Genomic DNA, 41,109 nt, shown 5'->3' on the forward strand with positions numbered 1-41,109 from the left:
TCCACGACGGCGCGGATGGATTTGCCCTCGTGCATGAGGTCGAAGCCGTGGTTGATCTCCTCGAGCTTCAGCTTGTGGGTGATCATCGGGTCGATCTCGATCTTGCCGTCCATGTACCAGTCGACGAACTTCGGCACGTCCGTCCGCCCCTTCGCGCCGCCGAATGCCGTGCCTTTCCAGACCCTTCCGGTCACCAGCTGGAACGGCCGCGTCGAGATCTCCGCCCCCGCGGGCGCCACGCCGATGATCACCGACACGCCCCAGCCGCGGTGCGAACACTCCAGCGCGTCGCGCATCACCTTGACGTTGCCCGTCGCGTCGAACGAGTAGTCGACGCCGCCGATCTGGTCGGCGCCGCGCTTCGTCAGGTTGACGATCTCCTGCACGGTATTCTCTACCTTCGAAGGATTAACAAAATGCGTCATGCCGAATTTCTTCGCCATTTCTGCTTTGGAATCATTGAGATCGACGCCGATGATCATGTCCGCGCCGGCCATGCGCAGGCCCTGGATCACGTTCAGGCCGATGCCGCCGAGGCCGAAGACCGCCGCCGTTGACCCAATCTCAACACCTGCCGTGTTAATCACGGCGCCGATGCCGGTGGTGACGCCGCAACCGATGTAGCAGATCTTGTCGAAGGGCGCGTCCTCGCGGACCTTGGCGAGGGCGATTTCGGGCATCACGGTGTGATTGGCGAAGGTCGAGCAGCCCATGTAGTGGTAGATCGGCGTGCCGTCGAGCATCTTGAAGCGGGTGGTGCCGTCCGGCATCAGGCCCTGGCCCTGCGTGTTCCGGATCGCGGTGCACAGGTTCGTCTTGCCCGAGAGGCAGGACGGGCACTGGCGGCACTCGGGGGTGTAGAGCGGGATGACGTGATCGCCGGGCTTGAGCGTGGTGACCCCCTCGCCGACCTCGACGACGACGCCCGCGCCTTCATGGCCGAGAATGCAGGGGAACAGCCCCTCGGGATCGGCGCCGGAGCGGGTGAATTCGTCGGTGTGGCACAGGCCGGTGGCCTTGATCTCGACCAGCACTTCCCCGGCCTTCGGCCCGTCCAGCTCGACTTCCATGATCTCAAGCGGTTTTCCCGCTGCAAGGGCAACGGCGGCTTTCGTTCGCATCTTTCCTGATCCTCCCTGGCACGTCGATTGGCTGCGTGCCTTGCCTTCGGAGTATTGTGTCCCGGGGTACACCGAACAATTAAGACAATAGTGGGTATTCAGGCCGGCGCTCTTGAAGCGCATTGATTTGCATGGTCCAATCGACCCGGAGGAGATACCATGACCCATGCCTGCAACGCCGTGTCGAGCCTTGTTTTCCTGGTGCTGTCCGGCCCCCTGGCTGCCGCTGATTTCGCCGATCCAACCTGGCCCTGCGTGCAACGCAAAGTTGAGCGTCTGTCTATCGGTCTGATGTGGCCAACGCCGGTTGACCCGGCGTTCAAGCCGTCAAAGACTGTCGCGGGCGAGATCACGGAATTGGCCGAATCGCTGGCCCTGCGGCGATTGGAACTGGCCGATCTGGAACCGCAAGTGGCGGCCTTTGCGGACGCCCATGGCGGCGATCCGGCGATCCTCGGCGCGGTCTTCCAGCAGGTCTTCGATACGCTCGCCAACCGCCGCACGCAGGTCATGGACGGCATCGGGCGTTTCTCGCTCGGGCAAATTTCCCTGAGCGAGAAGATCGACGCCGCGCGGGTTCAGTTTGACGCGGAGATGGCCAAGGCGGAGCCGGATCTCGACCTGGTGGACAAGCTCGAAGAGACAATCGACTGGGACCAGGTGATCTACACCGACCGCCAGCAATCCATCACCTACCTGTGCGAGACACCCGTCTTGCTGGAAAAGCGCCTCTTTGCCGTCGCGCAGATGTTGCAAAGGCATATGAAAGAGTAACTCATTCCCACTCGAGTTCGGTGAACGCGACCGTCGCATTGCGCGGATTGTAGGCCTCGAACAGGGCCCAATGCGGGGCCTCGCTGGCGGCAATGTGCTGCACCGCGTCGCCCAATCGTTCGCCTGCGTCTATGGCCCGCCGCGTGTCCTCCGCCAGAACCACCAGATACCGGCGAAGCGGTGCCGCCCCGTCCGGCCAAGGCAACAGCGGCCCGCCGTGGCCTGGGATCACGCCGGTAGCGGGCAGGGCGGTCAGGTCCGACAGAACCGCCTGCCAGCCGCGCAGGCTGCCGTCCAGCGCAGGGGTGTGCGTATCGAACAGAAGATCGCCGGTGAACATCAGGCCAGTCGCCTCGTCCTGCACCGTGAGGTCCGTGCCGGTGTGGGCGTTTGGCCAGGGGCGCAGCGTCAGGGTCCGGTCGCCGAGATCGACGGGCGTTTCCGTTGCGACGGTGCGTGCGACCTTCGGCGTATCGCTGCCGAGGAATCGCCCGGGGCCGATCAGCCGGGACAGGCTTTCGCGGTAATTCTCCCGCCGGTCCGCCAGCGCCCGGGGCAGGCGCTCGTGCCCGACGACCTCCGCCCCCGCCGCTATGAACGGCGTGCAGCCAAGCGCGTGGTCCGGGTGCATGTGGGTGACGATGACATGGGACACCGGCAGGTCGGTTCGCGCCCGGATCGCCCGCCAGAGGCCCTCGCCGATCCACGCCGCGCTGCCGCAGTCCATGACAGCGACGGACCGGGTGCCGACAACAAAGCCGATGTTGGCGACATCGCCGCCGTTTTGTGCATCGGGTTCGTCAATCTGGCCGACATGCACGAACACGCCCGGCGCCAATTCCTCGAGGTCCAGTGTCACCCCCACGGGCAGGCACCGTGCGCCTTCGATCCCGGACGACAAGGCCTCGCATTCGGCCTGCGTCGGGGCCTCGAAACCCGGCAGCAGCAGGTCCCGGCACGGTCCGGCCGAAGCATCGAGACAGAGAGTCAGCAGGGCTTCGAACATGGGGTTCCTCCACGCCCAGCCTTGCACACACGGGATCGTGCGCAACACAGACTTTCGGTTCGCTAGGGCAACGCCCGGTATTGTGGCATGGTTCCGGGTATTCATCCTGCCGGGAGGAGGAGCCATGGCACGGACTATCCTGATGGCGGCGCTGAGTGCGCTGGCCCTGACACCCGCTTTCGCCGGGGAACCCCTGAACCCGATGACCGACAGCCCCACCTGGGAAGAGCTGCGCTTCGACGTGGTAGGCGAGACGGTGCTCGCCGATGGCGCGGGATTGCTCGATCTGGACGCTCCATACCGGGCCGAGGATGCGGCAACCGTTCCTATCGTGTTGCGGCAGCTGGACGAGGGCGCGGTGATCCGCAGGGCGACGGTGGTGATCGACGAAAACCCGGCGCCGGTGGCGGCTGAGTTGACCTTCTCCGAGGCGATGGCCCCGCTGGAGTTCGAGCTGCGCGTGCGGGTGAACCAGTATTCCAACGTGCGTGTCATCGCGGAAACCGACGAGGGCAGCTACATGACCGGCCGCTTCGTCAAGGCGTCGGGCGGCTGCTCCGCCCCGGCGTCGCGCGATCCACAAATGGCGCTGGAGGGCATGGGGCAGATGAAGCTGCGCCTGTTCGGCGATCCTCAGATCAGCACGCCGCGTCGCGAGGCGCAGGTGATGATCCGGCACCCGAATTACTCCGGCCTGCAACGCGACCAGGTCACGCAACTCTTCATCCCGGCGCATTTCATCGACCATCTGGAGGTCTGGCAGGGAGAGGAGGTGCTCTTCACCCTCGACGGTGGCATTTCCGTCTCCGAAAACCCCGTGTTCCGCTTCAAGTATGACGACAACGGCGCCGAGGCGCTGACGGTCAGGGCGACGGATACCGAAGGCAACAGCTTCGAGCATGTGCTGCCGAAGAGCGGGGCGTAACGGTCAGAACGCCGCGAGATCCTTGTGGGCGGTGCTGACGGTGCCGTCCGTGTCAGTCATGGTGACATCGACGGAGCGCGTCTTGCCCGGCACGGACAGGCCGAGACGCGGGTTCTCCGACAGCGAGATCGACCCGGTGATGTCCACGTAACCCGCGCCGTCAAGGTCGATCCGCACGTCCTCGACATAGCGCATGGGGATGAACAGCAGCGAGATCTGGTCCATCTGCATGCCCGAATGCGAAGGGTGCGAGATGTCCACGTCCACCTGTTTCAACCGGAGCGCCCCGAGGCTCTGCGCCGAGGACGGACCCGGCACCGCCTCAATCAGCATGTTGCCCAGCGTCGCCAGCGCCTCCTTCGGATCGGTGCCCGGCGGCGCGGCGCAGGCGCCCTGACCGGAGGTCTTGACGAAGGTCTCGGCCACGAAAAGCTGCCCGTCCGTGGTTTCAGCAACCACATGCAGCGGGGTCGGCCCGTTGATGCGCATGGTCACGTCGAAGAAGAAACGCGGCTGCGGCTGGTCCAGCGCGAAGACCGCCGACACCGGCATCGGGTTGTCGTCCAGAACCACCAGCACCCGCCCGATGTTCAGCCCCGCTGGCGCGGCGACCTGTGCGGCAATCTGGGTGCGGCTGTCGTTCTGCGTCCGATAGGGCGCATCGATGGCGATCACCTGAGCGCCGTCCCGCAGCGCGCGCTCCCCGAACAGCTCTTCGCTGATCCATGTCCAGTTGTCCTCGGCCAAAGCGGGCAGGGCACAGCAGGTCAGCAGCGCCGAAAGGGTCAAACTCTTCATCTCATCCTCCCCAAAGGAACGTTCCGAAGGCGCGGGGGCCGTCGCCGGTATCGTGTACGGCGATCACCTCCAGCGTTTCGGCGTCAATGACGCTCAGCGTGTTGTCGAACCAGTTCGCCACGGCGATGTTGCCGTCCGAAGTGGTGTCGATCCCCTCCGGGTATTCGCCCACGTCGATGGTCTTCAGCGGAGTCAGCGTGGTGAGGTCGATCACGCTGACGGTGTTGGCATATTGGTTGGTGACGAACGCGCGGCCATGGGCGAATGCGATGCCATAAGGGCGCTCGCCGACCGGGACGGTTGTCTTGTCGTCGCCCAGAACCGTCACATCGTTGGAACCGACATTGCCGACGAACAGCCGCCCGTCCGGCGCGAAGCGCAGGCCGAAGGGGCGTGTGCCGACGGGTTCGCGGCCCATGAAGTTCAGCGTTTCCGCGTCGAAGAGAGAGACCTGATCCGCATCCTTGTCCGCCGAGGCGAGCACCCGGCCATCCGGCGAGAGCGCGAGGCCCGCGGGGGCTGCGCCTGTCGGCAGGTCTTGCAGGACAGAGAGGTCCGCGGCGTCCAGCACCCAGATGCGGGCATTGTACCAGTCGGATACGAAAAGCCGCCCGCGTGCGGCATCGAGCGCCACTCCGATCGGCCCGCCATCCAGCGTGGTCACGGCTTCCACCGCACCGGAGGGTGACATACGCCGCACCTCCTTGCTGTTTGCCGAAACCGTGTAGACCCTGCCGTCCGGTGCCACCGCCACCCCGGCGGGTTTGCCGGGCAGGGGCCATGTCTGGGCCTCCCCGGTGGCAACGTCGATGACGCTCAGAACCTCGCCGTTCTGGCAGGTGACAAACGCCCGATCCCCCGCCACCAGTGGACCGGCGGCGAGGGTCAGGATCAGCAGGGTGTCACGAGCCCGGCGCACCGAATCGCTCGACCAAAGCCTGCATCCCGGCCTCATAGACGCCGGTGACGGCGGCAATCGCCGCTTCGTCGTTCAGGTCCTCGGGCGGGTCGTTGTTCGGATACCCGCGGTAGAAGGCGCCGCGCCATTCGACCATAGAGCCGCCACCGTCGCGGGGTTTCACCGTCAGGTGCGATGAGTAGTTCGTTACCGGCAGCACCGGGACGTTGTCCTCACGGATGCGGTAGGAATAGGTCATCTTCTCCGCGTCGTACTTGTAGAGCACTTCCTTGAGCAGCGGACCCTCCGCTCCTTGGTCCGACAGGTAGAGATCGCGTGTCGCGTCGATGGCATTGCCGCCTTCGCCGATGGAGGAGACCACCGCCGGGTGCCAGCTCATGTCCTGGAAATTCCCGATCGCGGCCCAGACCTCGGCGGGTTCGGCGGCCACTTCGGTGGTTACAGTGACTTTCTGGCGGGTCGGGCCGTGGGCGAGGGCGAGCGTCGGTGTCATCACCGCCACCGCCAGGCCCATCATCAGGCTGCGTCGTTTCATTTTTCCTCCCTTGCGAAAAACCGGTTCTTCAGGATGTAGCGCATGGCCCGTGTCCACGACTCGTCGGTGTTGCCGCGCATATCGACGACCGCACCTTTGACCATCTCACCGTCCGAAACCGCGCGCATCTGCAGGTTCAGGCTCAGGATCAGGTTCGAGACCTTCTGCACCTCGCCCACCAGCACGAAATCCGCGCCAAGTTTCTGTGCCATGCGTACATCGCAGCCGTAGCACTTTGCCGGGTTCACCACCCGGTCGAGATCGGCAGCAATGGGGGCAAGGTCCAGCAGCGTATAGCCCTCCGCCGCGAACCGCTCGCGCACCATGTCCTCGAGCAGGGCGATCCGGGCGTCCTCCGCGTCGTGCTCTCCCTTCGCCTGCGTCTGCAGGGAGGTGTCGAGCAAATACAGTCCGAAAAACGCAACGGTGCCCTGCGCGGCGAGGGGTGTCGCGCACATTAGGTATAGGGCGATGATCAGAGACCGCATCTCGGCTCCGTTCTTATGAAATAAGAATCGAACCTCATGATGAGGCTGCTACCCTTTCCGCAACAACGCCGCCAAAGGTATCGGTTTCAAAGCAAGGCCATACCCGCAAGGGTTTGCCGGTAAGAGACCGCCCAGAAGAGCGGCCCCCGGGAGGACCCATGACACGATTGCTCCTGCGCCTGTCGGCGCTTGTCATCGCGCTGTTCGCGGCGTCCGTGGCTTCCGCCATCGAGGTGAAGACGGCCGTGCTGCGCGTCGATTACCCGGAAGTCCTGCCGATCTCCCGCTTTGACCTCAAGCCCGCCGATCTCGGGTTCGCGGGCGCGCAACTGGCGACCGAGGACAACAGGACCACTGGCGGATTCCTCGGGCATACCTACGAGACCGAGATGGTCGCGGCGCCGCCGGACGGGGCCGACGCGGCGATGCAGCGCATCCTTGATGCGGGCATCCGGCTGATCGTGGTGATCGCGAAGGCCGGGGATCTGCTGCGGCTGACCGACCTCGCCGAAGGGTCCGGTGCGCTGGTGTTCAACGCTTCCGCGCCGGAGGTGTCGCTGCGGGACGATCAGTGCCGGGGGAACCTGCTGCACATCGCGCCATCCTCCTCGATGGAGACGGACGCGGTCGCGCAATTCGCCATGTGGAAGCAATGGGACACCTGGCTGCTCGTCGAAGGCTCGAACGAGCCGGACCAGTTGCTCGCCCAGTCCTTCCGCCGCAGCGCGAAGAAGTTCGGGGCCAAGGTCGTCTCCGAACGGGTCTTCGAGGACACCGGCGGCACCCGCCGCACCGACTCGGGCCATGTTCTCGTCCAGCGCCAGCTTCCTGTCTTCATGCAGCGCACCGACGAGCACGACGTTGTCATGGCCGCCGACCGCACCGATTACTTCGCCCGCTATCTGCCCTATCACCTCTGGATGCCGCGTCCCGTCATGGGCTCTGCCGGGCTGCGGCCCGTGACCATGCACGGCGCCCACGAGGCCTGGGGCGCGACGCAGTTCCACAACCGCTTCGAGGACATCACCTCGCGCTACATGACCCCGATCGACTACAACACCTGGCTTGCCCTGCGCGTGGTCGGGGAGGCGGTGACGCGGGCGAATACCGCCGAAGCCGAGGGGGTGAAAGACTACGCCCTTTCGGATGCCTTCGAGCTTGCCGCCTTCAAGGGGCAGAAAGTGACGTTCCGCGACTGGAACGGCCAGCTGCGCCAACCGATCCTGCTCTTCGACGGCTCCATCACCGTCAGCGTCAGCCCGCAGGAGGGTTACCTGCATCAGGTCTCGCCGCTCGACACGCTCGGCCTCGACCGCCCCGAGTCCAAATGCACCGCCTTCAACTGAGGACACCCGTGATGAACCGCCTGCTCCTGACCGCCGCTCTTGTGACGTGCCTCGCCGCACCCGCTCTGGCGAACAAGGCCTTCGTCTCCAACGAGCGCGACAACACCATCTCCGTGATCGACACCGAAAGCTGGGAAGTGATCCACACCTTCGCAGGCGGCAACCGTCCGCGCGGGATCACGCTTTCCCCGGATGGCAGGCACCTCTACGTCTGCGCCTCCGACGACAATCTCGTGAAGGTGTTCGACACCGAAACCTACGAGGAACTGCCCTCGCTGCCATCCGGCCCGGATCCGGAGTTGTTCACCATCGAACCGTCAGGGAAGCGCCTCTATATCGCCAACGAGGACGACAACCTCGTCACCGTCACCGACACCGAAACCCGGACGGTCCTCGCCGAAGTGCCGGTAGGGGTGGAGCCGGAGGGCATGGGGCTCAGTCCGGATGCAAAATGGGTGGTGAACACGTCGGAGACCACCAACATGGCGCATTTCATCTCCACCGAGGATTACAAGATCAAGCACAACGTCCTCGTCGACCAGCGGCCGCGTTATGCGCAGTACAGCGCGGACGGCAAGCGGCTCTACGTCTCCGCCGAGATCGGCGGCACCGTGACCGTCATGGACATTGCGGAGGACGGCACGCCGACGGTGTTGAAGAAGATCGGCTTCGCGGTGCCCGGCGTGCTGCCGGAGTGGCTGCAACCCGTCGGGATCAAGGTCACGGAGGACGGCTCGCGCATCTTCGTCGCCCTTGGTCCGGCAAACAGGGTGGCCGTCATCGACGGCGAATCGCTGGAGGTGATCGACTACATCATCACCGGCCAGAGGGTCTGGCAGCTCGCTTTTACACCCGGACAAAAGTACCTGCTGACAACCAACGGAAATTCCAATGACATCACCGTCATCGACGTGGCGAAGGAGAAAGCCATCAAGTCGGTGCAGGTCGGCCAGCAGCCCTGGGGCGTGGTCGTGACACCTGATTGAGGGAGGACAGACGAATGTTTCTGAAATACGCGGCTCTTGCCGCCTGCGTTTTGGCCGCACCTGCCGGCGCCGCGCCACTTTGCGACGATTTCGGCTTTGCCGGACTGCTGGCAAAGTGCAACCGGGGCGAGACAATTCACCTGACCTTGGCCTCCGGCCAGCCGCTTGGCGAGGACGTGACGCTGCAATCGGGCGCCTACTACAGGATGGAGATTACCGCTGACGGCTCCGCCGAGATCGGTCTCGAAGGGAAGGACTTCTTCCGCAACATCTGGATGAACGAGATCGTCATCAACAGCATCGAGATCCGCCCCATGGCCGTCGACTCGCTGGAGTTCGACAAGGCGGGCGTGGCGGAACTGTCCTTCATCGCAATCAAGCCCGGCCGTCACGTGTTGCGCATTCCCGGCACCACCGGCGAATCGCAGCAGATCACCATCACCATCGAGTAACCCGGAGGACATCCCATGAAACGCCTGATTGCCGCTGGACTTCTGCTGGCCACACCGGCCTTTGCCGAGGAGGTCGACGCCGATACCGTGGCGAAGATCGAGGCCATGCTCACGGCCATGGACTGCCAGATGGACCCGGACGACATCGAACTGGAGGACGGGGTTTACGACCTTGACGACGTCATGTGCAAGGGTGGGCAGCAGTTCGACCTGAAACTCGACGCGGACCTGAACGAGATCGACCGCAAGGCCGAATAGGTCCTGCGTTGACGACACCGGGCGGGGCCTGTCACAACGGCAGGGCCGCCCGCATTGCTGACACGAGACAAATGACCCCGACGGACCCCCGCCTGACCCCGATCCTTTCCGTCGCCGGCCTGCTCGGTCTTTGGGTCTTCGCGGCGTTTCTGACGGCGGACAGGTCCGTGCTGCCACAGCCTTGGGACCTCTGGCCACCGTTGCTGCGCGAGCTGCAGTCCGGTGCGCTGTTCAAGCACCTGTTCGCCACGCTGCTCCGCGTGATCTGGGCCTTCGGTCTCGCCATGACCCTCGGAATCGCGCTCGGCCTCGCCATGGGCCGCATGCCGCGGCTCAATGCCTGGCTCGACCCGTGGCTGGTGGTCTTCCTGAACCTGCCCGCGCTGGTGGTGATCGTGTTGTGCTATCTCTGGATAGGCCTCAACGAGACAGCCGCCATCGTCGCCGTGACGCTCAACAAGGTGCCAAACGTGACAACGGTGATCCGCGAAGGCGCCCGGGCGCTGGATCCGGCGCTGGACGACATGGCGCATGTGTATCGCCTGTCCTGGCTGACCCGGCTTCGGCACGTGATCCTGCCGCAGCTCGGCCCGTTCATCGCCGCCGCGGCTCGGTCCGGGGTGGCGGTGATCTGGAAGATCGTGCTGGTGGTCGAGTTCCTCGGCCGCTCTTCCGGTGTCGGTTTCCAGATCCACCTGTATTTCCAACTGTTCGATGTTGCGATGGTGCTGGTCTACGCCTTCAGCTTCGTGTCGGTGATGCTGGCGGTGGAATGGCTCTTGCTGCAGCCATGGGAGCGGCGTGTGACGCGGTGGCGTCACGCCTGAGAAATCAAGAAATCAAACGAAATAGCCTGAAGCGGTCTTCGGAGTCCCCTCCCTGAAACCGGGCTGCTCCTTCGTGAACAATACTTGGGTATGCCGTGCGGCTCAGACCTTCTTTTCGCCAAGAACGACGCCCCGGCATTTCCAGCTCTGGATCGTGTAGTTCGGATGCCCCGCCACCCATTTGGCGAGTTCGGGCTGTGCGCCCATCATGCACATCATGGGGGAGACATCGGTAAAGACGAGGGACCGTTCCCGGCAATCCTCGACACCGCCTGCGAGACAGGCGACAAACAGCAGTTCAACCATAGGGTTACTCCGTCAATATAGCCTTTAGTCGTAATTCGAAGATAACACGTTTTGGCCTACGAATGGTAAACGTCCGCGGAACCTGCTTCGAAACGGCACATCCGGCCCCGGGCGCATGCCTGAAAATCAGGCAGTGCCCAGGAAAACGGCGCGGAATTCGCAGATGTGGACGCTCTCTCGCTCTCTGAAGTTGCGCCTGGCCTTCGCGGCGGCGGTTCTGGGTGCGGCGACCATGCTTTCTGCGCTGGCGCTCTATCTCGGGATGGCAGAAGTCGGGGCACGGCTGGAGACGGCGGTTTCCGCAGAAAAACGCATGGCGCGCTATGCGACGCTGTCGACACAGGTTTCGACCTTTCTCGTCATTGCCACCGAAGCGGTCCAGACAGGCCTGCCCGCCGAGGCCCGTGCCGCGCGCATCGCTCCCGTGGCATCGAATATCGAGGACGCCTTTGTCCGGCTGGACGCCGATATCGAGACCGCGGTGGCGGAGGCGCAGGCCCTCGGTCTCGATGTGCAGTCGCGCTATGCCACGCAGTCGCTCGGTCTCGCCCGGATGCGGGCGCTGCTTCAAAGCACCCAAGAGGGGCTGGCCCGGGAAACCGAGGACCGTGCCCGTCTGCGCGCTCATCTCGACACGTTCTCGTCCGGGTTCGACCCGCTCCTTGCGCAGGCGGTTAACACGGAGGCGCTCTTTCGCAACGAAACGCTGGCCGGGATCGAAGCGCTCCGCCAGCGTCTCACGAGACTGTCCATCGCCATCGCCTTCGGCGCCTTCGCGCTGGTCCTTCTCTTCTATTTCGGCCTCATCCGGCCTCAGTTCGCCCGCCTCGACCGGCTGCGCGAGGCGGCGCGGCAGATCCGGCAGGCGGATTTCGACCTGTCCTTGCCAGAGACCCGTGGCGATGAAATCGGCGCGATCTACCGGGAAACCAACCGTATGGCCGCCGCGCTCTCGAAACGCGAGGCGGAGGTGCAGGACGAATGGACGCGCCTGAACGAGACCATCGACGACCGCACCGAAGCGCTGCGGTCCGCCAATGCCCGGCTGGAGTCGGTGGACGAGAACCGTCGCCGGTTCTTTGCCGATGTCAGTCATGAACTCCGCACGCCCCTGACCGTTATCCTGATGGAAGCGCAGATCGGAAAGCAGGGCAGCGGGCCGGAGGCCGAAGCCTTTGCCACGATCGAAGCCCGCGCCGCCCGGCTTGGCCGGCGCATCGACGACCTGCTGCGCGTCGCCCGGTCCGACAATGGCCAGCTTGCGCTGGACCCGGCACCGACCAACCTGCGCAACCTCGTGGATCTGACCGTGCAGGAGATTCAGGCGGAGATGCATAATGCGGGGATGGCCTTGACCCGGGACGAGATGCCGAGGCTGATGCTGCTGTGCGATCCCAACTGGACCCGCCAGATCCTCGCCTCGCTGATCCGCAACGCCATCCGCCATGCCCGGCAGGGCCGCAGCCTGCATCTCACCTGGGACGACGACGCTGTTGTCCTGCTGGACAATGGCCCAGGTATTCCACCGAGTGCGCAGGCCACGCTCTTCGACCGTTTCACCCAGAGCGGCAACGCCCGCAGCCAGGGCTTCGGCATCGGTCTGGCGCTGGCGAAATGGGTGACGGAAGCGCAAGGCGGCAGAATCTCGGTGACCAGCCCCGTTCCCCGCGATGAAGCCATCGGTGAGGCGTCCGGGACGAAGATCGGACTTCGTCTGCCGCGTGTGTCCGGGTAAACTGCGCCCATGACGACCCGCCTGCTCATCGTAGACGACGACCCCGAGATCACCTCCGCCCTGGCGCGGGGCCTCGGGCTGCACGGGTATGACACGCAGACCGAGAACCGCGCCGACATGGCGCTCGACCGGCTGCGCCGTGGCGGTTTCTCCGGGGCGATCATCGACGTGATGCTGGGCGCAGACAGCGGGCTGGACCTTGTCCGGACCGCGCGGCAGGACGGGGCGACGCTGCCGATCCTGATGCTCTCCGCCCTGTCGGAGGTAGAGCACCGGACGGCCGGTCTGGAGGCCGGTGCGGATGACTATGTGGTGAAACCCTTCACCTTCGACGAACTGGTCGCGCGGCTGAGGGTGCAGGAACACCGCAGCCGCGCTGCCCGTCCCGTGCCCGCCCGGCTGCACCGGCGCTCGCGCCAACTGACTTGCGCCTCCGGCGAGGTCACCCTGACCGAACGGGAGTACGATCTCCTGGCGCTCCTTGCGCAGGCTCCGGGCGCGCCGCTCCCGCGTGGGGCGATCTTCGATGCGCTTTGGGCCGGGGACAGCGGCAACGAGAACGTCGTGGACGTCTACATAGGCTACCTTCGTCGCAAGCTCGCCGAAGCGGATTTCGGCTTCGAGATCAAGACCATCCGCAACAAGGGGTTCTGTCTCGACGGTCTCGCCCCCGAGGCAACCCCCCGCTGACCCAGACGATGGTCTACCCTTGTCTTAGAACATAAGAGTCGCCTGCCGGGGTGCCCCCGTGCATCCTCGGGGCAGGACCATCCAGCAGGAGGAGAAACGCTATGGCCTGGACCAAACCGACGATCCGCGAAATTCAGTGCGGCATGGAAATCAACATGTACGGCCCCGATGGCGATGACGCCGGCGGCGTGCTGTTCTGAGTGACGGGTTGCGTGCGCGGAAGGAATCGGGATTGAAACGATGACCCTTCGCGCACGCATTCTCGGTGCCGCGGCGGGGGGCGGGTTGCCCCAGTGGAATTGCGGCTGCACCAACTGCAGGCTCGCCCGCGCGGGCGAGATCCCGAGCCAGACCCAGTCCTCGCTCGCCGTCACGGCCAATGGCACCGACTGGACCATCCTCAACGCGTCTCCCGACATCCGCCAGCAGCTGGCGCAGACGCCCCCTCTCCATCCAACGGGCCTGCGATCTCTGCCGCTTGCGTCGGTCATCCTGACCAACGGCGATATCGACCACGTCGCGGGACTACTTACGCTCCGCGAGGTGCAGCCCTTTGCCCTTTACGCCACGCAGGGCATCCATGACGTGCTGGCGCAGAACCCGGTTTTCGACGCGCTGCGCGGCGAAGTCGTGCCGCGCCGGGTGATCGAGCTTGGCACGCCCTTCGAACCCGCCCCCGGCCTGACCGCCACGCTCTTCCCCGTACCCGGCAAGGTGCCGCTCTACATGGAAGGCGAGACGGTCGAGACCGAGCTGATGGGCGAGCAGACCGTCGGCGTCGAGCTTGTCTGCCGCTCCACGAAAGCCTTCTACATCCCCGGCTGCGCCCGGCTGACCGATGACCTTCGGGCGAGGATCGACGGCGCGGATGCCGTCTTCTTTGATGGCACGCTCTGGCGCAACGACGAGATGATCCGCGAAGGGCTGGGCCAGAAGACCGGCGCGCGCATGGGTCATATGTCGATGAGCGGCCCGGACGGCTCGATTGCCGCCTTTGAAGGCCTGGACATCGCCCGCAAGATCTTCGTCCACATGAACAACACGAACCCCGTTCTGCGCCCAGCCTCCGACGAGAAGGCCGAGGCGGAAGCCGCCGGCTGGACCATCGGACAGGACGGCATGGAGCTTGAGCTATGACGCAATCCCGCGACGATTTCGAAGCCCGCCTGCGCCAGATCGGGGCGGAGCGGTATCATGACCTCCACCCCTTCCACGACCGCCTGCACGGCGGGCACTGCACTCCGGACGAGGTGCGTGCCTGGGTGCTCAACCGCTATTACTACCAGCATACCATCCCGATGAAGGACGCCGCCTTCATGTCCCGCGTCGAGGAGCCGGACCTGCGCCGCGCCTGGCGCTCGCGCATCGAGGACCATGACGGCACATCCGAGAACGAAGGCGGCATTCGCCGCTGGCTGCGTCTGGCCGAGGCGGTGGGCCTCGATCCGGCCTATGTCGCCTCGCGCAAGGGTGTGCTGCCAGCGACGAAATTCGCCTGCGACGCCTATGTGCGCTTCGTGCGGGACAAGACGCTACTGGAGGCCGTGGCCTCCTCGCTCACCGAGCTTTTCGCGCCGAAGATCCACGCAAACCGCATCGAAGGGCTGTTGAAGAACTACGCCTTCGCAGACGACTCCTCGCTGTCCTATTTCAGGAATCGCCTGAAGGAAGCGCCGAAGGACGTCGCCTTTGGCCTCAAATGGGTGCTCGACCATGCGGATACGCAGGAGAAGCAGGACATGGCCGCCGAGGCGCTGATCTTCAAGACGGATGTGCTCTGGTGCCAACTTGACGCACTCTGGTCCGCCTATGTCGAACCCGCCCGCATCCCGCCCGGTGCATGGCAGCCGGGCACTGGCCTCCTGCTGCAAAAGGCATCCTGAATGAACCCCGAGGACATCCCGAGTCTGCCGCGCGGCGTGCGGCTGCATTTCGACAAGATCCGCGAGACATGGGTGCTGCTTGCCCCGGAACGCGCGGTGACGCTCGACGCTGTCGGCCACGCGGTCCTGTCCGAAGTCGACGGCACCCGAAGCTTTGGCGAGATCACCCTGGCTCTGTCCGAGAAATACAATGCCCCGCAGGAGCAGATCGCTGCCGACAGCGCCGGGTTTCTCGGCGCGCTGCGCGACCGCCGCTTTCTGGACGTGACGCCATGAACGCTCCACGCCCTCCTGTCGCGCCGCCCATCGCCATGCTGGCCGAGCTGACCCACCGCTGCCCGCTGTCCTGCCCCTATTGCTCCAACCCTGTCGAAATGGCCCGGCAGGATCAGGAGCTGTCGACCGAGCAGTGGATCGACGTTTTCCAACAGGCGGCGGCGCTTGGTGTCTTGCAACTGCACCTCTCTGGCGGTGAGCCTGCTTCCCGGCGCGACCTGACCGAGCTTGTCAAAGCCGCCCGCGACGCGGGGCTTTACACCAATCTCATCACCTCCGGCATCGGCCTCTCTGAAAAGCGCCTGAAGGAACTGGACGAGGCCGGGCTCGACCATATCCAGCTTTCCCTGCAAGGCACCACGCCCGAGATGGCCGACGAGATCGGCGGCTATCAGGGTGGTTACAAACGCAAGATGCAGGTGGCCGAGTGGATCTCCGCAATCGGCTTTCCCCTTACCCTGAACGCCGTCCTGCACCGCCGCAACCTGCACCAGCTGCCCCGCGCCATCGACATGGCGCTCGAGATGGGCGCACGGCGGATCGAAGTCGCGACGGTGCAGTTCCACGGCTGGGCGCTGAAGAACCGCGATGCGCTGATGCCGACGCGGGAGCAGGCGCAGGAGGCGACGCGGATCGTCAACGAGGCTCGGGTTCGGCTCAAGGGGCAATTGGTGCTGGATTACGTCCCCGCCGACTATCACTCGGACTACCCCAAACGCTGCATGGGGGGCTGGGGCACCACCGGCCTGAACATCGCGCCGGACGGTACCGTCCTGCCCTGCCACGCCGCGCAGTCGATCCCGCATCTGGTCTTCGACACTGTCCTGAAGAAGCCCCTCAGGGACATCTGGTTCGACGGCAGCGCCTTCAACGCCTATCGTGGCACGGGATGGATGAAGGAGCCATGCAGCAGTTGCGAGCGCAAGCTCAAGGATTTCGGCGGCTGCCGCTGTCAGGCTATGGCGATCCTGGGTGATCCGGAGGCTACGGACCCGGTCTGCGTCAAATCCCCGGCGCATGGAATGCTGCGTACCCAGGCCGATGCTCACGCGGCGGCGTCCGCGGAGCTCACCTATCGCAAGACCCCGGAACGGGCCTGACCGTGTGAGGGCGGCGCGACCAACCGCCCCATGCGCAACGTGTCCACATAGACCCCGCCCCGCAGCAGGTCCGCGCGGCTTACGCCTTCGTCCTCGAACCCGAATGTCCTGTAGAGCGCGATTGCCCCGACATTGTCCGCGTTGACCGTCAGTTCCAGACGTATCAACCCGGGCCAGTTGTCCGCCAGGTCGAGACTGGCCTCCATCAACCGTCGCCCGACACCCTGCCGGTGGTGGGCGTCATGCACCGTGATCGCCAGCGCGCCGGTATGGGCCCGCCGGTCGCGCCCGCGCACAATCGTCACGAGCCCGATGGCCACTCCATCCCGCTCGGCGGCAATGCTGTAGGTTCCCTCGGCGGGGTTGCGCACGCGGGACGTTATGTAGTCGTCGCTCTGGAACGGCAGCCGCCCCGTGCCCCATTGCACCGCGGGGCGGCGCATCAGGGCCAGAAGGTCCGGAATGTCGCGTTCTTCCGGTCGGCGCAGGATGAGGTCTGTCATGTCGGCCTGTCCCTGTGCAGCGCTTGAACGACGTCAGCCTACAATGCCCCGTGGGACCGTCAACACGTCGTATTCCCGTCTATGCGGAGCAGCGGCATGGCGAAAATGCGCGGATGCCCGTCCCGCGATTGATCCGCGTCTTCTCCTTTGGGCCGGCCCTGCCGATGCGCACAAGGCCGAGTGCCGGGCATTGGCGAAACGTCGATGGGAGTATCAGCTGTGTTCGGCGCTCTTCATTCGGGGCCGGGACATCCCGGTCCGCTTCTGCGCCGCCGCGCTTCGCCTCGTCGGTGCAAGACCGCAGCCTCACACCCTCGAAACCCGCGATGCCTTCCGCGCTGGCAGGACGCCTTCGGCGGGCCTATGCCCATGCGCCGTGCCGGGTGTCAGGCGCGGGGCTGCGGCACGAGGCGCACGGTGATCCAGCGAGTCTGTTCCGGCTATCCGCCGAACGATGCGTTGACGGAGGGGCTCGCTTTTCGTCCAGGCTGCAGCAATATCCGCAAAACCCAAGTCGCCTCGGATGGACTTCCGCACCTGTGATGGCAGACTCGTCGAAAAGCAGAATTGGCCATCTTCCAATACGTAAACGGCTTCTGCAATCCACGCCGAAGGCACTCAGCACCGGGCTGGAAAAGCCCCGTCGCTTTCGAACGGAAGGTGGCTAGAACGAGCACTTGGGGCGGCACCAAAACGGGACAGATGCCTCCACGATGATGACGCTGACCGTGCCGCTGCTTTTTCCTCTGGTGACGGGGCTTGGCCATATCGCCGTGCTGTTCGGCATTCTGGTTGTCCGCATGACCGAGACCGCACGCGTCTCCCCGCCCGTCGGCACGAATGTCCACGTCCTGAGCGGCGCGGCGCTGGACACTCCCCTGATCTCCATTTTTCGCGGGACCGGGTCCTTCGTGGTCGCCGACATCCAGCACGCTGCGTTGCTGATGGCCTTTCCGATTCTCGTTCCCTGGTTGCCGTCGCTTTGACCCAGGAACACCGTCATTCGGGCAAGGTGGTGGTCTCGCCGCGGTGCCGGTCTTTCACGATGCCCGCCGCGCACCATGCGTCGAACAGGGCCAGCACCGTGTGGCAGAATGCGTCGTCGTTGATATGGGCGTCCAGTTCCATGAGCGTGACGGTTGGCGGACAGTGTGCACGCAATTCCTCGACAAAGGCCTGAAGGCCCTCCGCGTCGTGCAGCGGGCCGCCGGGGCGGTCCCATTCGTTGCCACCCTGCAGCGGCAGAACGAAGGTCACCGGGGCCGCTGCCAGTGCGAGCCGGTCGCACAGGGTCCGGGCCATCTCGCGCCGTTGGTCCAAGGTCATCATCACGGACGACAGCAAGCGATTGTGGGCATGAACTGCCTGCCCCCGCGCCCTGGCGGGGACCTCCTGCCAGCCGGCGAAATCCACGAGGTCATAGCATCCGGGCGCCACGATCTGCGGAATGCCCGCCCGGCCCGCGTTGGTCATGCGGTCGGCGCCCGCCGTGATGGTCGAGCCCATGATCAGATTGCCGACTTCCTGCGGGGCGAAGTCCATGACGGCGGCAAAGGCACCCTGCGCGGCGAGGCTTTCGAAGGCACGTCCGCCCATGCCCGTCGCATGGAAGACCGCGACCTCGTAGCCGCGTTTTTCGAGTTCGGGCTTGAGCGTCACCATGTATCGCAGGACCGTCTTGCCAAAGGAGGTCATGCCGATCAGCGGACGGTCCCGTTTCGGAGGCTCGACAGCGCGGGCAGCCCCCAGAACGGCCCCGGCGGCTTGTGACAGCGAGGCCTTGCAGACCGAGTTCAACCCGTAGAGCCCCCCGGCCCAGAGGATCATCTGCACGTCCGCAGGCAGGCGCTCGGCGGGGATCAGGGGGGAGAAGCTTACCGTCGAGACGATGTACTTGGGCACCCCCAGCGGCAGGGCCGAGCAGACGTCGAGCGCAAGGTCGGTGCCCATGGTACCGCCGAGCACGATGACGCCGTCGAAGCGTCCCTCGCGATGCAGACGGGCCGCCAGCAGTGACGCGCCCTTGGCCATGATCTGCATGGCGAGGTTCTCGTCGCCGCCGTCGATGGCCTCCCGGATCGTGTGGCCGCCCTCCTGCGCGACATCGTGCTTCGAGAGATCGCAGGGTCGGGACGGATCGCCCAGAACGCTGACGTCCATGGTCAGGACCTGTCCACCCTGACCGCGGATCACGTCGGCAAGGTAGTTCAGCTCGTCGTCCTTGGTGTCATAGGTTCCGACGATCAGGATGGTGCGGGTCGTCATAGCTTGATCCAGGCTGTCTTGAGGTCGAGATACTTGTCGAAGGCGTGCAAAGACTTGTCGTGGCCATTGCCGGATTGCTTGACGCCGCCGAGGGGCACGGTGCCGTCCGATCCGCCGTAGGTGTTGACATGCACGAGGCCCGCCCTGATCCGCTGCACCATGCGGTGCGCGCGCGACAGGTTGGACGTCCAGACCGCCGCAGCGAGGCCATAGTCGGTGCCGTTGGCAATCGCGACGGCTTCGTCCTCGGTGTCGAAGGGGATCACGGCGAGGACCGGGCCGAACACTTCCTCCTGCGCGAGGCGATCCTCCGGGGTGACGCCCGTGATGATGGTGGGGGCCATGTAATAGCCACCAGTCTCTTCGTGCATGCGATGACCGCCCGTGACGATCCGGCGGCCCGCCGCGCGGGCCTCCTCGACGAACCGCAGGGTCTGCTCCAGTTGCGTCAACGAGTTGACCGCGCCTGCGGCGGTCGCCGGGTCCAGCGGGTCCCCGACGGCCATGGTTTGCGCAAAGGTTGCCAGTTCCGCGACAAACGCATCGTGGATGGAGCGCTCGACCAGAAGCCGCGATCCGGCAATGCAGACCTGCCCGGAATTGCGGAAGATGCCGTTGGCGGAGACCTTCACCGCTTCCTTCAGATCCGGCGCGTCAGCGAAAACGATGTTCGGGGATTTGCCACCAAGCTCCAGGTAGACGCGCTTCATGTTCGACCGGGCGGCGTATTCCAGAAGTCGACGACCGGTGCGCCCCGAGCCGGTAAAGACCAGAACGTCGACCTCGTTGGACAGGGCTATTGCCTCTCCCACTGTCGCACCAGGGCCGGACACCACGTTCAGCACGCCCGGTGGCAACCCGGCGTCCAGTGCCAGTTCCGCGATGCGGACCAGCGTCAGTGAGGCCGTTTCCGCCGGTTTCAAGACCACGGAATTGCCTGCCGCCAGCGCCGGAGCGAGCTTCCAGGCTCCGATCATCAGCGGGAAGTTCCAGGGCACGATAGCCCCGACCACGCCGACCGGCTCTCGGTGGACGAGTCCCAGGACACCGGGCTCGGTCGGGGCGATTTCGCCGTAGAGCTTGTCCAGAGCCTCCGCGTAATACCGGATGGTGGCGACGGCGGAGAGTGGCTCCGCCTTGAGGGCCATGCCGATTTCCGTTCCGTTGTTGCGCACGCCGAGGACGGCGAGGTCCAATGCCTCCTGCTCGATCAGCTCCGCCCACTTCAGCAGCACGGCCTTGCGGCGCGCGGGCGGCAGCCCGGACCAGCGGCCATCGTCGAAGGCACTGCGGGCGGCGGCGATGGCGGCCTCCGCGTCGGCCTTGTCACCCCAGGCCATCGTTGCGAAGGGCAAACCGTCGACAGGAGAGATGACGTCGACGGTTGCGCCATCGGAGGCCGCGCAGCGCTTGCCGTCGATGATGTGCCGCGCGGGCGGGACGGGTGCGTGGCGGAGCGCCGCGATACGGTCGAGGTCGAGCATTACTGTCCCATGTGCGTATTGTGAATGTCATGGTCTTCCTCGCCCTCCTGCGCCGCGTGTTCGCGGATCACGGTGCGGACGTGCAGGGCCAGCACCGCGAAAATGGCCAGGAAGAGCAGGAAGGCGATGGGGCGGTCGATCATGTCCCAGGGCGTCTTGATCCGCGCCATGGCCGAGCGGAGCTTCACCTCCATGATGTTGCCCAGCACCATGCCGAGGATGATCGGCACGATGGGCAGGTTCAGCCGTTTCAGGATCAACCCGAAGACCCCGAACCCGGCGGCGATCATGCAGTCGGTCAGCGAGTTGCGCAGCGAGTAGACGCCGACGAAGCTGAGCAGGAGGATCATCACGCCGAGAAAGCGGGTCGGGATGCGGATGATCCGGGTCAGCAGGTTGGTCGAGACCATCAGGAACAGGATCACGATCACGTTCAGCAGGATCAGCGCGAGATAGAGAGCATAGACGAAATCCAGCTGGTTCTGGAACAGGCCCGGGCCGGGGATCACGTTGTGCACGTAGAAGACCGAGAGCATCATGGCGGTCAAGGCTTCGCCCGGGATGCCGAGCGCCAGCAACGGGATCATCGCGGCGGCGGGCACGGCGTTGTTCGATGCCTCGGAGGCGATCAGACCCTCGGGCGAGCCTTTGCCGAACAGCTCGGGCGCTTTGGAAGTCTTCCGGGCGTAGGTATAGCTGAGAAACTGCGCTGTGAACTCGCCGACGCCGGGGATCATGCCCATCAGGACGCCGATGCCGGAGGAGACGGTCGCGACACGCTTGTGCCGCGCGACCTCGCGGAAGCCCGACGTGAGCGAACCGGTGAGCGGCTGCGCTTTCGGGCTGTCGTCCCGTTCGACCAGCAGCAGGAAGGCCTGCGACAGGGCGAAGAGGCCGAGAACGACTACGATCAGGTTGACGCCCGAGGAGAGCCAGGACTGCCCGAAGGTGAAGCGTTGGGTGTAGGTCACCGCGTCGAGACCGATGGTCTGCAGGAAGATGCCCAGCATGGCGAGCATCCCGGCGGCAAAGACCTGCCCACGGTGGGCGAGCACCACCAAGACGATGCCGAGCAGGGCGGCGAGGAAGATCTCGCGCGAGCCGAACATCGGGGCCACAAGTGCCAGCACGGGAGACAGGAAAATCAGGCACAGGATGCCGAAGATCCCGCCCCAGAAGCTGGCGGTATAGGCCAGCGACAACGCCCGCCGTGCCTCGCCCTTCTGAGTCATCGGGTAGCCGTCATAGGTGGTCAGCGCGTTGACGGCGGTGCCCGGGGTGTTGATCAGCACGGCGGGGAGAGCACCACCGTACATGCTGGACCCATAGATGCCGAGCAGCATGGTCAAGCCGACGATCGGTTCGAAGGCGAATGTGGCGGGCAGCAGGATCGCGATGGCGACGGCCGGGCCGACACCGGGGATCGCTCCGATGATGACGCCGCCGATGGAGCCGACGAGCAGCGCCATCACCACGTCCCAGCGCATGAGCAGTTCGGCACCGGCGAGAAGGGTTTCCATGATGCGTGGTCCTCAGAAATAGGTCAGCATGAACTGGCGCAACCCGTCCGGTAGGAACTCGTAGACCGCGCCGCCGGGCAGCTTCACCTGCAGGAAAGCCTTGAACAGCACCACGATGGCGAAGGCCGTGATCGCGCCCCAGCCCAGCATCCTGAGCGAGCCGTAGCCGCAGCGGATCAGCAGGAGAACCGCGAAGACCACGGTTGTCGGCAGGTATCCGGCATAGGGCACGACAAGGGCATAGACGATGAACCACGCGGCGAATTCCAACGAACGTGCCCAGGTCAGCACCTCGCGCCAGCGCCCCTCCAGCCGCTCGGACAAGGCCGAGCCGGCGAGGTGAAGCGCCGCGAAGAGGGACATGCCGATCAGCGAGACGGTGGGCCAGAAACGCGGCTGTGCAAACAGTTTGCCGCCGGGTTTCCAGACCGTCTCGGATGCGATCTGCGACAGCAGGAGCAGCGAAATGGCGAGGAAGACCCAGGCAAAGACGATGTCACCGGGCCGCCGGTAGCGGCGGAACATGGCTTTCAGTGTCCGGAATCCGGCCATTCTTACCCCCTGTCATGAAGCGGGCGGCCGATGGGCCGCCCGTGGTCTGGTATCACTGGTCAAGCATGGCGCTGATGCGCGCCAGCGTTTCCTGGTCCTTGGCGATCTGCGCCTTCACGGCGTCGGCGTCCTGCCAGTAGACCAGTGCGCCGGTCTCTGCGGCGAGCTTCTGCGCACGCTCGGACATGACCGTTTCCCTGGCGACGGCGATGATCTTCTCGCGCACATCGTCCGGCGTTCCCTTGCGGACGAAAAGCCCGTTCCACAGCGCCGCGTCGAGCGTCGGGGCCAGTTCGGCCACCGTCGGTGTGTCCGGCGTCAGAGCGATGCGCTCGGCACCAATGGAGGCCAGAACCTTGACCTTGTCGAGGCAGGGGAGGATCAGCTGAAGCGTCGTGTTGATCACGTCCACGTCGCCCGAGGCCAGCGTATTGCAGTCCAGTGTGTCGAAGGCGGCGTCGGCCGCGTAGGAGAAGCCCATCTCCTTGGCCAGCGCCATGGTCACCCGTGTTGGCACCAGCGGCGTGCCGAAGTGGCCGAGCACGACGTCGTTGCCCTTGGCGTAGTCTGCCAGCCCCGCCATGTCGTCGTAGGGTGCGTCGCCGCTGGCGGCGATCACGAAAGGATAGGTCAGGAAGTTGCCGAGCGGCTCGAACGGGTCGGGGTTCAGTTCGGGAATGCCGATCTGCGGGCCGACGACGGGAATGGCGATGATGAACGATCCGATGGTGTAGCCGTCAGCATCCGCATTGGCCACCTCGACGGCACCCGGGAAGGGTCCGCCGCCGCCGCCGGGCTTGTTCACCACCGCTGCGGGCACGCCGTATGTCTTCTGGAAATCCTCGGCAATCATCCGGGTCAGCACGTCTTCGAGATCGCCCGGAGGCCACGGCACCACGAATTCGACCGGCTTTTCCGGGTATTCGGCCTGGGCGGCCAGGGGCAGCGTCAGGGCGAGCGCTGCGGCGGTGGCGAGCAGTTTCTTCACGGGAGACCTCCATTGTTGGACGGTTCATTATTTGAACCGTTGGTATAAAATATTCTTGCCAATCTCGGATGCGTCTGTCAACAATTGTCTCACCTGCAACGAACAAACATTGTGACACGCCGGCAAGGACCGATGGGAACGATTACCAAAGCCCTGGAAATGCTGAATTTCTTCTCTCGCGAGAAGCCTGAGATCGGTCTGGGCGAATTTGTGCGCCTGACCGGGCGGGACAAGGCAACGGTGCATCGACATCTTGGAGAACTGGAGGAAAACGGGTTTCTGGAGCAGCTTCCCGTCAGCCGTGCCTATCGGCTCGGCCCGGCGATTCTGCGGCTTGCGGCGGTGCGCGAGACGACTCATCCGGCGCGGCGCCTGCTGCGTCCGATCGTGAGCCAGCTGGCGGACGATATCGGCGAGCTGGTTCATGTTTCGCTGTTGCAGGGCGCCCAGTTGTCGCCGGTCTTTCATGCCGATCCCAAATGCTACGGAACCCAGGTTCATTTCGATGTTGCCGAGATGCTGCCGCTCCATGCGACGTCCTCGGGACAGGCGGTGCTCGCCTTCGCCGCGCCGGAGCTGTGCGAGCGGGTCCTTGGGGGTCCGCTGCCCCGTTACACCGACGAGACGACGACCGACCGTGAGAGCCTGCTTGCCATGGTCGAACGCGCCCGGGAAACCGGCATCGGCAAGGCCGAGCGTACCTTCGACGAGGAGGTGACCTCGGAAAGCATCGCCCTGTTCGACGCCGCCGGGCAGCCGGTTGGTGCGCTGGCGGTGATTGTCCCCGCCGTGCGCGCGTCGGAAGAGAAATGGTCCCAGATCCGCCCGCTGCTGATCGACGCGGCGCGGGCGGCCACGCATTCGCTCGGGGGCGTCCTGCCGCCCTCCCATCCCCTGAAATAGCCGGTGCACCGGCCCGCTGCCCCAAGAGGTCCGCCATGAAAGACACGAATTTCCTCAAGGAACACAATGCCCGCACCGTCTGGCACCCGATGGTCCATCCTGCCGAAAGCCAGGCGAACCCGCCGGACATCATCACCCACGGCGATGGTGTGCGGATCACCGATGTCGACGGGCACCAGGTGGTCGACGCGGTCGGGGGGCTCTGGAACGTGAACCTCGGCTATTCCTGCGCCCCGGTGAAGGAGGCCATCGCGCGGCAGCTGGACCGGCTGCCGTATTACTCGATCTTCCGGGGCACCTCGAACGATGCGGTGATCGAACTGGGGGAGATGCTGAAAGAGTTTTTCGCGCCGGATGGGCTGACGCGGGCCTTCTATACCTCGGGCGGCTCGGATTCCGTGGAAGTGGCGCTGCGGCTGGCACGACAGTACCACAAGATCCGGGGCGAGGCCGGGCGGATCAAGTACCTGTCGCTGAAAAAGGGCTACCACGGGACGCATACGCTGGGCGCGAGCGTCAACGGCAATTCGAACTTCCGCACCCAGTACGAGCCGCTGCTCCCCGGCTGCTACCACGTTCCCGCACCCTACACCTATCGCAACCCGTACGGCGAGAGTGATCCGGCGCGGCTGGCGCAGCTGGTGCTGTCGGACATCGAGGACGAGATCCGCTTTCAGGACCCGTCGACCATTGCCGCCTTCATCATGGAGCCGATACTCGGCGCCGGTGGTGTCATCCCGCCGCATGAAAGCTTCATGCCGGGGGTGCGGGAGATCTGTTCGAAGTACGGCATCCTGCTGATCGCGGATGAAGTCATCACGGCCTTCGGTCGCACGGGCGACTGGTCGGGCTCGCGGCACTGGGGCGTGCAGCCGGACCTGATGTGCACTGCAAAGGCGATCACCAACGGGTATTTCCCGTTCGGTGCCGTGATGATTGCAGCAAGCGTGGCGGAGGTCTTCGAGAAGGACACCTCTGGCAAGGCTGCCATCGCTTCGGGGTACACCTATTCTGGCCACCCGGTCGGCGCGGCTGCGGCAATTGCCTGCCTCAAGGAAACGCAGCGCCTGGCCGTCAAGGACAACGCCGCCGCGCGTGGGGCACAGCTGTACGCCGGGCTTCTGGCGCTACAGGAGAAATACGCGCTGATTGGCGATGTCCGTGGCGGGCACGGATTGATGTGCGCGCTGGAGTTGGTCTCGGATCGCAGCAGCAAGGCCCCGGCGCACAAGGACACCCTCGCGCGCATCCACCGCGCGGCTTTCGAGGCGGGCACGATGATCCGGATCTCCGGCCCGAACATCATCCTGTCGCCGCCGCTGGTGCTCGACTCGACTGACGTCGAGACGATCCTGTCCGGACTGGACGCGGGCTTCGCGGCGGTCAGCTGATCAGCCCGGGAGACTGGAGAATCCAAGGTTCTTGCAGTCCGGACGTCGCTACCCTGTCCAGTCCTCTGGGGGGCATGGGCCACCGCCATCGGACCGGCGCCGCCGATAGCGGTCCCTTCCGATGAGAGGGACTGCGCCATCAGCCGGATAAAGGCAGGGTTACAGAACGGCCCGGGGACCGGATGGCGGCAGCCCGGACGATGCGCCCTGTGCGTCCCGAGTGCTGCGTTTGATTGAATGCCGTGCATTCCGAAGCGTGGTGTGCGATTATCGGTTACGCTTTTGCGTCTACAGGTTTATTTCTTTGGATCTTTCCGGTTTGCCTCTCTGGATGACCTTCCATGCACGCTGACACCTGCATTGTTGACCTCGGTCCGCTCCGATTCGACCCGCTTCTGAGGCGCCTGTCGTCCAGGACGGGTCAGGACGTGCCTCTGCGTCCGCAATCGACCGAGGTGTTGCGGGTGCTGGTCGACAAGGCTGGCGAGGTGGTGACGAAAGATGCGCTGATTGCGGCGGTCTGGCGGGACGTGGCCGTCACTGATGACAGTCTGACCCAGTGCATCTCAGACATCCGCCGCGCACTTGGAGACAGCGGCCGCAGCCTGTTGCAGACGGTTCCGCGGAAGGGATACCGGCTTGTCATCCCGCAGGCCCAGGACGCGCCAGAAAAAAGTCATCCAAAGCCGCGTCGCAGACGGTTCATCCCTGCCGCCCTGGCCGCCGTCGTGGTCCTGTGCGGGGCATTGGCCGCGATGGGCTTGCGACTGTCGGGACCGGAACAGACGGTCGCCGGGACGGTGACCATCCCCGCGGACGACCGACCCTCGGTTCGGATCATGCCGTTTGTCAGTCTCGGCGACGATCCGCGCTGGCAGCGGATCGGGCTCGGCATGGGAGCGGAAATCGCGGCGGCGCTGTCTCGGGATAGAACCCTGCACGTCATCGGTGCCGAGAACCATGGCCTGAACGTGCCGGATCTGCCGACGCGGTATCGGGTCGATGGCACCCTCCTGTCCGCAAACGGGACCGTGCGGGCGACCGCCAGCATGGTCGAGACGGACACATCCCGCATCCTCTGGAGCGGGGCCTGGGTCCTGCCGGACAGCGAGGTCACCCATGTCATCGACACCGTGACGGGCAAGGTCCTGTCCGGTGTCGGCGACCGCATCAGCGGCGCGATCAGTCAGGCCGAAGCGGAGAACGCCCGGCGCCGGGTTCCGGCCACTCTGGGTGCGCTGGATCTGTACATGCTGGGGTTGCAAGCCAAGAACAGCTATTTTCTCGACCCCGACGATCCGACTCCGCTGCGCGAGGGAGTCGGTTACCTGACCCGTGCCATTGAAGCGGACCCGGATTTCGCCGCCGCCCATGACGTGTTGGGCTGGGTGCAGAATTTCCTGGCTGACGTCACGCCCGACCTCGACGCCGCCCTGGCGCTGTACGAGGCATCCAACGCCAATGTGCGCAAGGCGGCCCGACTGGACCCGGGCGATGCGCTGATCTTGGCGCACCTGGCGATGGTCAGGACCTTCGAAGGCGATTTCGCAGGGGCCTGGCAGGATGCGCAGCGGGCGGTGGCCCTCGCCCCCAATACTGCCGACGTGCTGGCCATGGCCGCATCCGCCTACCCGTTCAACGACCTGCAGGCAGAGGGACCGTCGCAGGCGGTCGCGTGGTCGATGCGGGCGCTGGACCTCAATCCCGCCGCGCCCGCCTGGTATCACAGCGCCCTTGCCTTCTCGGCCTATTATGCGGGTGACATGGAGACGGCACTGCGGGAGGCGCGGAAGTGCCGGATGCCGTTCATGGCCCCGGTCCATGCGGCTGCGGCAGCGGCGCTTGGGGAAGCCGCCGAGGCCGAGGCGGTGCTGGACAGGTTCCGGCGCCTCGCATCCTTTCCGTCACTCGAAGACTACTACTTCGTGGATGCCTACGCGGTGCCGGCGCTTGTGCCCCTTGCCGAGGGATTGGAACGGACCAGCTGGCCGGTCACGCGAGCGCAGGCCGAGGCACGGCTTGCGCAGAAGTGACGGCAGTCAGTTTCCGGAACGCGCTTCAAGCATCTTGTCGTGATGGACCGCGTACACCGGCGCGGCGGACACCTCGATCATCGTGCCGGCGCGGCTGAAACGGTAGAGCGTTCCATGTTGTCCTGTGTGGCTCAAGGCGACGGCGCCCCACATCCGCCGGGCACGCATGTGGGCCATAGGTGGCGACGACGTCGAAACGGTCGCCCGCCCGCACGTAGTAGACGGCCATGTCCACACCGCCCCCGTGCAGGGAAACGCCTTGTATCGGTGTCGTCAGCCGGATGATGTCGGCGTTGGCGACCTGGCCCAGGGTCAGCAGGGCGGCGGCCAGGATAGGGAAGAAGGTCATGTCGGCAATCCGATCGTTTCGGGGAAGGGGATCAGCAACGGCTGTAGATTTCGCCCCAGAAGGCGCGGTTCGGCAGCGGGTCGGTGGCGTGGTTCCGGGCAAGGAACAGGCCGCCGAGGCGATAGGCCTCGCGCTCGCCCTGATTGCGGCACTGCCAGCTGTCCATGACACCCGACAGGCGCTGTGCGTGGTGGACCAGTTCATGCAGCAACTGCTCCTGGAAAATCGGATCCTGCAAGGGATCGTCGCCGGGCCACGCCGGTTCCGGGGTGAGCAGGAATATCGTGCCGTGCGGCCCGTCTTCGTGGCTGTAGAGCGCGATGACCCGCGCGTCTACGCGGCTGGCCGGGATGTCCTGAGGCGCGTCACGGTAGAATTCCGCCGTCAGCGCCTCCGGCGTCAGAAGCGCGATGTCGGGGAGCGGCATGGTCGCCGTGTCGTAAGACGAATGGGCGGCGATCCATGCCATGAGGGCGGTTGCAAGGGCGTTCATCGTGGGGGTCTCCCGGAGTGGCTGATATGACCGGATCAGCCAGCGACACAGCTGTGCCGAACGTCCTGAAGAAACCTCGGAATTTATCTGAAATCTTATGAAAATCCTTGTTTGACAACGGTTTGCCCCCGGACGCCAGCATAGGGCAAAGCAAGTCTCACGTGCTTGTGCCTCCTGCACTGGGCTCCTGTCCGTGGCCGCGCCACGGCAGGGTCAACATCCTTGGGAAGAAATCGGGCCAATCCGGCGAATTGCGCATTGTCAGCGTCGCTCGGGCCAATGGTGCGTCACGCATGACCCTTTCTTGCGAAGTCCGCCCGGCGTCAGGGATCGGCGAGTCCGTCGAGGAACGCCACCGCTGCCCGGGACAGGCGCTTGTCTTCCGGCCAGATGACGTTCCAGTCACGGAGGATCGGAAAGGAGTCGATGTTCAGTTCGACAAGGTAGCCGTGACGCAGTTCCAGTTCGATGGTGCTGCGGCTGAGGACCGACAGGCCCAACCCGGACATCACGCCCTGTTTGACGGCTTCGTTCGCCCCGAGTTCGATCAACTTTTCCGGCGACACGCCTGCGGCGTCGAAGGCCCGCTCCACCGCAAGCCGCGTGCCCGATCCGCTTTCGCGCGTCAGGAACGGATAGCGGGCGAGGTCCGCCAGGGTCAGGGACGCGCGCCCGGCCAGGGCGTGTCCCGCAGGGGCGATCACGACCAGCGGATTCTTCGCAAAGACCCGGCTTGCTGCCTTCAGTTCGCGAGGCGGCGTGCCGAAGATGTAAAGATCGTCGGCATTCGCGGCGAAGCGGGCCATCAGCTCCTCTCGATTGCCGACGGTCAGGGTGACGTCAATGCCAGGGTAGGCCGCGATGAACGCGCCGATGCGCCGCGGCATATCATATTTCGCCGTCGACACGACCGACAGCCGCAGGCGCCCGCGCGCCAGACCGTCGAGTTCGGCCAGCGCCATGTCGAGGTTGTCCACCTCTTCCAGCATGTGCTGCGCCGAATGCAGGACCAGCCTGCCAACGTCGGTCAGGTGCAGGGTCTTGCCGATCCGCTCGATCAGTTTCTGGCCCAGATGCTCCTCGAGCTGGCGGACCTGCGCAAATGTCGCAGGTTGCGTCAGGTTCAGCGTATCCGCCGCCCGGGTGTAGGAGAGTTGCTGCGCAACCTCCCGAAATATCTGCATTTGTCTCAGCGAGTAGCGCATGAAATAAAGGATCGCATAGTCTTGGAATAAAAACTATTCATTTTTCTTTATTTATTCCGCATGGCTTTCTGCCCGGGACACAAGTGGCCGGCCTCTGGTGCCGCCCACGGGGAGGAGACCCAGGACCATGAACATACAGACCCCCAGGAAATACGACGCCGGTGTGAAGGAGTATCGCTCCACCTATTGGGAGCCGGATTACACCATCAAGGAAACCGACATCCTTGCCGTCTTCAAGGTGATCCCGCAGGACGGCGTCCCGCGCGAGGAAGCCGCCGCCGCCGTGGCCGCCGAGAGCTCGACCGGCACCTGGACCACGGTCTGGACCGACCTGCTGACCGACCTCGACCACTACAAGGGCCGCGCTTACCGAATCGAGGACGTGCCGGGGCAAGACGAGGCGTTCTATGCCTTCGTCGCCTATCCCGCCGATCTGTTCGAGGAGGGTTCGGTGGTGAACGTCTTCACCTCCATCGTCGGCAATGTCTTTGGCTTCAAGGCCGTGCGGTCGCTGCGGCTAGAGGACGTGCGCTTCCCGATCTGGTTCGTCAAGACCTGCTATGGCCCGCCGCACGGCATCCAGGTCGAGCGGGACAAGATGGACAAATACGGTCGCCCGCTGCTGGGCTGCACGATCAAACCCAAGCTGGGCCTGTCAGCCAAGAATTACGGTCGCGCCGTATACGAAGTGCTGCGCGGCGGGCTCGATTTCTCCAAGGACGACGAGAACGTCAACTCGCAGCCCTTCATGCGCTGGCGCGACCGCTTCCTGTTCTGCCAGGAGGCCATCGACAAGGCACAGGCCGAGACCGGCGAGCGCAAGGGCCATTACATGAACGTCACGGCGCCCACGGTCGAGGAGATGTTCAAGCGCGCCGAGTTCGCCAAGGAGATCGGCACGCCGATCATCATGTCCGATTACCTGACGCTGGGCTGGGCGGCGCACAACTCGCTGTCGAAATGGTGTCGTGACAACGGCATGCTGCTGCATGTCCACCGTGCGATGCATGCCGTCATGGACCGCAACCCCAACCACGGCATCAACTTTCGCGTGCTGGCCAAGCTGCTGCGTCTCCTTGGCGGCGACCACCTGCATTCCGGCACCGTGGTGGGCAAGCTGGAAGGCGACCGCAACGCGACGCTCGGCTGGATCAACCTGATGCGCGACCGGTTCATCAAGGAAGACCGCGCCATGGGCATCTTCTTCGACCAGGACTGGGGCTCGATGCCGGGCGTCTTCCCGGTCGCTTCGGGCGGCATCCATGTCTGGCACATGCCGGCCCTCGTCTCGATCTTCGGCAACGACTCGGTCCTGCAATTCGGGGGCGGCACGCTCGGTCACCCGTGGGGCAATGCCGCAGGGGCGGCCGCCAACCGTGTCGCACTGGAAGCCTGCGTGCAGGCCCGCAACGAGGGCCGCGAGATCGAGAAGGAGGGCAAGGACATCCTGATGGCGGCGGCCCGGCATTCGCCCGAGTTGAGGGCCGCGATGGAGACCTGGAAGGAAATCAAGTTCGAGTTCGACACGGTCGACAAGCTCGACGTGCAGCACCGCTGATATCCCCGCGAACCCCGAAGGAACATGACAATGAGCAACGTCCAAGACTACCCCTCGCGCCTGTCCGACCCGGCCAGCCGCAAGATGGAGACCTTTTCCTACCTGCCGCCGATGACAAAGGACCAGGTCCGCAAGCAGGTGCAGTGGATCGTCGACAACGGCTGGAACCCGGCGATCGAACACACCGAACCGGCCAATGCCGGCGGCTACTACTGGTACATGTGGAAGCTGCCGATGTTTGGCGAAACGGATGTGGACGCGATCCTGGCCGAGATCGACGAATGCCACGACGCGAACCCGGCGCACCATGTCCGCCTGCTGGGCTACGACAACTTCACCCAGAGCCAGGGCGCCAACATGGTCGTCTATCGCGGCCAGATGGTCTGAGCTGTCCTGATCGGAAAACCCGGGCCGTCCGCGACAGGGCGCCCCAACCCCGGGGAGGAGCAACCCATGAAGGACGCACTTGACGATTTCCGCGTGGCCGAAGCCCCGTACTGGCGCGAGACCACGGATGAGGTGGCGCTGTTCACCGCCGCCTGGGAGGCCCGCATTCCCGTCATGCTCAAGGGCCCCACCGGCTGCGGCAAGACCCGTTTCGTCGAGCATATGGCCTGGCGGCTGGGTCGTCCGCTGGTGACGGTGGCCTGCAACGAGGACATGACCGCCTCGGATCTGGTCGGTCGGTATCTGCTGGATGCGGACGGCACCCGCTGGCAGGATGGACCGCTGACCTTCGCCGCCCGGCATGGCGCGATCTGCTATCTCGACGAGGTGGTCGAGGCGCGGCAGGACACCACGGTGGCGATTCACCCGCTGACCGACGACCGCCGCGTGCTGCCCCTGGACAAGAAGGGAGAGTTGCTCCGGGCTCACCCCGATTTCCTGATCGTCATCAGCTACAACCCGGGCTACCAGTCGTTGATGAAGGACCTCAAGCAATCCACGAAGCAGCGCTTCGGGGCGATGGATTTCACCTGGCCGGGGCCGGAGGTCGAGGCCGAAGTTGTCGCGCATGAATCCGGAGTCGATGAACAGACCGCGCAGAAGCTGGTCGAGATCGGCGCCCGGTCGCGCAACCTCAAGGGACATGGACTGGACGAAGGTGTGTCGACACGGATGCTGATCCACGCGGGGCGGCTGATCCGCGGCGGCATAGACCCGCGCGCGGCCTGTTCCATGGCCCTTGTGCACTCCATCACCGACGATCCGGACATGCGTGATGCTCTCGATGCCGCCGTCGCCACCTGGTTCTGACCCCCTGCCACCCGAGCACGCCGCCCTGCCTGACGGATTGCCGACGCCGGTGCGCGAGGCCCTTTTCGCGGCCTTGCCGGACGCACGCCGCAAACTGTCGCCCAGGGCGCTCGACCTTTGGCTGAACGGGGTTGCCTCGCTGTCGCGGCTCGGACGCGGCGAAGATCCGGTGATCGCCTGGATCGAAGCGGGCGCGGCGCTGGCCGCGGATCTCGGCGAGGACGTGCTGTCCGAACTCCTGCCGCTGCTGCTGGGATTTGCCTCGCGCACCTCCGGCGCCGTCATCGCGCGGCTGCTGGAAACCGCGCCGCTTGCCGGCCGTAGGCTCGGCGACGCCACGCTGTTCCTGCACTACCTGCGCTTCATCGAACACATGCTGGCGCGGGCCCCGCGGGCCGTCCGGCCGATGCTGGACCAGCTTCAGGACCTGCTCGACGTGCTGACCCTTGGCGGCCTGCGCCGCTGGGCCGACTGGGGCATCGACGCGCATCGCAGCGATTTCAGGGAACTCACCCGCTACTTCGCGCTCCAGTCCGAGGAAAGCCGCGCGATCGTGCAACGCGAGCGCAAGGGCACGCTGCTGGTGGACGTGCAGCGGCGGCTGATGATGTATCTCCGGGCGCTCTGGGGGCGGGATTTCACCATCACACCTACCTCGGGGGATTTCGAGGACCGGTCCGGCCTGCGCCCCTATTACGAAGCCTTCAGCCTGCACCTGCCCGATGCGCTGGACGACTGGCAGCCAGCAGGTAGCGATGCGGCAGGGCAGGAAGCTAAATCGGTTCCCGCGCTGGACCTGTTCCGTGCGCAGACGGCACATCTGGCGGCGCATCTGGCCTGCCTGCGCAAACCGATCCGGGGCGAAGGGCTGAACGCGTTGCAATCCACCTGCATCGGCTTGATCGAGGACGCCCGCGCCGAGGCGCTGGCCATCGCCCGTCTGCCCCGATTGCGCGACCTCTGGGCGCGGTTCCATGGCCAGACGGGCAGCGGCATCGCGGGTGAGTTCGACCGCATCGCGCGGGCCTTGCTGATCCCCGGACGGAGTGCCGGAAGCCCCCTTGCGGATTGGGCGCGCGGGCAGTTCGCGACGCTCGATCTGACCGATCCTGAAGCTGCCCGCAGGCTTGGTCTGCAACTGGCCGACCGGCTGCGCGGGCTGCCCTATTCGGCTTATAACGATCATCCCGCCTGTCCTTATCGCTGCGACAACCGGCTTCTGTGGCAGTTCGAGGAGGTGGAATTCGACGCCGGCCATCTGCCCCCGCCGCAGGTGCGCAAGTACGTCAGCGTCACCGAGATGGTGAACGAGGTGGAGGTCGAGACCGCAGGCGACGATGCACAGGAAATCTGGGTGCAATCCGCCGAGTTTTTCGACGACGACGGCACCAGCTTCAACGAGAGGGAAGGCCGCGACCCCGTCGCGCCACCGGTCTTCTACGACGAGTTCGACCACAGGATCCAGATGATGCGCCCGGCCTGGGCGACCGTGCTGGAACGTCGCCCGAGGCTGGGCGATCCGGGGATGGCCAAGGCGATCCTCGACGAACACCGCCCCGTCCTGCAATGGCTGAAGTACCGGCTTGAGGCGATGCGCCCGCAGGGACCGCAGCGCATCCGCAAGCTGGAGGACGGTGACGAGATCGACATCGGCGCCGCGATCACCGCCGCCATCGACGTTCGCATGGGCCGCCAGCCCGACCCGAGGGTGATGATGCGGCAGGTCCGCAAGACGCGCGACACCGCCGTGATGGTTCTGCTGGACCTGTCGGAGTCCACCAACGACCCCACCGCCGACGGCCAGACCGTGCTGGACCTGACGAAATCCGCCTGCGTGTTGCTGTCCGAGGCGATCCACCGCGTCGGCGATGCCTTCGCGATCCACGGCTTCTGTTCGGATGGGCGGGCTCAGGTGCACTACGAGCGGTTCAAGGATTTCGGCCAAGGCTGGGACGCCACCGCCGCAGCGCGGCTGATGGGGGCCAAAGGGGAGCTGTCCACCCGCATGGGCACGGCGATCCGCCATGCCACAGCGCAGATGGCACGCGTCATGGCCGCGCGCAAGCTGATGCTGGTCCTGACAGACGGCGCGCCCGCCGACATCGACGTGCGCGATCCGCAATACCTGCGCGCCGATGCCCGGCGTGCGGTGGAAGAGGCGCGGAAGGTGGGTATCACGCCCTTTTGCCTGACGCTCGATCCCGGCGCGAATGCCTATGTGCAACGCATCTTCAGCCCGCGCGGCGCGATGATCCTCGACCGGGTGGAGCGTCTGCCCGAACGCTTGCCGCAGCTCTACGCCGCGCTCACCCAGTGAGTTTGGGCAGGTAGACACCCCCGAGCGCCTCGATCTCTTCGGCGCAGCGCTTCGTTGCCATGGAAATCGACGTGGCATCGGGTGTGCCGGGGATCATGTACCAATGCCGCATGACCGGCAGGCCCATCCCGCGCAACAGCACCAGCCGCCCGGCCTGCACCTCGTCATGCACGGTATGCAGCGACAGGAACGCGATACCCAGGCCTGCAAGCACCGCCTGCTTGATCGTCTCGTTCGACGGCATGACCACCATCCGCGGGGCGTGGCCCTCGGCCAGGCGTTCGATGAAGCGCTGCATCAGGATGCGCGTGCCGGACCCGTCCTCGCGGCTCAGGAAGGTCTCCCGCAGCAGTGCGGCGGTGTCGTAGCCGTCCTGTCCCGCCAGGGGATGATCCGGTGGCAGGACGACGCCATGCGGATGCGGCCCCAAGGGCACGGCGCGGGCAAGCGCATTGCGCGGCGGGCGACCCATGATGGCAAGGTCGTAGTCGCCCCGGTCCAGCGCCGCGATGGTCTCGCTGCGGTTGGCGACGCGCAGCGTGATCTCCACATCGGGGATTCGATCCTGCAGGAGCCGTACGAGTCGGGGCGCGAAATACTTGGCAGTGGACACCGTGCCGAGCACGACATGGCCGCTGCGACCCTGCGAAATGGCCGCGATCTGGCGTGCGGCATGCGACAAAACGGCCTCGATCCGTTGTGCGGCGATCACCATCTCCTGTCCGGCCTGCGTCGCGTGGAATCCCGATCCGTCAGCGGCGCGCTGCAACAGGGACTGCCCCGCGGCAGACTCCAAGTTCTTGATCTGGCTATGAATTGCGGGTGGCGTCTGGTGCAGGCTTTCCGCTGCAAGCGTCAAAGACCCGGTCTCGACAACCGCGAGAAGGGCGCGCATCTGCTTCAGTGTCAGGGCATCGAGACGCATGATTCAATTTTTCTGATGCAAACTTCCATTTTTTTAAATTCCTCAAAAACCCGGCTTGCCGCAAGCATTGAGTTGTCAGGGAGGACAACCCATATGCAAGCTCTTGATCGAATGCCACCGGGGGCAGACCCCGCGCTGGCAGCGGAAATCGACCGTCTGGCCGGTGTCGCGGCGAAGCTGGCCCACCGCATCGCACGGGGCGGGATCGACGAGGCGCTCGGCGGAGCCGTCGGCACAAACACCGATGGCGATGCGCAGAAGGCGCTGGACGTCATCGCGGATGAAGCGTTCATGGAGGCCCTGCGCGGGGGCGCGGTGCGCCACTACGCGTCCGAGGAACAGGACGCCGTCGTTGTGCTGAACCCGCAGGGCCGGTTTGCCGTGGCCATCGACCCGCTGGACGGATCGTCCAACATCGACACGAATGTCTCGATCGGCACGATCTTCGGCATCTATCCCGCCGAGGACACGACCGGGGCCTCGTTCCTCCGGCCGGGCCGCGACCTGCTGGCTTCGGGCTATGCGATCTTCGGGCCGCAATGCGCGCTGTTGATGACGCTGGGCGACGGGGTGCTGAAATACGTGCTCGATCCCGAAACCGGGCGGTTCACACTGACCGCTGCGCCCGCGCCGATCCCGGCGGATTCCATCGAATACGCCATCAACGCATCGAATTACCGCCACTGGAACGCGCCGATCCGCGCCTATGTGGATGACCGCGTCGCCGGGGCCGAGGGTCCCACGGGCCATGACTTCAACATGCGCTGGATTGCCTCCCTGGTTGCCGAAACGCACCGCATCCTGACCCGCGGCGGGATATTCCTGTATCCGTCCGACGCGCGGCCCGGCTATCTCCATGGTCGGCTGCGCTACGTCTATGAATGCGCGCCGATCGCCTTTCTGGTCGAACAGGCGGGCGGGCGTGCCACCGACGGGCAGGAACGCATCCTCGATGCGGTGCCGGACGCCCTGCATGCGCGCACGCCCTTCGTCTTCGGCTCCGCCAACAAGGTCGCCCGCGTCGCAACCTATCACGACCTGCCCGCCGAAGAGACATCCGCGCTCTTTGGCAAGCGCGGCCTGTTCCGCGCCTGACCGCAAGCCCGAGGATCATCCCATGAGCACCAGATATCCCATCATTTCCGTCACCGGGTCTTCCGGCGCGGGCACCTCGACGGTCAAGAAGACCTTCGACCAGATCTTTCGCCGCGAAGGCATCACCGCCGTGTCGATCGAAGGCGACGCCTTCCATCGCTACAACCGCGCCGACATGCGGGCCGAACTGGAGCGGCGGCAGGCCGAAGGCGACCAGACGTTTTCGCATTTTTCCTACGACGCCAACGAACTTGGCGAACTCGAGCGTGTATTCCGCGAATATGGCCAGACCGGCAAAGGCCGCACCCGCACCTATGTCCATGACGCCGAGGAAGCGGAACGGACCGGCGTGCCACCTGGCGAATTCACCGCTTGGGCGCCCTTCGAGGACGGGTCGGACCTGCTGTTCTACGAGGGTCTTCACGGATCGGTCGTCAACGACGAGGTCAACCTGCCCGCGCTGGCCGATCTGAAGATCGGCGTGGTGCCTGTCATCAACCTAGAATGGATCCAGAAGATCCACCGGGACCGCGAAAGCCGCGGCTATTCCACCGAGGCGGTCACCGATACGATCCTGCGCCGCATGCATGCCTATGTGCACTGCATCTGCCCGCAGTTTACCGAGACCGACATCAATTTCCAGCGCGTGCCGATGGTCGACACGTCGAACCCGTTCATCGCGCGCTGGATCCCGACGCCGGACGAGAGCCTGATCGTGATCCGCTTCAGGAGCCCGCGCGGCATCGACTTTCCCTATCTCACCTCGATGATCCATGGCTCCTGGATGAGCCGCGCAAATTCCATCGTGATCCCCGGCAACAAGCTGGATCTGGCGATGCAGCTCATCCTGACCCCGCTCATCGAACGCCTTGTCACCGTCGCGCGCAAGGCGCGTGCCTGAAGGAGAACCGACATGACCGCCCCGATGACCCAGGCCGACGAGCGCCGCATGGCAGGTGCAATCCGCGCCCTTGCCATGGACGCGGTGCAGGCCGCCAACTCCGGCCATCCCGGCATGCCGATGGGCATGGCCGATGTCGCCACCGTGCTGTTCAACCGCTTCATTACCCTCGACCCGGCAGCGCCGGACTGGCCGAACCGCGACCGCTTCGTCCTCTCGGCGGGGCACGGGTCGATGCTGCTTTATGCCGTCAACCACCTGCTGGGCTATGACGACATGGACATGGACCAGCTGCGCAACTTCCGCCAGATGGGCTATCGCACCGCAGGGCACCCGGAATATGGCCATGCCAAGGGGATCGAGGTCACGACCGGCCCGCTGGGGCAGGGTCTGGCCACCGCTGTCGGCATGGCGATTTCGGAGCGGCTCGGGCAGGCGCGGTTTGGCGATCTGATCGACCATTTCACTTATGTCATCGCTGGCGACGGCTGCCTGATGGAAGGCGTCAGCCACGAGGCGATCGACATGGCCGGGCACATGGGCCTCGGTCATCTGATCCTGCTCTGGGACGACAACCGCATCACCATCGACGGCGACACGGACCTGTCGACCTCGACCGACCAGATGGCGCGGTTTGCCGCTGCCGGATGGCATGTGCTGGCGGTGGACGGCCACAACGCCACGGAAATCGCCGACGCGCTGGAAGAGGCCCGCCGCGACCCGCGCCCGTCGATGATTGCCTGCCGCACCGTGATCGGCTACGGCGCCCCCAACAAGCAGGGCAGCCACGACGTGCATGGCGCACCGCTGGGCGAGGCTGAAATCGCCGCCGCGCGGCAGACACTGGGCTGGACCCACCCCGCATTCGAGGTGCCGGACGACGTATATGACGCCTGGTCCGCCATCGCGGCGCGTGGTGCAATGGCCCGGGCGGCTTGGGAAGACCGGTTGTCGGCGTCACCGCACCGCGCAGCGTTCGAGGCGCATCGCGCCGCTGATCCCGCCGCGCTGGGGGAGGCAATGGCGGCCTACAAGGCGTCACTCGTCGCGGACAAGCCAAAGGTCGCCACTCGCAAGGCCAGCCAGATGGCGCTGGAGGTGGTGAACACCGCCTTGCCCTTCACCATCGGTGGTTCGGCCGATCTCACCGGATCGAACCTGACCCAGACCAAGAGGCTGACATCGGTGGCGCCCGGCGATTTCTCCGGCCGCTATCTTCACTACGGCATCCGAGAATTCGGCATGTCGGCGGCGATGAACGGCATCGCGCTGTCGGGACTCTTCCGGCCCTATGGCGGAACCTTCCTTGTCTTCGCGGACTATGCCCGCCCGGCGATCCGGCTGGCGGCGCTGATGCAGGTGCCCACGATCTTCGTGATGACGCATGACTCCATCGGCCTTGGCGAGGACGGCCCGACCCACCAGCCGGTGGAGACGCTGGCCTCGTTGCGCGCAATCCCGAACCTGTGCGTGCTGCGCCCGGCGGATGCGATGGAAACCGCCGAAGCCTGGGAAATCGCCCTCGCATCCACCAGGACTCCGGTGGTGCTGGCGCTGTCGCGCCAGAACCTGCCCGCGCTGCGCCATGCCGTGACGGAAAACCTGTCGGCCAAAGGTGCCTACGTGTTGCATGAGGCGGACGGCCCCCGCGACGTGACGTTGATCGCCACGGGATCGGAGGTCGAGATCGCTATCACTGCGGCCAACCGGCTCGCCGGGACGGGCGTTAAGGCCGCGGTCGTCTCGGCTCCGTCCTTCGAGCTTTTCGCGCTGCAGGACGACGCCTATCGCGCACAGGTGCTGGGGTCCGCGCCGCGCATCGGTGTCGAGGCGGCGATCCGCATGGGATGGGACGCGGTGCTGCGGCCCGAGGACGGATTCATCGGCATGACCGGCTTCGGCGCCTCCGCCCCAGCGGACCTGCTCTATGACCATTTTGGACTCACGGCGCAGGCCGTGGCCGACGCTGCCATCGCCCGGCTTTGATTCAAACGGAACGACAAGAAAGATCAAGGACATGACAGTGAAAGTCGCCATCAACGGATTTGGCCGCATCGGCCGCAACGTCCTGCGCGCGATCATCGAATCCGGCCGCACCGACATCGAGGTCGTCGCGATCAACGATCTCGGCCCGGTCGAAACCAACGCCCACCTGCTGCAATACGACAGCGTCCATGGCCGCTTCCCGGTCGAGGTGTCCTCCGGCGACGACTGGATCGACGTGGGCCGCGGGCCGATCAAGGTGACCGCGATCCGCAATCCCGCCGAGCTGCCGTGGAGCCACATCGACGTGGTGATGGAGTGCACCGGCATCTTCACCTCCAAGGAGAAGTGCAAGGCGCACCTGGAGAATGGCTCTAAGCGCGTGCTGATTTCCGCCCCCGGCGACGGTGCCGACAAGACCATCGTCTTCGGCGTCAATGACAGCGTGCTGACCAGCGACGACATCGTCGTCTCCAACGCCTCCTGCACCACGAACTGCCTGTCGCCGGTGGCCAAGGTGCTCAACGATACCGTCGGGATCGTGAAAGGCTTCATGACCACGATCCACAGCTACACCGGTGATCAGCCGACGCTGGACACCATGCACAAGGACCTCTACCGCGCCCGCGCGGCCGCGCTCTCGATGATCCCGACGTCCACCGGCGCGGCGAAGGCCGTGGGGCTGGTTCTGCCGGAACTGAACGGCAAGCTCGACGGGGTCGCGATCCGCGTGCCGACGCCGAACGTCTCCGTCGTCGACCTGACCTTCGAGGCGTCCCGCGCGACCACCGTGCAGGAGATCAACGACGCGATCCGCGATGCCGCCGACGGCCCGCTCAAGGGCATCCTCGGCTACACCGACAAGAAACTCGTCAGCTCCGACTTCAACCATGACCCGCATTCGTCGGTCTTCCACACGGACCAGACCAAGGTCATGGACGGCACCATGGTCCGCATCCTGA

43 protein-coding genes are annotated in these 41,109 nt (G+C 65.2%); 26 read left to right on the forward strand and 17 right to left on the reverse strand.

Going from position 1 to position 41,109, the window contains the following annotated elements:
- Positions 1-1,121 (reverse strand): S-(hydroxymethyl)glutathione dehydrogenase/class III alcohol dehydrogenase (locus tag ACP159_RS24545; protein WP_425101489.1); only part of this gene is annotated, 1,121 nt, incomplete at its 3' end.
- A 159-nt stretch (positions 1,122-1,280) separates the two neighbouring features.
- On the opposite strand from ACP159_RS24545, the gene ACP159_RS24550 reads away from it, so the two are divergent.
- Entirely contained in the window at positions 1,281-1,895 is a 615-nt protein-coding gene (locus tag ACP159_RS24550; protein ID WP_425102321.1) for a hypothetical protein, read from the forward strand.
- 1 nt (position 1,896) lies between these two features.
- Here ACP159_RS24550 and ACP159_RS24555 read toward each other — a convergent pair whose 3' ends face one another.
- Complete coding sequence (locus ACP159_RS24555) at positions 1,897-2,901, reverse strand: quinoprotein relay system zinc metallohydrolase 2 (protein ID WP_425102322.1); 1,005 nt, start codon at positions 2,899-2,901, stop codon at positions 1,897-1,899.
- 124 nt (positions 2,902-3,025) lie between these two features.
- On the opposite strand from ACP159_RS24555, the gene ACP159_RS24560 reads away from it, so the two are divergent.
- Positions 3,026-3,826: a quinoprotein dehydrogenase-associated SoxYZ-like carrier gene (locus ACP159_RS24560; RefSeq protein ID WP_425102323.1), complete on the forward strand. Its 801-nt coding sequence runs from the start codon at positions 3,026-3,028 to the stop codon at positions 3,824-3,826.
- Positions 3,827-3,829: 3 nt separating this feature from the next.
- Here ACP159_RS24560 and ACP159_RS24565 read toward each other — a convergent pair whose 3' ends face one another.
- Genes ACP159_RS24565 through ACP159_RS24580 form a run of 4 tightly spaced genes read right to left on the reverse strand, consistent with a single transcriptional unit; the run spans position 3,830 to position 6,566 of the window.
- Positions 3,830-4,624, reverse strand: a complete 795-nt coding sequence (locus ACP159_RS24565) for a quinoprotein dehydrogenase-associated SoxYZ-like carrier (protein ID WP_425102324.1) — start codon at positions 4,622-4,624, stop codon at positions 3,830-3,832.
- A gap of 1 nt (position 4,625) precedes the next feature.
- Entirely contained in the window at positions 4,626-5,543 is a 918-nt protein-coding gene (locus tag ACP159_RS24570) for a beta-propeller fold lactonase family protein (protein WP_425102325.1), read from the reverse strand.
- Positions 5,527-6,078, reverse strand: coding sequence for an SRPBCC family protein (locus tag ACP159_RS24575; RefSeq protein ID WP_425102326.1), 552 nt, complete (start codon positions 6,076-6,078; stop codon positions 5,527-5,529). The genes ACP159_RS24570 and ACP159_RS24575 overlap by 17 nt, the downstream gene beginning before the upstream one ends.
- The gene (locus tag ACP159_RS24580) at positions 6,075-6,566 is read right to left on the reverse strand and encodes a DUF3280 domain-containing protein (RefSeq protein WP_425102327.1); all 492 of its coding nucleotides are present in this window, start codon (positions 6,564-6,566) and stop codon (positions 6,075-6,077) included. Before ACP159_RS24580 ends, ACP159_RS24575 begins: the two co-directional genes overlap by 4 nt.
- A 158-nt stretch (positions 6,567-6,724) precedes the next feature.
- Between ACP159_RS24580 and ACP159_RS24585 the strand changes: the two genes are divergently transcribed.
- The 5 genes from ACP159_RS24585 to ACP159_RS24605 all read left to right on the forward strand — a co-directional run bounded on the left by ACP159_RS24585 (position 6,725) and on the right by ACP159_RS24605 (position 10,435).
- The gene (locus tag ACP159_RS24585) at positions 6,725-7,912 is read left to right on the forward strand and encodes an ABC transporter substrate-binding protein (protein ID WP_425102328.1); all 1,188 of its coding nucleotides are present in this window, start codon (positions 6,725-6,727) and stop codon (positions 7,910-7,912) included.
- 11 nt (positions 7,913-7,923) lie between these two features.
- Positions 7,924-8,898, forward strand: coding sequence for a YVTN family beta-propeller repeat protein (locus ACP159_RS24590; RefSeq protein ID WP_425102329.1), 975 nt, complete (start codon positions 7,924-7,926; stop codon positions 8,896-8,898).
- A gap of 14 nt (positions 8,899-8,912) precedes the next feature.
- Positions 8,913-9,350, forward strand: a complete 438-nt coding sequence (locus ACP159_RS24595) for a hypothetical protein (protein WP_425102330.1) — start codon at positions 8,913-8,915, stop codon at positions 9,348-9,350.
- Between the two features lie 15 nt (positions 9,351-9,365).
- On the forward strand, positions 9,366-9,608 hold the full coding sequence (locus tag ACP159_RS24600) for a PepSY domain-containing protein (protein WP_425102331.1): 243 nt from the start codon (positions 9,366-9,368) through the stop codon (positions 9,606-9,608).
- Between the two features lie 71 nt (positions 9,609-9,679).
- On the forward strand, positions 9,680-10,435 hold the full coding sequence (locus tag ACP159_RS24605) for an ABC transporter permease (RefSeq protein WP_425102332.1): 756 nt from the start codon (positions 9,680-9,682) through the stop codon (positions 10,433-10,435).
- A 102-nt stretch (positions 10,436-10,537) separates the two neighbouring features.
- Here the strand turns inward: ACP159_RS24605 and ACP159_RS24610 are convergent, their stop codons facing one another.
- Complete coding sequence (locus ACP159_RS24610) at positions 10,538-10,741, reverse strand: hypothetical protein (RefSeq protein WP_425102333.1); 204 nt, start codon at positions 10,739-10,741, stop codon at positions 10,538-10,540.
- 163 nt (positions 10,742-10,904) lie between these two features.
- Between ACP159_RS24610 and ACP159_RS24615 the strand changes: the two genes are divergently transcribed.
- The 7 genes from ACP159_RS24615 to pqqE all read left to right on the forward strand — a co-directional run bounded on the left by ACP159_RS24615 (position 10,905) and on the right by pqqE (position 16,425).
- Positions 10,905-12,476, forward strand: a complete 1,572-nt coding sequence (locus ACP159_RS24615; RefSeq protein ID WP_425102334.1) for an ATP-binding protein — start codon at positions 10,905-10,907, stop codon at positions 12,474-12,476.
- Between the two features lie 9 nt (positions 12,477-12,485).
- On the forward strand, positions 12,486-13,166 hold the full coding sequence (locus ACP159_RS24620; RefSeq protein WP_425102335.1) for a response regulator transcription factor: 681 nt from the start codon (positions 12,486-12,488) through the stop codon (positions 13,164-13,166).
- A 101-nt stretch (positions 13,167-13,267) separates the two neighbouring features.
- A complete protein-coding gene (gene pqqA, locus ACP159_RS24625; protein WP_425102336.1) occupies positions 13,268-13,366 on the forward strand; it encodes a pyrroloquinoline quinone precursor peptide PqqA in 99 nt (32 codons plus the stop codon).
- 40 nt (positions 13,367-13,406) lie between these two features.
- Positions 13,407-14,303, forward strand: coding sequence for a pyrroloquinoline quinone biosynthesis protein PqqB (pqqB, locus tag ACP159_RS24630; protein WP_425102337.1), 897 nt, complete (start codon positions 13,407-13,409; stop codon positions 14,301-14,303).
- Positions 14,300-15,049, forward strand: coding sequence for a pyrroloquinoline-quinone synthase PqqC (gene pqqC / locus ACP159_RS24635; protein WP_425102338.1), 750 nt, complete (start codon positions 14,300-14,302; stop codon positions 15,047-15,049). Before pqqB ends, pqqC begins: the two co-directional genes overlap by 4 nt.
- On the forward strand, positions 15,050-15,325 hold the full coding sequence (gene pqqD / locus ACP159_RS24640; RefSeq protein ID WP_425102339.1) for a pyrroloquinoline quinone biosynthesis peptide chaperone PqqD: 276 nt from the start codon (positions 15,050-15,052) through the stop codon (positions 15,323-15,325). It abuts the gene before it with no gap.
- Positions 15,322-16,425, forward strand: coding sequence for a pyrroloquinoline quinone biosynthesis protein PqqE (gene pqqE, locus ACP159_RS24645; RefSeq protein WP_425102340.1), 1,104 nt, complete (start codon positions 15,322-15,324; stop codon positions 16,423-16,425). The genes pqqD and pqqE overlap by 4 nt, the downstream gene beginning before the upstream one ends.
- Here the strand turns inward: pqqE and ACP159_RS24650 are convergent.
- Entirely contained in the window at positions 16,398-16,928 is a 531-nt protein-coding gene (locus ACP159_RS24650) for a GNAT family N-acetyltransferase (RefSeq protein WP_425102341.1), read from the reverse strand. The genes pqqE and ACP159_RS24650 overlap by 28 nt on opposite strands.
- A 713-nt stretch (positions 16,929-17,641) precedes the next feature.
- On the opposite strand from ACP159_RS24650, the gene ACP159_RS24655 reads away from it, so the two are divergent.
- Positions 17,642-17,914, forward strand: coding sequence for a TRAP transporter large permease subunit (locus ACP159_RS24655; RefSeq protein WP_425102342.1), 273 nt, complete (start codon positions 17,642-17,644; stop codon positions 17,912-17,914).
- A 13-nt stretch (positions 17,915-17,927) separates the two neighbouring features.
- Here the strand turns inward: ACP159_RS24655 and ACP159_RS24660 are convergent, their stop codons facing one another.
- From ACP159_RS24660 to ACP159_RS24680, 5 genes are read right to left on the reverse strand one after another with little or no spacing between them, the layout of a single operon-like run.
- Positions 17,928-19,193 (reverse strand): Tm-1-like ATP-binding domain-containing protein, encoded by a 1,266-nt coding sequence (locus tag ACP159_RS24660; RefSeq protein ID WP_425102343.1) that lies wholly within the window; start codon positions 19,191-19,193, stop codon positions 17,928-17,930.
- A complete protein-coding gene (locus ACP159_RS24665; protein ID WP_425102344.1) occupies positions 19,190-20,677 on the reverse strand; it encodes an aldehyde dehydrogenase in 1,488 nt (495 codons plus the stop codon). Before ACP159_RS24665 ends, ACP159_RS24660 begins: the two co-directional genes overlap by 4 nt.
- Positions 20,677-22,197, reverse strand: a complete 1,521-nt coding sequence (locus ACP159_RS24670) for a tripartite tricarboxylate transporter permease (protein WP_425102345.1) — start codon at positions 22,195-22,197, stop codon at positions 20,677-20,679. The genes ACP159_RS24665 and ACP159_RS24670 overlap by 1 nt, the downstream gene beginning before the upstream one ends.
- A 12-nt stretch (positions 22,198-22,209) precedes the next feature.
- On the reverse strand, positions 22,210-22,749 hold the full coding sequence (locus ACP159_RS24675; protein ID WP_425102346.1) for a tripartite tricarboxylate transporter TctB family protein: 540 nt from the start codon (positions 22,747-22,749) through the stop codon (positions 22,210-22,212).
- A gap of 52 nt (positions 22,750-22,801) precedes the next feature.
- The gene (locus tag ACP159_RS24680) at positions 22,802-23,737 is read right to left on the reverse strand and encodes a tripartite tricarboxylate transporter substrate binding protein (RefSeq protein WP_425102347.1); all 936 of its coding nucleotides are present in this window, start codon (positions 23,735-23,737) and stop codon (positions 22,802-22,804) included.
- A 132-nt stretch (positions 23,738-23,869) separates the two neighbouring features.
- Here ACP159_RS24680 and ACP159_RS24685 point away from each other — a divergent pair, with 132 nt between their 5' ends.
- From ACP159_RS24685 to ACP159_RS24695, 3 genes are all read left to right on the forward strand, one after another.
- Positions 23,870-24,640: an IclR family transcriptional regulator gene (locus ACP159_RS24685; RefSeq protein ID WP_425102348.1), complete on the forward strand. Its 771-nt coding sequence runs from the start codon at positions 23,870-23,872 to the stop codon at positions 24,638-24,640.
- Positions 24,641-24,675: 35 nt separating this feature from the next.
- Positions 24,676-26,031: an aminotransferase class III-fold pyridoxal phosphate-dependent enzyme gene (locus tag ACP159_RS24690; RefSeq protein ID WP_425102349.1), complete on the forward strand. Its 1,356-nt coding sequence runs from the start codon at positions 24,676-24,678 to the stop codon at positions 26,029-26,031.
- Between the two features lie 428 nt (positions 26,032-26,459).
- Positions 26,460-28,064 carry a winged helix-turn-helix domain-containing tetratricopeptide repeat protein gene (locus ACP159_RS24695; protein WP_425102350.1) on the forward strand — a complete coding sequence of 535 codons (1,605 nt, stop codon included), beginning with the start codon at positions 26,460-26,462 and terminating at the stop codon, positions 28,062-28,064.
- Between the two features lie 25 nt (positions 28,065-28,089).
- Here the strand turns inward: ACP159_RS24695 and ACP159_RS24700 are convergent, their stop codons facing one another.
- From ACP159_RS24700 to ACP159_RS24710, 3 genes are all read right to left on the reverse strand, one after another.
- On the reverse strand, positions 28,090-28,413 hold the full coding sequence (locus ACP159_RS24700; RefSeq protein ID WP_425102351.1) for a hypothetical protein: 324 nt from the start codon (positions 28,411-28,413) through the stop codon (positions 28,090-28,092).
- Positions 28,414-28,444: 31 nt separating this feature from the next.
- On the reverse strand, positions 28,445-28,906 hold the full coding sequence (locus ACP159_RS24705) for a hypothetical protein (protein ID WP_425102352.1): 462 nt from the start codon (positions 28,904-28,906) through the stop codon (positions 28,445-28,447).
- Between the two features lie 323 nt (positions 28,907-29,229).
- Positions 29,230-30,111: a LysR family transcriptional regulator gene (locus ACP159_RS24710; RefSeq protein WP_425102353.1), complete on the reverse strand. Its 882-nt coding sequence runs from the start codon at positions 30,109-30,111 to the stop codon at positions 29,230-29,232.
- Between the two features lie 127 nt (positions 30,112-30,238).
- On the opposite strand from ACP159_RS24710, the gene ACP159_RS24715 reads away from it, so the two are divergent.
- The 4 genes from ACP159_RS24715 (at position 30,239) to ACP159_RS24730 (ending at position 35,243) form a co-directional block, all read left to right on the forward strand.
- Positions 30,239-31,669: a form I ribulose bisphosphate carboxylase large subunit gene (locus tag ACP159_RS24715; protein ID WP_425102354.1), complete on the forward strand. Its 1,431-nt coding sequence runs from the start codon at positions 30,239-30,241 to the stop codon at positions 31,667-31,669.
- A 30-nt stretch (positions 31,670-31,699) separates the two neighbouring features.
- On the forward strand, positions 31,700-32,056 hold the full coding sequence (locus ACP159_RS24720; RefSeq protein ID WP_425102355.1) for a ribulose bisphosphate carboxylase small subunit: 357 nt from the start codon (positions 31,700-31,702) through the stop codon (positions 32,054-32,056).
- Positions 32,057-32,122: 66 nt separating this feature from the next.
- Positions 32,123-32,926: a CbbQ/NirQ/NorQ/GpvN family protein gene (locus ACP159_RS24725; RefSeq protein ID WP_425102356.1), complete on the forward strand. Its 804-nt coding sequence runs from the start codon at positions 32,123-32,125 to the stop codon at positions 32,924-32,926.
- Between the two features lie 73 nt (positions 32,927-32,999).
- Entirely contained in the window at positions 33,000-35,243 is a 2,244-nt protein-coding gene (locus ACP159_RS24730) for a nitric oxide reductase activation protein NorD (protein WP_425102357.1), read from the forward strand.
- Here the strand turns inward: ACP159_RS24730 and ACP159_RS24735 are convergent.
- Entirely contained in the window at positions 35,233-36,168 is a 936-nt protein-coding gene (locus ACP159_RS24735) for a LysR family transcriptional regulator (protein WP_425102358.1), read from the reverse strand. The genes ACP159_RS24730 and ACP159_RS24735 overlap by 11 nt on opposite strands.
- A gap of 93 nt (positions 36,169-36,261) precedes the next feature.
- On the opposite strand from ACP159_RS24735, the gene ACP159_RS24740 reads away from it, so the two are divergent.
- The 4 genes from ACP159_RS24740 to gap all read left to right on the forward strand — a co-directional run.
- Complete coding sequence (locus ACP159_RS24740) at positions 36,262-37,263, forward strand: class 1 fructose-bisphosphatase (protein WP_425102359.1); 1,002 nt, start codon at positions 36,262-36,264, stop codon at positions 37,261-37,263.
- A 22-nt stretch (positions 37,264-37,285) separates the two neighbouring features.
- Positions 37,286-38,164 (forward strand): phosphoribulokinase, encoded by an 879-nt coding sequence (locus tag ACP159_RS24745; protein ID WP_425102360.1) that lies wholly within the window; start codon positions 37,286-37,288, stop codon positions 38,162-38,164.
- A 12-nt stretch (positions 38,165-38,176) separates the two neighbouring features.
- Entirely contained in the window at positions 38,177-40,150 is a 1,974-nt protein-coding gene (tkt, locus tag ACP159_RS24750; protein ID WP_425102361.1) for a transketolase, read from the forward strand.
- A gap of 31 nt (positions 40,151-40,181) precedes the next feature.
- Positions 40,182-41,109 (forward strand): type I glyceraldehyde-3-phosphate dehydrogenase (gene gap / locus ACP159_RS24755; RefSeq protein ID WP_425102362.1); only part of this gene is annotated, 928 nt, incomplete at its 3' end.

Origin of the sequence: Tropicibacter sp. S64 (assembly GCF_049803835.1) — a bacterium.
GTDB lineage: Bacteria > Pseudomonadota > Alphaproteobacteria > Rhodobacterales > Rhodobacteraceae > Pacificoceanicola.

Excerpts from the sequence above, each read along its gene's own strand:
- ACP159_RS24550 (WP_425102321.1), top strand. The coding sequence starts at position 1,281 with ATGACCCATGCCTGCAACGCCGTGTCGAGCCTTGTTTTCCTGGTGCTG.
- ACP159_RS24555 (WP_425102322.1), bottom strand. The coding sequence starts at position 2,901 with ATGTTCGAAGCCCTGCTGACTCTCTGTCTCGATGCTTCGGCCGGACCG.
- ACP159_RS24560 (WP_425102323.1), top strand. The coding sequence starts at position 3,026 with ATGGCACGGACTATCCTGATGGCGGCGCTGAGTGCGCTGGCCCTGACA.
- ACP159_RS24565 (WP_425102324.1), bottom strand. The coding sequence starts at position 4,624 with ATGAAGAGTTTGACCCTTTCGGCGCTGCTGACCTGCTGTGCCCTGCCC.
- ACP159_RS24575 (WP_425102326.1), bottom strand. The coding sequence starts at position 6,078 with ATGAAACGACGCAGCCTGATGATGGGCCTGGCGGTGGCGGTGATGACA.
- ACP159_RS24580 (WP_425102327.1), bottom strand. The coding sequence starts at position 6,566 with ATGCGGTCTCTGATCATCGCCCTATACCTAATGTGCGCGACACCCCTC.
- ACP159_RS24585 (WP_425102328.1), top strand. The coding sequence starts at position 6,725 with ATGACACGATTGCTCCTGCGCCTGTCGGCGCTTGTCATCGCGCTGTTC.
- ACP159_RS24590 (WP_425102329.1), top strand. The coding sequence starts at position 7,924 with ATGAACCGCCTGCTCCTGACCGCCGCTCTTGTGACGTGCCTCGCCGCA.
- ACP159_RS24595 (WP_425102330.1), top strand. The coding sequence starts at position 8,913 with ATGTTTCTGAAATACGCGGCTCTTGCCGCCTGCGTTTTGGCCGCACCT.
- ACP159_RS24600 (WP_425102331.1), top strand. The coding sequence starts at position 9,366 with ATGAAACGCCTGATTGCCGCTGGACTTCTGCTGGCCACACCGGCCTTT.
- ACP159_RS24605 (WP_425102332.1), top strand. The coding sequence starts at position 9,680 with ATGACCCCGACGGACCCCCGCCTGACCCCGATCCTTTCCGTCGCCGGC.
- ACP159_RS24610 (WP_425102333.1), bottom strand. The coding sequence starts at position 10,741 with ATGGTTGAACTGCTGTTTGTCGCCTGTCTCGCAGGCGGTGTCGAGGAT.
- ACP159_RS24615 (WP_425102334.1), top strand. The coding sequence starts at position 10,905 with ATGTGGACGCTCTCTCGCTCTCTGAAGTTGCGCCTGGCCTTCGCGGCG.
- ACP159_RS24620 (WP_425102335.1), top strand. The coding sequence starts at position 12,486 with ATGACGACCCGCCTGCTCATCGTAGACGACGACCCCGAGATCACCTCC.
- pqqA (WP_425102336.1), top strand. The coding sequence starts at position 13,268 with ATGGCCTGGACCAAACCGACGATCCGCGAAATTCAGTGCGGCATGGAA.
- pqqB (WP_425102337.1), top strand. The coding sequence starts at position 13,407 with ATGACCCTTCGCGCACGCATTCTCGGTGCCGCGGCGGGGGGCGGGTTG.
- pqqC (WP_425102338.1), top strand. The coding sequence starts at position 14,300 with ATGACGCAATCCCGCGACGATTTCGAAGCCCGCCTGCGCCAGATCGGG.
- pqqD (WP_425102339.1), top strand. The coding sequence starts at position 15,050 with ATGAACCCCGAGGACATCCCGAGTCTGCCGCGCGGCGTGCGGCTGCAT.
- pqqE (WP_425102340.1), top strand. The coding sequence starts at position 15,322 with ATGAACGCTCCACGCCCTCCTGTCGCGCCGCCCATCGCCATGCTGGCC.
- ACP159_RS24650 (WP_425102341.1), bottom strand. The coding sequence starts at position 16,928 with ATGACAGACCTCATCCTGCGCCGACCGGAAGAACGCGACATTCCGGAC.
- ACP159_RS24655 (WP_425102342.1), top strand. The coding sequence starts at position 17,642 with ATGATGACGCTGACCGTGCCGCTGCTTTTTCCTCTGGTGACGGGGCTT.
- ACP159_RS24660 (WP_425102343.1), bottom strand. The coding sequence starts at position 19,193 with ATGACGACCCGCACCATCCTGATCGTCGGAACCTATGACACCAAGGAC.
- ACP159_RS24665 (WP_425102344.1), bottom strand. The coding sequence starts at position 20,677 with ATGCTCGACCTCGACCGTATCGCGGCGCTCCGCCACGCACCCGTCCCG.
- ACP159_RS24670 (WP_425102345.1), bottom strand. The coding sequence starts at position 22,197 with ATGGAAACCCTTCTCGCCGGTGCCGAACTGCTCATGCGCTGGGACGTG.
- ACP159_RS24675 (WP_425102346.1), bottom strand. The coding sequence starts at position 22,749 with ATGGCCGGATTCCGGACACTGAAAGCCATGTTCCGCCGCTACCGGCGG.
- ACP159_RS24685 (WP_425102348.1), top strand. The coding sequence starts at position 23,870 with ATGGGAACGATTACCAAAGCCCTGGAAATGCTGAATTTCTTCTCTCGC.
- ACP159_RS24690 (WP_425102349.1), top strand. The coding sequence starts at position 24,676 with ATGAAAGACACGAATTTCCTCAAGGAACACAATGCCCGCACCGTCTGG.
- ACP159_RS24700 (WP_425102351.1), bottom strand. The coding sequence starts at position 28,413 with ATGACCTTCTTCCCTATCCTGGCCGCCGCCCTGCTGACCCTGGGCCAG.
- ACP159_RS24705 (WP_425102352.1), bottom strand. The coding sequence starts at position 28,906 with ATGAACGCCCTTGCAACCGCCCTCATGGCATGGATCGCCGCCCATTCG.
- ACP159_RS24710 (WP_425102353.1), bottom strand. The coding sequence starts at position 30,111 with ATGCGCTACTCGCTGAGACAAATGCAGATATTTCGGGAGGTTGCGCAG.
- ACP159_RS24715 (WP_425102354.1), top strand. The coding sequence starts at position 30,239 with ATGAACATACAGACCCCCAGGAAATACGACGCCGGTGTGAAGGAGTAT.
- ACP159_RS24720 (WP_425102355.1), top strand. The coding sequence starts at position 31,700 with ATGAGCAACGTCCAAGACTACCCCTCGCGCCTGTCCGACCCGGCCAGC.
- ACP159_RS24725 (WP_425102356.1), top strand. The coding sequence starts at position 32,123 with ATGAAGGACGCACTTGACGATTTCCGCGTGGCCGAAGCCCCGTACTGG.
- ACP159_RS24735 (WP_425102358.1), bottom strand. The coding sequence starts at position 36,168 with ATGCGTCTCGATGCCCTGACACTGAAGCAGATGCGCGCCCTTCTCGCG.
- ACP159_RS24740 (WP_425102359.1), top strand. The coding sequence starts at position 36,262 with ATGCAAGCTCTTGATCGAATGCCACCGGGGGCAGACCCCGCGCTGGCA.
- ACP159_RS24745 (WP_425102360.1), top strand. The coding sequence starts at position 37,286 with ATGAGCACCAGATATCCCATCATTTCCGTCACCGGGTCTTCCGGCGCG.
- tkt (WP_425102361.1), top strand. The coding sequence starts at position 38,177 with ATGACCGCCCCGATGACCCAGGCCGACGAGCGCCGCATGGCAGGTGCA.